The sequence below is a fragment of the Fusibacillus kribbianus genome, from assembly GCF_030053595.1.
GTDB classification, from domain to species: domain Bacteria; phylum Bacillota; class Clostridia; order Lachnospirales; family Lachnospiraceae; genus Lientehia; species Lientehia kribbiana.
In genome coordinates, this window is the sequence record NZ_JASGBQ010000023.1 from 1 (window position 1) to 50,720 (window position 50,720).

71 protein-coding genes and 1 pseudogene are annotated in these 50,720 nt (G+C 48.1%); 63 read left to right on the forward strand and 9 right to left on the reverse strand.

What is annotated here, in order from left to right; all coding sequences use genetic code 11:
* The first annotated feature begins 315 nt into the window (after positions 1–315).
* The 10 genes from QJ036_RS10925 to QJ036_RS14355 all read left to right on the forward strand — a co-directional run bounded on the left by QJ036_RS10925 (position 316) and on the right by QJ036_RS14355 (position 6,462).
* Positions 316–861, forward strand: coding sequence for a hypothetical protein (locus tag QJ036_RS10925; RefSeq protein WP_283231419.1), 546 nt, complete (start codon positions 316–318; stop codon positions 859–861).
* Positions 862–897: 36 nt separating this feature from the next.
* The gene (locus tag QJ036_RS10930; protein WP_283231420.1) at positions 898–1,410 is read left to right on the forward strand and encodes a DUF6518 family protein; all 513 of its coding nucleotides are present in this window, start codon (positions 898–900) and stop codon (positions 1,408–1,410) included.
* A gap of 18 nt (positions 1,411–1,428) precedes the next feature.
* Positions 1,429–2,214 (forward strand): SDR family NAD(P)-dependent oxidoreductase, encoded by a 786-nt coding sequence (locus QJ036_RS10935; RefSeq protein ID WP_283231421.1) that lies wholly within the window; start codon positions 1,429–1,431, stop codon positions 2,212–2,214.
* Positions 2,215–2,390: 176 nt separating this feature from the next.
* Complete coding sequence (locus QJ036_RS10940) at positions 2,391–2,603, forward strand: FeoA family protein (protein ID WP_283231422.1); 213 nt, start codon at positions 2,391–2,393, stop codon at positions 2,601–2,603.
* 47 nt (positions 2,604–2,650) lie between these two features.
* Positions 2,651–2,872, forward strand: coding sequence for a FeoA family protein (locus QJ036_RS10945; RefSeq protein WP_283231423.1), 222 nt, complete (start codon positions 2,651–2,653; stop codon positions 2,870–2,872).
* A gap of 84 nt (positions 2,873–2,956) precedes the next feature.
* A complete protein-coding gene (gene feoB, locus QJ036_RS10950) occupies positions 2,957–5,374 on the forward strand; it encodes a ferrous iron transporter B (protein WP_283231424.1) in 2,418 nt (805 codons plus the stop codon).
* Positions 5,375–5,399: 25 nt separating this feature from the next.
* Positions 5,400–5,573, forward strand: a complete 174-nt coding sequence (locus QJ036_RS10955) for a FeoB-associated Cys-rich membrane protein (RefSeq protein ID WP_283231425.1) — start codon at positions 5,400–5,402, stop codon at positions 5,571–5,573.
* Between the two features lie 88 nt (positions 5,574–5,661).
* A complete protein-coding gene (locus tag QJ036_RS10960) occupies positions 5,662–5,949 on the forward strand; it encodes a DUF2325 domain-containing protein (protein WP_283231426.1) in 288 nt (95 codons plus the stop codon).
* Between the two features lie 120 nt (positions 5,950–6,069).
* Complete coding sequence (locus QJ036_RS14350; RefSeq protein ID WP_416388545.1) at positions 6,070–6,297, forward strand: DUF3793 family protein; 228 nt, start codon at positions 6,070–6,072, stop codon at positions 6,295–6,297.
* Between the two features lie 27 nt (positions 6,298–6,324).
* Complete coding sequence (locus tag QJ036_RS14355) at positions 6,325–6,462, forward strand: CDP-alcohol phosphatidyltransferase family protein (protein WP_416388546.1); 138 nt, start codon at positions 6,325–6,327, stop codon at positions 6,460–6,462.
* Between the two features lie 83 nt (positions 6,463–6,545).
* On the opposite strand, the gene QJ036_RS10965 is transcribed toward QJ036_RS14355, so the two are convergent.
* A complete protein-coding gene (locus tag QJ036_RS10965; RefSeq protein WP_283231427.1) occupies positions 6,546–7,382 on the reverse strand; it encodes a DegV family protein in 837 nt (278 codons plus the stop codon).
* A 222-nt stretch (positions 7,383–7,604) separates the two neighbouring features.
* Between QJ036_RS10965 and QJ036_RS10970 the strand changes: the two genes are divergently transcribed.
* Positions 7,605–8,009, forward strand: a complete 405-nt coding sequence (locus tag QJ036_RS10970; RefSeq protein ID WP_283231428.1) for a DUF6465 family protein — start codon at positions 7,605–7,607, stop codon at positions 8,007–8,009.
* Between the two features lie 183 nt (positions 8,010–8,192).
* On the forward strand, positions 8,193–9,506 hold the full coding sequence (locus QJ036_RS10975; protein WP_283231429.1) for a cell wall hydrolase: 1,314 nt from the start codon (positions 8,193–8,195) through the stop codon (positions 9,504–9,506).
* A 7-nt stretch (positions 9,507–9,513) separates the two neighbouring features.
* On the opposite strand, the gene QJ036_RS10980 is transcribed toward QJ036_RS10975, so the two are convergent.
* Positions 9,514–9,870, reverse strand: coding sequence for a SpoVA/SpoVAEb family sporulation membrane protein (locus QJ036_RS10980; RefSeq protein WP_283231430.1), 357 nt, complete (start codon positions 9,868–9,870; stop codon positions 9,514–9,516).
* Positions 9,871–10,008: 138 nt separating this feature from the next.
* Positions 10,009–12,735: a transglycosylase domain-containing protein gene (locus QJ036_RS10985; RefSeq protein WP_283231431.1), complete on the reverse strand. Its 2,727-nt coding sequence runs from the start codon at positions 12,733–12,735 to the stop codon at positions 10,009–10,011.
* A 264-nt stretch (positions 12,736–12,999) separates the two neighbouring features.
* Here QJ036_RS10985 and QJ036_RS10990 point away from each other — a divergent pair, with 264 nt between their 5' ends.
* A complete protein-coding gene (locus QJ036_RS10990) occupies positions 13,000–13,656 on the forward strand; it encodes a YigZ family protein (RefSeq protein ID WP_283231432.1) in 657 nt (218 codons plus the stop codon).
* 17 nt (positions 13,657–13,673) lie between these two features.
* Here QJ036_RS10990 and ymfI read toward each other — a convergent pair whose 3' ends face one another.
* A complete protein-coding gene (ymfI, locus tag QJ036_RS10995; RefSeq protein ID WP_283231433.1) occupies positions 13,674–14,399 on the reverse strand; it encodes an elongation factor P 5-aminopentanone reductase in 726 nt (241 codons plus the stop codon).
* A gap of 176 nt (positions 14,400–14,575) precedes the next feature.
* Between ymfI and QJ036_RS11000 the strand changes: the two genes are divergently transcribed.
* The 4 genes from QJ036_RS11000 to QJ036_RS11015 are packed head-to-tail and all read left to right on the forward strand — an operon-like array spanning position 14,576 to position 17,522.
* Positions 14,576–15,487, forward strand: coding sequence for an NAD(P)/FAD-dependent oxidoreductase (locus tag QJ036_RS11000; protein ID WP_283231434.1), 912 nt, complete (start codon positions 14,576–14,578; stop codon positions 15,485–15,487).
* A 58-nt stretch (positions 15,488–15,545) separates the two neighbouring features.
* Complete coding sequence (locus QJ036_RS11005) at positions 15,546–16,313, forward strand: glycyl radical enzyme family protein (RefSeq protein ID WP_283231435.1); 768 nt, start codon at positions 15,546–15,548, stop codon at positions 16,311–16,313.
* The gene (locus tag QJ036_RS11010) at positions 16,310–17,086 is read left to right on the forward strand and encodes a zinc ribbon domain-containing protein (protein ID WP_283231436.1); all 777 of its coding nucleotides are present in this window, start codon (positions 16,310–16,312) and stop codon (positions 17,084–17,086) included. Before QJ036_RS11005 ends, QJ036_RS11010 begins: the two co-directional genes overlap by 4 nt.
* On the forward strand, positions 17,064–17,522 hold the full coding sequence (locus QJ036_RS11015) for a hypothetical protein (protein WP_283231437.1): 459 nt from the start codon (positions 17,064–17,066) through the stop codon (positions 17,520–17,522). The genes QJ036_RS11010 and QJ036_RS11015 overlap by 23 nt, the downstream gene beginning before the upstream one ends.
* Before the next feature lie 2 nt (positions 17,523–17,524).
* On the opposite strand, the gene QJ036_RS11020 is transcribed toward QJ036_RS11015, so the two are convergent.
* Positions 17,525–18,391, reverse strand: coding sequence for a class I SAM-dependent methyltransferase (locus QJ036_RS11020; protein ID WP_283231438.1), 867 nt, complete (start codon positions 18,389–18,391; stop codon positions 17,525–17,527).
* A 169-nt stretch (positions 18,392–18,560) separates the two neighbouring features.
* Here QJ036_RS11020 and QJ036_RS11025 point away from each other — a divergent pair, with 169 nt between their 5' ends.
* The 11 genes and pseudogenes from QJ036_RS11025 (at position 18,561) to QJ036_RS11075 (ending at position 26,987) form a co-directional block, all read left to right on the forward strand.
* Positions 18,561–19,529, forward strand: a complete 969-nt coding sequence (locus tag QJ036_RS11025) for an aldo/keto reductase (protein ID WP_283231439.1) — start codon at positions 18,561–18,563, stop codon at positions 19,527–19,529.
* Positions 19,530–19,716: 187 nt separating this feature from the next.
* Positions 19,717–19,806 (forward strand): annotated as a pseudogene (locus tag QJ036_RS11030) (IS200/IS605 family transposase); the annotation flags it as partial.
* A 286-nt stretch (positions 19,807–20,092) separates the two neighbouring features.
* The gene (locus tag QJ036_RS11035; protein WP_283231440.1) at positions 20,093–20,485 is read left to right on the forward strand and encodes a BlaI/MecI/CopY family transcriptional regulator; all 393 of its coding nucleotides are present in this window, start codon (positions 20,093–20,095) and stop codon (positions 20,483–20,485) included.
* Positions 20,466–21,839: a M56 family metallopeptidase gene (locus tag QJ036_RS11040; protein WP_283231441.1), complete on the forward strand. Its 1,374-nt coding sequence runs from the start codon at positions 20,466–20,468 to the stop codon at positions 21,837–21,839. Before QJ036_RS11035 ends, QJ036_RS11040 begins: the two co-directional genes overlap by 20 nt.
* Before the next feature lie 85 nt (positions 21,840–21,924).
* The gene (locus QJ036_RS11045) at positions 21,925–22,269 is read left to right on the forward strand and encodes a hypothetical protein (RefSeq protein WP_283231442.1); all 345 of its coding nucleotides are present in this window, start codon (positions 21,925–21,927) and stop codon (positions 22,267–22,269) included.
* Positions 22,270–22,348: 79 nt separating this feature from the next.
* On the forward strand, positions 22,349–23,479 hold the full coding sequence (locus QJ036_RS11050; RefSeq protein ID WP_283231443.1) for a hypothetical protein: 1,131 nt from the start codon (positions 22,349–22,351) through the stop codon (positions 23,477–23,479).
* Between the two features lie 11 nt (positions 23,480–23,490).
* Positions 23,491–24,294, forward strand: a complete 804-nt coding sequence (locus tag QJ036_RS11055; RefSeq protein WP_283231444.1) for a hypothetical protein — start codon at positions 23,491–23,493, stop codon at positions 24,292–24,294.
* On the forward strand, positions 24,287–25,141 hold the full coding sequence (locus tag QJ036_RS11060) for a hypothetical protein (protein WP_283231445.1): 855 nt from the start codon (positions 24,287–24,289) through the stop codon (positions 25,139–25,141). Before QJ036_RS11055 ends, QJ036_RS11060 begins: the two co-directional genes overlap by 8 nt.
* 21 nt (positions 25,142–25,162) lie before the next feature.
* Complete coding sequence (locus tag QJ036_RS11065) at positions 25,163–25,807, forward strand: ABC transporter ATP-binding protein (RefSeq protein ID WP_283231446.1); 645 nt, start codon at positions 25,163–25,165, stop codon at positions 25,805–25,807.
* 119 nt (positions 25,808–25,926) lie between these two features.
* Complete coding sequence (locus QJ036_RS11070; protein ID WP_283231447.1) at positions 25,927–26,487, forward strand: hypothetical protein; 561 nt, start codon at positions 25,927–25,929, stop codon at positions 26,485–26,487.
* Positions 26,427–26,987: a hypothetical protein gene (locus tag QJ036_RS11075; protein ID WP_283231448.1), complete on the forward strand. Its 561-nt coding sequence runs from the start codon at positions 26,427–26,429 to the stop codon at positions 26,985–26,987. Before QJ036_RS11070 ends, QJ036_RS11075 begins: the two co-directional genes overlap by 61 nt.
* An 86-nt stretch (positions 26,988–27,073) precedes the next feature.
* Here QJ036_RS11075 and QJ036_RS11080 read toward each other — a convergent pair whose 3' ends face one another.
* From QJ036_RS11080 to QJ036_RS11090, 3 genes are all read right to left on the reverse strand, one after another.
* On the reverse strand, positions 27,074–28,180 hold the full coding sequence (locus QJ036_RS11080) for an alginate O-acetyltransferase AlgX-related protein (RefSeq protein WP_283231449.1): 1,107 nt from the start codon (positions 28,178–28,180) through the stop codon (positions 27,074–27,076).
* Positions 28,181–28,191: 11 nt separating this feature from the next.
* A complete protein-coding gene (locus QJ036_RS11085; RefSeq protein WP_283231450.1) occupies positions 28,192–29,595 on the reverse strand; it encodes an MBOAT family O-acyltransferase in 1,404 nt (467 codons plus the stop codon).
* 74 nt (positions 29,596–29,669) lie between these two features.
* Positions 29,670–30,278: a hypothetical protein gene (locus QJ036_RS11090; RefSeq protein WP_283231451.1), complete on the reverse strand. Its 609-nt coding sequence runs from the start codon at positions 30,276–30,278 to the stop codon at positions 29,670–29,672.
* Positions 30,279–30,716: 438 nt separating this feature from the next.
* Here QJ036_RS11090 and rpsJ point away from each other — a divergent pair, with 438 nt between their 5' ends.
* The 35 genes from rpsJ to QJ036_RS11265 all read left to right on the forward strand — a co-directional run bounded on the left by rpsJ (position 30,717) and on the right by QJ036_RS11265 (position 49,937).
* A complete protein-coding gene (gene rpsJ / locus QJ036_RS11095) occupies positions 30,717–31,034 on the forward strand; it encodes a 30S ribosomal protein S10 (RefSeq protein ID WP_283231452.1) in 318 nt (105 codons plus the stop codon).
* A 102-nt stretch (positions 31,035–31,136) separates the two neighbouring features.
* The gene (gene rplC / locus QJ036_RS11100; protein ID WP_283231453.1) at positions 31,137–31,769 is read left to right on the forward strand and encodes a 50S ribosomal protein L3; all 633 of its coding nucleotides are present in this window, start codon (positions 31,137–31,139) and stop codon (positions 31,767–31,769) included.
* A 30-nt stretch (positions 31,770–31,799) separates the two neighbouring features.
* Entirely contained in the window at positions 31,800–32,420 is a 621-nt protein-coding gene (gene rplD, locus QJ036_RS11105) for a 50S ribosomal protein L4 (RefSeq protein WP_283231454.1), read from the forward strand.
* On the forward strand, positions 32,420–32,719 hold the full coding sequence (gene rplW, locus QJ036_RS11110; protein ID WP_283231455.1) for a 50S ribosomal protein L23: 300 nt from the start codon (positions 32,420–32,422) through the stop codon (positions 32,717–32,719). The genes rplD and rplW overlap by 1 nt, the downstream gene beginning before the upstream one ends.
* An 86-nt stretch (positions 32,720–32,805) precedes the next feature.
* Positions 32,806–33,648, forward strand: coding sequence for a 50S ribosomal protein L2 (rplB, locus tag QJ036_RS11115; RefSeq protein ID WP_283231456.1), 843 nt, complete (start codon positions 32,806–32,808; stop codon positions 33,646–33,648).
* Positions 33,649–33,672: 24 nt separating this feature from the next.
* Positions 33,673–33,951 carry a 30S ribosomal protein S19 gene (gene rpsS / locus QJ036_RS11120; RefSeq protein ID WP_283231457.1) on the forward strand — a complete coding sequence of 93 codons (279 nt, stop codon included), beginning with the start codon at positions 33,673–33,675 and terminating at the stop codon, positions 33,949–33,951.
* A 29-nt stretch (positions 33,952–33,980) separates the two neighbouring features.
* Positions 33,981–34,367: a 50S ribosomal protein L22 gene (gene rplV / locus QJ036_RS11125; protein WP_283231458.1), complete on the forward strand. Its 387-nt coding sequence runs from the start codon at positions 33,981–33,983 to the stop codon at positions 34,365–34,367.
* Positions 34,368–34,377: 10 nt separating this feature from the next.
* The gene (rpsC, locus tag QJ036_RS11130; protein WP_283231459.1) at positions 34,378–35,028 is read left to right on the forward strand and encodes a 30S ribosomal protein S3; all 651 of its coding nucleotides are present in this window, start codon (positions 34,378–34,380) and stop codon (positions 35,026–35,028) included.
* On the forward strand, positions 35,028–35,465 hold the full coding sequence (gene rplP, locus QJ036_RS11135) for a 50S ribosomal protein L16 (RefSeq protein WP_283231460.1): 438 nt from the start codon (positions 35,028–35,030) through the stop codon (positions 35,463–35,465). The genes rpsC and rplP overlap by 1 nt, the downstream gene beginning before the upstream one ends.
* Positions 35,455–35,658 (forward strand): 50S ribosomal protein L29, encoded by a 204-nt coding sequence (gene rpmC / locus QJ036_RS11140; RefSeq protein WP_147595167.1) that lies wholly within the window; start codon positions 35,455–35,457, stop codon positions 35,656–35,658. Before rplP ends, rpmC begins: the two co-directional genes overlap by 11 nt.
* A 29-nt stretch (positions 35,659–35,687) precedes the next feature.
* Positions 35,688–35,942: a 30S ribosomal protein S17 gene (gene rpsQ, locus QJ036_RS11145; RefSeq protein WP_416388547.1), complete on the forward strand. Its 255-nt coding sequence runs from the start codon at positions 35,688–35,690 to the stop codon at positions 35,940–35,942.
* Between the two features lie 30 nt (positions 35,943–35,972).
* Positions 35,973–36,341 (forward strand): 50S ribosomal protein L14, encoded by a 369-nt coding sequence (gene rplN / locus QJ036_RS11150; protein WP_191446617.1) that lies wholly within the window; start codon positions 35,973–35,975, stop codon positions 36,339–36,341.
* 14 nt (positions 36,342–36,355) lie between these two features.
* On the forward strand, positions 36,356–36,667 hold the full coding sequence (gene rplX / locus QJ036_RS11155; protein ID WP_283231462.1) for a 50S ribosomal protein L24: 312 nt from the start codon (positions 36,356–36,358) through the stop codon (positions 36,665–36,667).
* Between the two features lie 20 nt (positions 36,668–36,687).
* Entirely contained in the window at positions 36,688–37,227 is a 540-nt protein-coding gene (gene rplE / locus QJ036_RS11160; RefSeq protein WP_283231463.1) for a 50S ribosomal protein L5, read from the forward strand.
* Positions 37,228–37,243: 16 nt separating this feature from the next.
* Positions 37,244–37,429: a type Z 30S ribosomal protein S14 gene (locus QJ036_RS11165; protein ID WP_191446615.1), complete on the forward strand. Its 186-nt coding sequence runs from the start codon at positions 37,244–37,246 to the stop codon at positions 37,427–37,429.
* A gap of 220 nt (positions 37,430–37,649) precedes the next feature.
* Positions 37,650–38,051 (forward strand): 30S ribosomal protein S8, encoded by a 402-nt coding sequence (rpsH, locus tag QJ036_RS11170; protein WP_283231464.1) that lies wholly within the window; start codon positions 37,650–37,652, stop codon positions 38,049–38,051.
* A 358-nt stretch (positions 38,052–38,409) separates the two neighbouring features.
* On the forward strand, positions 38,410–38,952 hold the full coding sequence (gene rplF / locus QJ036_RS11175) for a 50S ribosomal protein L6 (RefSeq protein WP_283231465.1): 543 nt from the start codon (positions 38,410–38,412) through the stop codon (positions 38,950–38,952).
* A 21-nt stretch (positions 38,953–38,973) separates the two neighbouring features.
* Entirely contained in the window at positions 38,974–39,342 is a 369-nt protein-coding gene (rplR, locus tag QJ036_RS11180) for a 50S ribosomal protein L18 (RefSeq protein WP_283231466.1), read from the forward strand.
* Between the two features lie 16 nt (positions 39,343–39,358).
* Positions 39,359–39,868, forward strand: a complete 510-nt coding sequence (rpsE, locus tag QJ036_RS11185; RefSeq protein WP_283231467.1) for a 30S ribosomal protein S5 — start codon at positions 39,359–39,361, stop codon at positions 39,866–39,868.
* 14 nt (positions 39,869–39,882) lie between these two features.
* Entirely contained in the window at positions 39,883–40,065 is a 183-nt protein-coding gene (gene rpmD / locus QJ036_RS11190; RefSeq protein WP_283231468.1) for a 50S ribosomal protein L30, read from the forward strand.
* 20 nt (positions 40,066–40,085) lie between these two features.
* A complete protein-coding gene (rplO, locus tag QJ036_RS11195; RefSeq protein WP_283231469.1) occupies positions 40,086–40,526 on the forward strand; it encodes a 50S ribosomal protein L15 in 441 nt (146 codons plus the stop codon).
* 1 nt (position 40,527) lies between these two features.
* The gene (gene secY, locus QJ036_RS11200; RefSeq protein WP_283231470.1) at positions 40,528–41,844 is read left to right on the forward strand and encodes a preprotein translocase subunit SecY; all 1,317 of its coding nucleotides are present in this window, start codon (positions 40,528–40,530) and stop codon (positions 41,842–41,844) included.
* 124 nt (positions 41,845–41,968) lie between these two features.
* Positions 41,969–42,613 (forward strand): adenylate kinase, encoded by a 645-nt coding sequence (locus tag QJ036_RS11205; protein ID WP_283231471.1) that lies wholly within the window; start codon positions 41,969–41,971, stop codon positions 42,611–42,613.
* 2 nt (positions 42,614–42,615) lie between these two features.
* On the forward strand, positions 42,616–43,365 hold the full coding sequence (map, locus tag QJ036_RS11210) for a type I methionyl aminopeptidase (RefSeq protein ID WP_283231472.1): 750 nt from the start codon (positions 42,616–42,618) through the stop codon (positions 43,363–43,365).
* A gap of 12 nt (positions 43,366–43,377) precedes the next feature.
* On the forward strand, positions 43,378–43,653 hold the full coding sequence (locus tag QJ036_RS11215) for a KOW domain-containing RNA-binding protein (protein ID WP_283231473.1): 276 nt from the start codon (positions 43,378–43,380) through the stop codon (positions 43,651–43,653).
* 11 nt (positions 43,654–43,664) lie between these two features.
* Entirely contained in the window at positions 43,665–43,883 is a 219-nt protein-coding gene (gene infA, locus QJ036_RS11220; RefSeq protein WP_283231474.1) for a translation initiation factor IF-1, read from the forward strand.
* A gap of 102 nt (positions 43,884–43,985) precedes the next feature.
* Positions 43,986–44,099, forward strand: a complete 114-nt coding sequence (gene rpmJ, locus QJ036_RS11225) for a 50S ribosomal protein L36 (RefSeq protein ID WP_003022746.1) — start codon at positions 43,986–43,988, stop codon at positions 44,097–44,099.
* 171 nt (positions 44,100–44,270) lie between these two features.
* Positions 44,271–44,642, forward strand: coding sequence for a 30S ribosomal protein S13 (gene rpsM, locus QJ036_RS11230; protein WP_283231475.1), 372 nt, complete (start codon positions 44,271–44,273; stop codon positions 44,640–44,642).
* A 226-nt stretch (positions 44,643–44,868) separates the two neighbouring features.
* Positions 44,869–45,270: a 30S ribosomal protein S11 gene (gene rpsK / locus QJ036_RS11235; RefSeq protein ID WP_087221165.1), complete on the forward strand. Its 402-nt coding sequence runs from the start codon at positions 44,869–44,871 to the stop codon at positions 45,268–45,270.
* Between the two features lie 17 nt (positions 45,271–45,287).
* Positions 45,288–45,881 carry a 30S ribosomal protein S4 gene (gene rpsD / locus QJ036_RS11240; protein ID WP_283231476.1) on the forward strand — a complete coding sequence of 198 codons (594 nt, stop codon included), beginning with the start codon at positions 45,288–45,290 and terminating at the stop codon, positions 45,879–45,881.
* A gap of 73 nt (positions 45,882–45,954) precedes the next feature.
* The gene (locus QJ036_RS11245) at positions 45,955–46,914 is read left to right on the forward strand and encodes a DNA-directed RNA polymerase subunit alpha (RefSeq protein ID WP_283231477.1); all 960 of its coding nucleotides are present in this window, start codon (positions 45,955–45,957) and stop codon (positions 46,912–46,914) included.
* Positions 46,915–47,001: 87 nt separating this feature from the next.
* The gene (locus QJ036_RS11250) at positions 47,002–47,538 is read left to right on the forward strand and encodes a bL17 family ribosomal protein (RefSeq protein WP_283231478.1); all 537 of its coding nucleotides are present in this window, start codon (positions 47,002–47,004) and stop codon (positions 47,536–47,538) included.
* Positions 47,539–47,667: 129 nt separating this feature from the next.
* The gene (locus QJ036_RS11255) at positions 47,668–48,825 is read left to right on the forward strand and encodes a diaminopropionate ammonia-lyase (RefSeq protein ID WP_283231479.1); all 1,158 of its coding nucleotides are present in this window, start codon (positions 47,668–47,670) and stop codon (positions 48,823–48,825) included.
* Positions 48,809–48,985, forward strand: a complete 177-nt coding sequence (locus QJ036_RS11260) for a hypothetical protein (RefSeq protein ID WP_283231480.1) — start codon at positions 48,809–48,811, stop codon at positions 48,983–48,985. Before QJ036_RS11255 ends, QJ036_RS11260 begins: the two co-directional genes overlap by 17 nt.
* Positions 48,966–49,937 carry a carbohydrate kinase family protein gene (locus tag QJ036_RS11265; protein WP_283231482.1) on the forward strand — a complete coding sequence of 324 codons (972 nt, stop codon included), beginning with the start codon at positions 48,966–48,968 and terminating at the stop codon, positions 49,935–49,937. The genes QJ036_RS11260 and QJ036_RS11265 overlap by 20 nt, the downstream gene beginning before the upstream one ends.
* 43 nt (positions 49,938–49,980) lie before the next feature.
* Here the strand turns inward: QJ036_RS11265 and QJ036_RS11270 are convergent, their stop codons facing one another.
* Entirely contained in the window at positions 49,981–50,376 is a 396-nt protein-coding gene (locus QJ036_RS11270) for a hypothetical protein (RefSeq protein WP_283231481.1), read from the reverse strand.
* Between the last annotated feature and the right edge of the window lie 344 nt (positions 50,377–50,720).

Consider the following 50,720-nt stretch of genomic DNA (forward strand, 5'->3'; position numbering starts at 1 on the left):
TGTACTTGACATACTTAATTATACCACGGATGCGGGTCCTTTTGGGGCCCGTTTTCTGTTTTCGTACAAAAAAGGAGCTGCTGCTCCGTAGATTATTACTCTACTTTTGCAACAGCCCCTTCTTGAAGGACAGAAGAATCTTTTTCACATCTATAATACGAACACATTTATATGTAAAAAGAACCTATATCTGAACATATTTTTCCTGTATAATTAGAATATCTGAAGAGAACAAGTACAGGTATTTCCAGCCGATGGAGCCGGATTGCCGCTATTGGGAAAAACAGAACTGGTACGGAAAAAGGAGGAAATTACATGAAATCTCTGCAAACCATTCAGAAGACCTTCCGGGTCTTTCAGATACTCACAAAAATTGCTTTTATTTTTTGCGTTATCGGTGCATCCGCCTGCGCTGTCGGCACTCTCTGCGCCGCGGCATGGTACTCGGGAGGTCAGGTGTTTTCCCTATTCGGTGAGCCGATAACGATTTTTGCCAGTGGTAAGGGGCTGAACGAGATGCTGGCTGTATTGCTCTCTGATCTTATCCGGCTGGTTACCGAAGCGATCCTGCTGGCATTCGCCAGACAGTATTTCAAAACTGAGCAGACCGAGGGTACGCCCTTTACGGAAAACGGTGCAAATCTGATTAGGAAGCTGGGCATCCGCTGCATTTATATGCCCATCGTGGCAGTGGTGATCGCAGCTGTCGTCACAGTTTGTCTGGGTGCGGAAAGAAGCGGCGATATCAGCAATCTTCCCAGCGTGGCTACCGGCATTGTACTGATTCTGGCTTCTCTGATCTTCCGCTATGGCGCAGAGCTGGAGGGAGGGAATCATTTACAGATTTCTGACAAAGAATAAAAAAGCGGGTATATTAGAAGCAGGAATGAAGAAAGTATGCGGAAAAGAATATGGAATCCGGTCATCATGTTATGCTTTGGCTTGATGATCGGATTTGTTTCAAGGCTATTGGATATTTATACCACGAATTTGGGGGAAATATTCTCTCAAATGGCAATCTGGATTTTAATGGGCACTCTCATTTCCATTTACAGCAGGACAGCCGGGAAAGCGATGCTGAATGTCCTTACCTTCTGCCTGGGAATGCTGTTTACCTACTACCTGACCGCAGTCCTGAGCCACGGGGTATATTCAGGGAGTTACATGATCGGTTGGACAGTGTTCGCACTGTGTTCGCCTGTCATGGCTTATTTTGCATGGTTCACAAAAGAAAAAGGAATGTTCCCGAAAATTGTGAGTGTGGGAATCCTTGCGGTTTCAGTCCTGTCATCTGTCCTGTTTTTTAACAGGCTGCGAATCTATGATCTTGTCATTGACGGAGCTTTGTTTTACGTTCTGTTCTTCAAAAAGATCGACAGACAGGAAGGATTGGATGATTATCGTTTTTGAAAAGGGATGAGAAAGCACATGAAAAGAAAGCAAGCAGCACTGAGAGTGATCGCAATCGTCGGAGCAAATCGCGGAATTGGTTATTATATGGTGAAACGTCTGCTCGAACTTGGCGATTCCATTTCGGTTTTGGATATTGAAACGGATAATCTGAAGGAATTGAGAGAACGCTATCCCGATAAATTAATTACGATTACAGCGGACGCGGCAAAGGATGAAGATATAAAAAACGGCGTGTCCGAGACAATAAAACAATTCGGGAAAATTGATATCGCGGTACATAATGCTTGTCTTTGTACTTTTGAAAGCGAGTCACACAGCGATTACGAGCTTTACAACAAGGTAATGGATATCAACTTTTTTGGGGCCTTACGCCTTTCAAAGGCGGTTTTGCCGGAAATGCGCAAACAGGGTTTTGGAAAAATCATTTTTACCTGCTCAGGTGTTGGTGTTACGGGCTTTGGCAATATTTCTCCTTACGCTTCGTCAAAGGGAGCAATGGAAGCACTAGCGAAATGTCTTGAAATTGAAAATCAGAAATATGGCATTTCCTTTCATTTGTTTCATCCACCGCTTACAGATACGGCTTCATCGGCGAAGCTTCCTGTTCCGAAAGAATTTATGGCAAGCCCTCAGAAAGTCGGGGAAGGGCTTGCCAGACATATTGGATCAAAAAAATTCATTATATGTCATTCTTTTAGCCAGGCAATGCAAATGAAGCTTTGCTATCGGCATCCTTTGTTTATGGGTAAGATGATGTGGAAAATGACAACACGGGCGGATCAGATGGATGAGAATGAATGAAAACGGGAAAGTTCTTGATCGGAGGGATACCATGGTTTTTGCAGATCATAAAAAATTGTAACAAAAACCTATTGACAAAATAGGCCACAGTGAATATAATAATAAACGGTTAGCGGTTGCTAACCTATATTTGAGAAACTGAGTTAGCTGAAACTAATGAATAGAAGGAAAATGTGATGATGCCGCTTACACTTGCAGAAACAGGAGAAGAAAATATCATAAAAAAAATCGGAGGTAAGCAGGAAGTCAAGGTTCACCTGGAGAATCTTGGCTTTGTTGTGGGAGGAGCCGTTACGGTGATCAATACAATTGGCGGCAACGTCATTGTCAATGTGAAAGAATCCCGCATTGCAGTCAGTAAGGAAATGGCGCAGAAAATTATGATCTGATTTTCTGGCAGTTTAACTTAGAATACAGTTCAAGGAGGAGAACAGGCATGAGAACACTGAAAGCAGCAAAAGTCGGTGATACGGTCAGGGTCGTAAAGCTTCATGGCGAAGGCGCGGTCAAACGCCGTATTATGGACATGGGACTGACGAAAGGGGTAGAAGTACACATCCGTAAAGTGGCACCTCTCGGAGATCCGGTTGAGATTACCGTCCGTGGTTACGAGCTTTCCATTCGCAAAGCAGACGCAGAAATGATCGAAATCGAATAAGATAACATGGATTCAGGGGAGGTATCCCCATATTTTTTGAGTTAATGGTTAGCGGACACTAATCAAGAAAGCGAGGAGTGACATATGAATTTGCGAATTGCCCTTGCGGGTAACCCAAACAGCGGAAAGACGACTCTGTTCAATGCACTGACCGGCTCCAACCAGTTCGTCGGAAACTGGCCGGGGGTTACGGTCGAAAAAAAGGAAGGAAAACTGAAAAAGCACAATGACGTTGTGATCACGGACCTTCCTGGTATTTATTCTCTTTCCCCTTACACATTGGAGGAAGTGGTAGCAAGAAACTATCTCATTACCGAGCGGCCTGATGCGATTTTAAACATCATCGACGGTACAAATCTGGAAAGAAACCTGTATCTGACGACGCAGCTTACCGAACTCGGCATTCCTGTTGTTGTTGCGATCAATATGATGGATGTGGTGAAGAAGAACGGTGACAGGATCAATACGGAAGAGCTGTCCCATGAACTTGGATGCAAGGTAGTGGAAATTTCCGCTCTGAAGGGAACCGGAATTATGGAGGCGGCAGAGGCGGCAATTGATGCAGCGAAGAACGGGAAGACTGTCCCGATGCACACCTTCTCGGGCACTGTGGAGCATGCACTTGCGCATATTGAGGAAGCGGCAGTACATAATATGCCTGAAGAACAGCAGCGCTGGTATGCGGTAAAAATTTTTGAACGCGATGACAAGGTACTGGAACAGATTCAGCTTGATCAGGCGGTTCTGGATCACATAGAAGCCGATATTAAGGCTGTGGAGGATGAATTGGACGACGATGCGGAATCCATCATTACCAATGAGCGCTATGTTTATATCGGTCAGATCATCAAGGGCTGTTACAGGAAGAGATCGGCAGGGAGGCTTTCCACCTCCGATAAGATCGATAAGGTCGTTACCAACCGTTTTGCAGCGCTCCCGATATTTGCAGCTGTGATGTTCCTTGTTTATTATATTGCGGTCTCCACCGTCGGCACATTTGCGACTGACTGGGCCAATGACGGCGTGTTTGGCGACGGCTGGCATCTGTTCGGCATCGGAACATCCGCATATGAAGACGCTGTGACGGATTATGCGGCAGAAAACGTCTGGACCGACGAGATGATTTCTGCTGTGGACGCTGCAGCCGGGATGGGTGTCATCGGTGCCGAAGAGATTCAGTCTGCCATTGCCGATGAGGACTTCGGTGCATTTGATGGAGCTTACGGCTCCTATGCGGATGCTCTGGCAGAGGGAGGATATGATATTTCCGAAATCTATGAAGCGGCTCTCGGAGAGGAGGCGGAAGGTGTTCCTGATCCGTCTGAATACGGCGTATGGGTGCCTGGTATTCCCGTACTTGTGGAAAAAGGTCTTGAAGCGGCAAACTGCCCTGAATGGCTGAACGGTTTGATCCTTGACGGTATTATCGGAGGCGTGGGTGCCGTTCTCGGCTTTGTACCGCAGATGCTTGTCCTTTTTATTCTGCTGGCCTTCCTGGAATCCTGCGGATACATGGCTCGAATTGCTTTTGTCCTTGACCGTATTTTCCGCAAATTCGGCCTTTCCGGCAAGTCCTTCATTCCGATGCTGATCGGCACCGGCTGCGGCGTACCCGGAATTATGGCATCCCGTACCATTGAGAATGAACGTGACCGCCGCATGACGATCATGACCACGACCTTTATCCCCTGCGGTGCAAAGCTCCCGATCATCGCACTTATTGCTTCCGCCCTGTTCGGCGGCGCATGGTGGGTGGCCCCCAGTGCTTATTTCATCGGCATCGCTGCTATCATTATTTCCGGCATTATGCTGAAGAAAACGAAAATGTTTGCCGGCGATCCTGCTCCCTTCGTAATGGAATTACCCGCATACCACTGGCCGACTGTCGGCAATGTGCTGCGCTCCATGTGGGAACGGGCATGGTCGTTCATTAAGAAGGCAGGAACGATCATCCTCCTTTCGTCTATCGTCATCTGGGCCGGCTCCTGTTTCGGGACTATGGATGGTGCGTTTACCTTCAGCACGGAAATGGAGCTTGAAAACAGCGTGCTCGGTATGATCGGCAGCGCTCTTTGCTGGATCTTCTCACCACTCGGCTTCGGCAACATCAAGGCTACCGTTGCAACCGTCATGGGCCTTGTGGCAAAGGAAGAAGTTGTCGGCGTGTTCGGTGTCCTTGATTTTGAGGGAATGACCCGCCTTGCCGCGTATTCCTTCCTGGTGTTCAATCTGCTCTGCGCCCCCTGCTTTGCGGCAATCGGTGCCATCAAGCGTGAAATGAACTCTGCAAAGTGGACCTGGTTCGCCATCGGCTATCAGTGTGTGTTTGCTTATGCAATCTCCCTGATGATCTATCAGTTCGGTTCGATCTTTACCGGAGATCTGAATGTGATCGGTCTGATTGCAGCAATTGCCGTTCTCGCAGGGATGATGTATATGCTGTTCATTAAGCGCTATTCCGAAGCGAAAAAACTGACAAAAAGAGTTAAGGTAACAAAATAAAAAATTGTGAAGGGGAGGTAAGAATATGCTTGCCTGGCTTTTAGAAAATATGGCAACCGTTATCATCTGTGCTGTTTTGATCGCTGTTGTTGCGGCAATTATTGTAAGCATGGTGAAAAACAGGAAAAAAGGAAAATCCTCCTGTGGATGCGGGTGTGCAGGCTGTTCAGGAAACAGTTCCTGCCATCCTGAAAAATAACGCTTACGGGAGACGCAGGATACAGTCTGCGTCTCCTGGTTTTTACATGGAGATTAGTGATTGCTAACTGTATAAAAGGAGATACGGAATGAGTGTTGTTATTGTGGGTGGAAATGAATGTATGGTCCGTCAATATAAAACTCTGTGCAGTGAGTATCGATGTAAAGCAAAGGTATATCCGAAAATGTCAGGTGGCTTAAAAAACATTGGAACACCTGATCTTCTGGTACTGTTTACCGATACTGTTTCTCACAAGATGATACAATGTGCGTTGAGTGAAACAAAGGGACGAAATGTACGGATTGCCCGTTCTCACACAAGCTCTATAAGTGCATTAAAAAATATTTTAGAAAAACACACTGCAGGTTGTGAATAGGAAGAGAGGTACATATGTCAGAATAATCGCGCATTAATATATGCTTATCGTCCCGTCCGGCTTTTTCAGGATTTGCAGAACAACACTGCCTGCAGGCTGCTCGCAGAACGAGGATATGAAGTGGGAACACCGGAAGATGTCTGCGGATTTATCGAAAATAAAGCAGAAGGCTGTAAGTGTATCGGATGCTGGAAGATTTACGGAGATACAGATGCGGCGCAGAAAGTTTTTGCAAAATATAAAAAGTGTACGGATATTTATTGCACGGTGTTTGCGAAGGGAAGGTCTGTTGAACGGCTTTGCTGCTGTATTATGCCCAGTGACCGGCATTGTATCGCGGGGCAATGATGAGAATGGTTCTCTGTAAACAATCCGATGGGCTGCTTCCGGATTCCGATAATTCCGGTATTTTTGCTTTTATGCGGCAGGGAGGAGACAAAATGGGAATATTATGCCGCCTTCTTTGTGCCGGCACTCTCCTGTCTGACCGATTTTCTTGACGGGATAATTTGAGGAAAATTTCATTTGGTCACCGATTGGGGAAAGATACGGGATCCGATTCCTGATACAGGCCCTCATTCTGATGATGTAAGTTTTCATTTTGCGGCGTACACGATTCCGAAGGCTTCGGGACCGATATGGGCGCCGATGGTGGGACCGATCTGAAGCGTTTCGGCGGGGGCAAAGCCGGCAGTACGAAGCTTAGCCACCAGTTTTGTACAGTTATTGATGCCGTAGCTGTATATGGGGTACAGGGGAAAAGAGGCGTCCATACCGGATTTTTCAAGGACGCTCACGATCTGGCTGATGGCCTTGTTTTTGCCCACGCATTTGCCGATGACTGCCACACTTCCCTCGGGAGAAATGGTTACGATCGGGCGGATACCGGCCAGATTTCCAATGGCAGCGGCAGTTTTTGAAATGCGGCCGCCCCGCTGCAGAAAATCCAGGGTGTCGGGCGCAGCAACCACACGGACCCGGGAACGCAGAGCTTCCAGCCGGGCTGCGATCTCTCCGGCTCCGAGCCCCTCTTTTACGAGCTGCAGGGCATGATCGGCCATGAGCTTGATGGTGTAGGTGGCGGTAAGAGAATCAAGAATATAGATTTTATCGTAGGCGGCCATGGATTTGGCCAGAAAAGCACTTTGGCAGGTGCCGCTCAAAGCGGAGGAGAGCAGGATGCAGATCAGCTCGTCTCCGTTTTTCTTTGCCTCCAGGAACAGGTCCAGAAAGGCATGGGGGGAGGGCTGGGAGGTTTTGGGAAATTCTCCGGTCCGGGAAAGGATTTCATAAAATTCGTCCCGCCCCAGATTCTTTCCGTCGATATAGCCGGTTTCACCGATGGTTATGGTGATGGGAACAAGCAAAAGCCCCTTCGTTTGGATTTCTTCCATTTGATAGTCTGAAGCAGAATCTACAAGTATGCGTATCATATATCGTATTCTCCAAATAGTTTGAACAACAAAATAAAAAGCTTATTTTGTAGCATATTACATCATAGCTATGCTGTCAATGGGTAAAACTATCCTTTTTGACGGTTTTTTTTTGAAATGCTTGCAAAATAAAGAATATCGCTGTATGATATGGATGGCATCGTGCCTGTAACAGACTGGAAGATGGATAGGCAAAAAGTAAGTATAACGAGGAGAATAATTATGGCAAGAAGAAAAACTCAGACTACAGCAAAGGCAGCAGCCGCAGTTGTGAAGGAAGCGGCTAAGGCAGAGACTGTAAAGACAGCAGCTGCACCGGCAGAGGAGGCGGCAGTAAAGGAAGCCCCCGTGGCAGAGGCACCTGCAAAAGAGGCAGCGCCCGCTGCAGAGAAGAAGGCAGAAGCAAAGAAGCCTGCAAAGAAGCAGGAGATCAAGACGACCGTTTCTGTTCAGTACCTGGGCAAGGATATTTCCGATAAGGATATGGTTGCTCTCGTAAAGAAGCAGTGGACCGCTTCCAAGCACAAGATCAGCGAAATCAAGACCATGGAGCTGTATGTGAAGGTTGAGGAGAATACCGTATATTATGTGATCAACGGTACCGAGAAGGGAAGCGTGGAGATCTAAGGATTTCCGACGTGACGGCAGCCCTGCTTCGGAGCTTTTAAAGGCCCCGGAACGGGGCTGTTTTTTTGCGGCTGTTTTGATGTCTGTGTGTTTGGTTGAAATACGGGGGTTTTTGTAGTATACTCTACCATATATGAAATTTGCACACGAAAAACAGGTTTTTGAAAACGTACAGAGGTATTTATGAAAAAACACAGAACGCTATGGATTGCTCTCGTATTTCTGTTGACTGCAGTCGGCGCTTTGTCGGCAGCCGCATCCAATGCTGAGGTCGAGGATGCCAGAGATCAGGTGGAACAGGCGGAGGCCAAAGCAAAGGATATCCGTGAGGCCAGCGAACGGTTCCGTGCATATCTGGAAGAACTCAATCAGGAGCTCGATCAGCTGACGGAGGAGATGGAGGAACTGGCACTCAGAAGAGCGGAAGTGCAGGCATCTCTGGAGACAACGGCTGCTGAACTGGAAGAGGCCAGAGAGACGGAGGCTGTTCAGTATGAGGCAATGAAAAAACGGATTCAGTATATGTACGAGAACCGGGATGCAGGCTTTATCGGAGTGATTTTTTCGGAAGAGAGTCTTTCCACCATTCTCAACAAGGCGGAATATGCCATGGAGATGGCACAGTATGACAGAGAAATGCTGACTGCCTATCAGGAGACCAAGGAGCTGGTGGCGAGAAAGGAAAACGATCTTCTGACGGAGCAGACCGATCTCGACCAGCTGGTTCGAGAGACGGAGGAGAAGCAGAATGAGGTTCTGATCGCCATTGCCGAAACTTCCCAGAAGATGGAGGATTGTGCAGGAGAACTGGAGGATGCTGAAGGACAGCTGGCCCAATACCGTTCTGAACTTCAGAAGAGGGAACTGGAAGCGGAGGAGCGGATGGCTGAGCTGGCAGAACAGGAAAAACCCGATGATAATCAGGTGGCGGACGGAACAGGAAGTAATGCAAAGCCTCCGGCCATACAGCCGGAGGAACCGGAGAAGCCTTCCCCCGCCGAGTCGACAGCCGCACCTGATATACCGGATGAAAAGCCGGATACACCCACAGAAAAGCCGGATACGCCAACCGAAAAACCGGATATGCCGACCCAGGCGCCGACGGAGCCTGCGGATCCCCAGCCCACGGAACCGGAAGACGAATTTGATTATTCAGTCTACAGTGATCTGGAGCTGATGGCGGCCATGATCTACCGGGAGGCAAATATGGAGCCGTGGGAGGGAAAGGTTGCCGTCGGCAATGTGATCATGAACCGGATAAACAGCAGCCGCTATCCCAATACTATGATCGGTGTGCTTTCCCAGCCGTATCAGTTCACTCCCTGGGGCTACCCAAAATATCAGAATGCCCTGAAGAACGGTGTTAACAGTGAATGTACAAGGGCAGCCCAGGTAGCTATGAGCGGCAGTGAAAATTACATTGGAGATCTGCTCCATTTCCGGACGGTAAAAGAGGGTTATGAAGGAATTATCATCGGAACGCACGTGTTCTATTGATTCCGGGTCAGTCCTTCATTTTCGGATTGAAAAAGAGGGAGCCGATGTAGCCGAAGATCAGCGCTCCGCTGATTCCGGCGGCACTGGCCTTGAGACCGCCAAGGAAAAGGCCGAGGGCGCCCTTTTCATCAATGCATTCCCGGACTCCTTTAAAAAGAGTATTCCCGAAGCCGAGGAGCGGAATGGACGCTCCGGCGCCGGCCCACTCGATAAAGGGATCGTAGATTCCGAGAAAGCCAAGAAACGTGCCGGTGCACACAAGAAGTACCATGATGCGGCCGGGCATCAGCTTTGTCCGATCCATCAGAATCTGGACCAGGGCGCAGATGGCGCCTCCGACTAAAAAAGCTTTTAAAAAATCCATACTTCACGACCTTTCATTGTATTCCTTTGAAAAGTCTGTGCAGTATGGATTTTTTTATGCATTTCCCCGGAAATATTAAATTTTTGTTTCGATTTTTCGAGGAAGCTCAGGAATCCTCAAAAACAGTCCGTTTTGTGCTTAAGGACCTGTTGGACTTCCGGAATTTGTACTGCCGGTTCCGTTATTGCCGGTTCCTGTGGTTCCGGGAATCGTACCGGAACCATCACCGGGAGTGGTTTCTCCAGGAATCGGCTGACCGTTTTCATCGGTCAGGAAGGGGAAGCCGAAGCCGGTATGGATGGGACAGGTACTGTTCTTTAAGGTGGCGGGCAGCAGATACGCGTTGTCGTCGGTGACGCCGGTGGCCTCATCTGTCAGAGTCCGGTAAACCCGGTTCTGCTTGAGGGCCTCAGGACAGAATTCCGAGGCAAGGGCGCCGCTCAGGCTGCATACCGTTACCTTTACATGGTGATCGCATACCTCAGTGGGAGCAGTTCCTCTGGCAAAATATTCGGTATAGATCATATTGCCTTCGGGGTCAGCATCGCAGATACCGGGAACGGCCAGCTTGCCGGATTTGTGGCAGATCTGCACTTCCTCGATGGTTCCCGGCTTTTCAGGAAATTCTTTGGCTGGAAGCTTTTCGCAGGCACGGGACATGATGTTGTACCACATGGTTCTCACATCGTCACCGGTGTCTAACGGGCTGTTTTCATCGTAGCCCTGCCAGATGCCCATGGTGTAATAGGGTGTGTATCCCACAAACCAGATATCGTTGGTGTTGGTGGTGGTACCGGTTTTTCCGGCGGTAGGCATATTCGGAATCTTGGTTTCCGGTTTGCTGGTGTGGATCGAGGTACGGTTATACAGGTGAGAGGAAACACAGACATCCTCCATGGCGTTGGTCAGAAGCCATGAGGTGGATTCCTTCAGAACCGTGCGGGTCTCCGGTTCATTATCAATGATGATCTTGCCGTTGCTGTCCACGATCTTTGTGTAATACACAGGCTTTGTGTAGATCCCTCTGTTGGCAATGGCTGCATACGCGGCGGTCAGCTCCAGATTGCTGACACCGTATGTGATGCCGCCCAGACACAGAGGCGCGCCGATATCGGTATAAACCTGGCCGGTCGTCTGATTGACTTCGCTCTCCACCAGGGAGGTAATGCCGAAATCCAGGGCATACTGATAACCGAGCTGCGGCGTTACCGTGTTCATCAGGGTTTTCAGAGCAATGATATTCATGGAATAGGTGACACCGTCCCGGATATTGGCATAGCCCACATACTGGGAACCCCACCAGTTTTTGAAATCCTTTTCGTCCACGGAGTAAGGTTCGTCGTAATAGACAGAACCGAGAGTGGCTCCGGCACTGTCGAGGGCCGGGGCAAAGGCGGTCAGCACCTTGAAGGTGGAACCGGGCTGACGCAGGGTGTCGGTGGCGCGGTTCAGGCTCATGCTGGTGGGCTTTTCTCCGCGTCCGCCGTTTATGGCCAGAACATATCCCGTTTCCTGATCCATGAGGACGCAGGAGCTTTGCGGCTGCAGCGTAATGTCAAGCCGTTCCCCCTGGATCATGTCGTCGGTCTTCACAACTGTCTCCTTATAGGCCTCGACATGCTGACGGATCTCATCCTCGGTGGCAAAGATCAGCTTTATTGTTTCTTCTCCTGTCTGCTGTCTCAGCCAGGATTTGATATTGGCTTCGGAATAATGATCGGTGGTGCCGTCCTTGTGCGTGACGGAAAGACGATAGGTGAAGCTGTAAAGGATCTCGCTGTGGGCATAATTGTCAGGGTCGGAGATCTCCTCGTCCACAATGGCCTGAAGCCGTGGATCCTGAGTGGTGTAGATCCTGAGACCGCCGCTGTAAAGCAGGTTGCGGGCCTCCGTTTCGGAGTAACCGGCCTTTTCCTGCAGATCCGCCAGCGCCTGTACAATGGTTTCATCTACAAAATAACTGTACACGGAGGGTTCGTTGGACCTGGCGGCTTCAACCTCCTGGATCTGCACATAGACATCGTCGGTCTGGGCGGCCAGCCGTTCTTCCTGGGTGATGTAACCCTGCTCGTACATATTTTCCAGAACGATATCCCGCCGTTTGGCATTATCCTCCGGATGGGTGATGGGATTGTAACGGCCGGGACTGGAGGTGACGGCCGCGATCACGGCGCATTCGGACAGATTCAGTTCACTGACATCCTTCCCGAAATAACGCTGGGAGGCAGCCTGTACACCGAGGGTATTAGCTCCCAGATTGATGGTATTCAGATAATTCTGGAGAATGATCTTCTTATCCATGGTCTTTTCCAGCTGAATGGCCAGGTACTGCTCCTGAACCTTCCGCTTGACGGTGGCACCGAAATTGGTCTCCATGCCGCCGTCAAAGGCCACGTTTTTGATGAGCTGCTGGGTAATGGTGCTGGCTCCCTGCTCCATTTTCCGGGTGAGAAGTCCGGAAAAGACAGCACGGGTCATGCCCTTGATGTCCACACCCTTATGAGTCCAGAAACGGGAATCCTCGATGGCTACAATGGCATTGACCAGATTCTTGGGGATCTGGGAATATTCGACCGGCTGCCTGTTGGAACCAGCCATAACAAGAGTTTCAATTTCATTGCCCTCCGCATCATAGAGAATGGTGGCGGAGGCATTGGGAGACATGTCCAGGGTACTCAAGTCCGGGGCAGAGTTTAACATTCCCCGGAACATACCGAGACCGACAAAAACACATGCCACAAATAAAGTGATAAGACCAAGAAGAAAAAGCTTGAAGGTCAGCACGGCTGCCTTCGTTTTTCGCTTGACAGATTTTGAGGAACAGGCGTGAATCTGCTTCTTCAGGCCGGATTTTCCATAGTTCATAAGGCGTCCTCCTAGAACTTAAGTATACCAAAAAAATGTCTACAAATAAAGGGGTATTTGGAGATACCAGCCTGTGGCTGCCCGGTTTTCTGCCGGATATTACAAGATTGTTACATAAATATTAGGGGCAGGAGCAGTCGAAACAGACTTTCCCGGGCCGGCGGATGGTTTCCAAATGCGGGAAAAGATGGTATAATCAGAGAAACAGGATTCTTCCCGGTTAAACAGCGGGGATTCGCCGGGAAATAAAAATAAGGAGACGATATGAGACAGAGCTATCTGGAGGCTTACAAAGGCGGAGAGGGAGAACTGGTGGAAAAGAAATCCCGGTTTATTGCCACGGTCCGTCCTGTGAAATCAGAGGCGGAGGCAGCTGCCTTCATTGAGGAGATGAGAAAGAAATACTGGAATGCCAGTCATAACTGCACTGCCTTCTGCGTGGGCCGGAACAATGAGCTGACAAGATGCAGCGACGACGGAGAGCCCGGCGGAACGGCGGGACGCCCCATGCTGGATGTGCTTCTTGGGGAAGGGATCCACAATGTATGTGTGGTCGTGACCAGATATTTTGGGGGAACGCTTCTGGGTACGGGCGGTCTGGTACGTGCCTATTCGGGAGCTGTGAAGGAGGGCCTGAAAAACAGCATTGTTTTAGACAAGCGTCCGGGCCGGGAAGCGGCGGTCACCTGTGATTACAACGGTCTTGGAAAGCTGCAGTACATTGCCGGACAGATGAAGCTCCCGGTGCTCGATATCCAGTATACCGATATCGTGGCAGCCAGGCTGATGCTCCCGGAGGCAGATGTGGATGCCTTTGTGAAAAAGGTGACTGAGGCAACCAACGGAAAGGCGGTCATTGAGCTTCTCGGCACACCTTATTATGCAGACAACGACGGAGAGCTTTTGATCTTCGAAGAGTAGAACAAGGAACGGCGGCATTATTGCCAGCCGCCGTCCAGGGTAATGATCTGTCCGGTCAGATAGGCAGGAGAGGAAAGAATCCGGAAGGCGGTCTCTGCGGCCTCCTCCGGTCTGCCCAGACGGCCGGCAGGGATCTCATCAATGAGAGCGGCTTCCTCCTCCTCGGACAGGAAGCTGTTCATTGCGGTATCAATGGCTCCGCAGGCCAGGGCGTTGACCTGGATGTTTGACGGGGCCAGTTCCTTTGCAAGAGCTTTCGTAAGGGCGTTGATGCCGCCCTTGGTGGCAGAGTAGGCAGCCTCGCAGGAAGCGCCGACGGCCCCCCAGACTGAGGAAATATTGAGGATCCTTCCCTGCTGGGCAGCTACCATGGACGGAATGGCCTGACGGCAGCAGTAAAAGACGGAAGACAGGTTGGTGTGAAGCAGACTGTCCCATTCCGTGTCGGTCATATCCTGCAGAAGTCCGATATGGGAGATCCCGGCATTGTTGATAAGAATATCCACGGTGCCGAAGGCTTTTTGAGCTTCCTCAAACAGCCGCCGGCAGTCCTCTGCCTTTCCCACATCGGCAGTCACGGCCAGACAGGAAGCACCCAGGGCGAGAAGCTGATCCCTTGTCCGGAAAAGCTCGCCCTCTCCTCTTGCACAGAGAACAGTCCGGAATCCTTCTCTGGCGAACCGGAAGGCGATGGCTTTTCCGATTCCGCGGGAAGCTCCGGTTATCAAAACAGTTTTATTCATAAAAAACTCCTTTATCATCCATACGATTCTTTGACGGCAAAGCGGCAGAACAGGCTGCCTGCTTACTCAGTATAACACATTTTTTCGGATTATACGAGATGCCCTGTGAAAGATACGGGAAAAGCAGAAGCAGCCAGGTCTGAGAAACGGATTCTTTGACGGGAAAGAAGGGTATTATGGAATATGATCTGATTATTGTGGGCTGCGGTCCGGCAGGGATGGCAGCAGCTGTTTATGGAGTGAGGGCAGGGCTTCGCACTCTGGCGCTTGATAAGACAGCAATCGGCGGCCAGCTTCTGAATACCTGGGCCGTGGATAATTATCCGGGGCTTCCCGGACTTTCCGGTTTTGACCTGGCAGAGCGGATGAGAGATCACGCGAAGGAGCTGGGAGTGTCCTTCGCAGCAGAACGGGTCCTCCGTATCGAGAACGGAGGTGTCCGGAAAACCGTCATCGGCGAAGGGAAAGACTGGCAGACCAGGGCAGTCATTGCGGCAGGCGGCGCCAGACGCCGGCTTCTTCATGTGCCGGGGGAGGAGCGTCTGACAGGCCGGGGAGTCAGCTACTGCGCTGCCTGTGACGGGGCGTTTTTTAAAGGCAGAACGGCAGCTGTGGTCGGCGGAGGTGATGTAGCGCTGGAGGATGCCATTTTCCTGGCCAGAGTCTGCAGACAGGTGTATCTGATCCACCGCCGGGGAGAATTTAGAGGAGCGAAAAGTCTTCAGGAGAAGGTTTTTTCTCTGTCCAATGTGAAGCTTCTGAAAAATACGGTGGTGACCTCCATTGAGGGGAAGGATGCGGTAACCGGAGTGAAGCTTCAAGCTGTGGGAAGCGGCAGAGAAGAAAGCCTTTCGCTGGATGGAGTGTTTATTGCCGTCGGTGCAGCACCGGAGACAGAAGCGTATGAGGGGCTTCTGGAGCTTTCGGAGGACGGTTATATCTGTGCCGGTGAGGATGGAATCACCTCCGTGCCGGGGATTTTTGCGGCGGGAGACATCCGTACCAAGAGTCTCCGTCAGATCGTGACAGCAGTCTCTGACGGGGCCAATGCGGCGGTTTCGGCAGAACGTTATCTTGGCCGCCACTGACAGAAGCGGTGTACAGGGAAGCTTTCCTGTGCACCGGATAAAGAGGAGGAAGCTACATATGCCCGAGGTGGGAAAATGGATACAGTGTAAAAACTGCGGTGCCGAATATGAGATTCAGGAGGCTGCCTGTCCTTATTGCGGAGCGGAAAATGAGAGAGAGAAGGAAAGGATCCGGAAAGAGGATTTAAGAGAGTTTGCCAGAGAGCGGGAGGAGATCACAGCCCTTCCCAAACGGCATTTGAAAAAGAGGACAAAGATCGCGCTGATCGCATTGGCGGCTCTGCTTCTTTTGACACTCGTTCTTTCTGTAGCTGGAGGAATCAGCCGGAGCCTTTCGGAAAAAAAGGAGAGAAATCAGGCAGAGCAGGAGAAAGAGACCATGGAGGAATACTATCAGGCGAAGGATTACGAAAGCCTGTATGAGTATTATGTGGAATGTGAATCCTACAGTCCGTCCTACCGGAAATACTGGGAGGTGGCTTCCGCATGGAACTGGATGGAATTTATCCGTGAGACAAAGGAGGCTCTTTCCGGTCCTCAGGACGAATACGTGTATTATGGAATCTCCTATGCCCTTTCGGGCGCGTCATCGGCCCTTTCGGTCATAGACGAAGGCCTGGATGACGGAGTAGAGCGGGGAAACGAGGAGGTGCTTGAGGGCTTTCGGGAGGAGATCCTTCAGTTCTTCCGGGAAGATCTGAAGCTTACGGAGGAAGAAATCGAACAGGTCATCCGGGCCGGCGGACGCAACGATGCTGTGGACTGGGATGCCCTTGACCGGTCGGTGATGAATCGTCTGGGACTTACAGAAGGGGACGAATCATGAAATGTTCAGGCTGTGGCGCAAACTTTTCCAGTAGATTAAAGGCGTGCCCATACTGCGGTACGGTCAATAACGAGGCGCTGCTCCGGGAGAGGGAGCGGGAGGAAAGACGCCGGCTTTTGAAGCGTCTGAGGGTGAAAACACTCAGAGAAGCGGAGCCGAAGATCGTCCTTCAGGTATTAAACCGGGTGATCCTTTGTCTGGTGGCCCTTTGGGTCTTGATGATCGGAGCCGTTTATGTGGTCAGTGCTGTGGGAGAACGGAGGGAGGAGGCAAAAAAGGCTTCCGTTTCTCTGGAGGACCACAGAAGGCAGCTGGAAGAACTGAAAGCGGAAGAAAAGTATGATGAACTGGCTGAATATCTGGGAGAATATCATCTGTCCATGTATGAGGAGGGAATGGAGCCTTACTGGCAGCTCTATGAGCTTCATCGGGATATGAGAGATTTCTGGGAAAGGGCAGAAGCCATCGAGGCACTTTCCCAGGAAGCGGCGGCGGAGGATGAGTGGCGGTACCGGTCCTTTGCCGACAGCGTTTGCGAGATCTGGAAATACGGAAGCTCCCAGTATGAATGGGATCTGATCCTGCCGGAGAATGAGGAGCTTTACGGACAATGGAGGGAACAGGTTTTCCTTTATCTTCGGGCCTGCTGCGGTCTTTCTGAAGAGGAGATCGGGACGTGGCTGGAGGAAAAGGAGCTTTCCTATGAAAATGCAGAGCAGTTCGGTGATTTTCTGAAAAGGAGGGCGGCAGATGGAAGCGAAACGGAGTTTTAAAGGCTATACAGCAAAAATTGTGTTCCGAGCGGTTCTCATTGGCTTTCTCCTTCTGGGAATGATTCCTGCTCTGATGGCCTTCGGATATTTTCTGGGCGGAAGCGCCGGAGAGGAGGAACGGGAGCTGGAGGATGCTTATGCTGCCTGCGAACACGACTATTACAGCGGCGAGTATGCGGCGCTTTTCAATACGCTGGAGCTTTATGATGTCAGAAATGAACGGCTTTCCCGTTTTCAGGAGGCGGCAGAGTTCTATGAGGCCTGGCAGAAATGGCAGCTCTACCGGAAGGGAGCGGGGCTTTCGGATATTGACGAGGCGAAACGGCAGGAGTATGAGACGAAGGCGGCAGAGTATGAAAAAACTGTCCGCCAGTCCTATGAGAACTGTACGGACAGTGAAAACCGCAGTATGATGAAAAAGCTTCTGGAAGAGTAAGCTTATTTTGCCTCCCATCGGCCTGAGGCGCCGCAGGGGAGAACTAGGCCGCTTTCCGTGACGGGAAGGCCGACCTCGTCGGCGGCAGTCTGTCCGCCAAGCTCCTTCAGAGTGACACCCAGCATATAGGAGAGAACGGAAGGGGCCAGACCGGTGGTGTAGGAGTTGATGAGGAAAAACAGGGGATCTTTTGATAAAAGCTGCGCACACAGTTTCACAAGGGGGAAGATGGCGTCCTCGATCTTCCAGATTTCACCCTTTGGACCGCGTCCGTAAGAGGGAGGATCCATGATGATGCCGTCATAATGATTGCCGCGGCGGAGCTCCCGCTCCACGAACTTGACGCAATCATCCACGATCCAGCGGATCGGCGCTTCTCCGAGGCCGGAGGACCGGGCGTTTTCTCTGGCCCAGGTCACCATTCCTTTGGAGGCGTCCACATGGGTCACCTGCGCTCCGGCACGGGCTGCAGCCAGTGTGGCGCCGCCGGTATAGGCAAAAAGGTTCAGGACCCGGATAGGGCGTCCAGCTTTTTTGATTTTAGAGGAAAACCAGTCCCAGTTGACGGCCTGCTCCGGGAAAAGCCCTGTGTGCTTGAAGCTGAATGGTTTCAGATTGAAGGTCAGCTTCAGCGGCTCATAGCCGATGGTCCACTGCTCCGGCAGATGGAAAAATTCCCACTCGCCGCCGCCCTTGGAGCTTCGGTGGTAATGACCGTTTTTGGTACGCCAGCCCTTTGCCTTCCGCTCTGTATTCCAGATGACCTGCGGGTCAGGACGAACCAGGATGTATTCTCCCCAGCGCTCCAGCTTTTCTCCGCGGGAGGTGTCGAGAACTTCGTAATCGTTCCAGTTATCTGCAATCCACATGTTGGATATTCCTTTCCGGTTTATTCTTTACCACATTATATATGCTTTTGGAAATCCAGTCAATGGAAAGCAGGGAATGGGATTTTTTCTGCAACATTTTGTATGGGAAAAAGAAAAATGTTATGATATACTAAATTCAGCTAAAATGTATTGTGAGGAGGAGATCGCAATGAAAACCATTAAAATCGGTGGAGTTTTGGAAGCTTCTGAAATGGCGCTCGGCTGCATGAGAGACTGCAGAATCCCGTTCGAGGACGCAGAAAAGCTGGTTCTTACTGCTGTTGACGAGGGTATTAACTTCTTTGACCATGCGGATGTATACGGAGCAGGTGCTTCCGAGGAGTATTTCGGCAGAATCCTGGAGAGAAATCCCGGTCTCAGAAATAAGATCCTGGTTCAGTCCAAGTGTGCTCTGATCCGTGATACAGAGAAGACTCTGTACATCGATACGACCAAGGAGCACATCATTGAATCGGTTGAGAACAGTATGAAGCGCTTGAAGGTTGATCATCTGGATACATTCCTTCTTCATCGTGCAGATACCCTGATGGAGCCCGATGATGTGGCAGAAGCCTTTGACATCCTTCATTCCAGCGGCAAGGTTCGTTATTTCGGTGTAAGCAATTTCAAGACCATGGATCTGATGTATTTACAGTCCTGCATCAATCAGCGGCTGATCATCAACCAGATGCAGCTCTCTGTCGCCCATACGACCCTGATCGACCCTACTGATTCTGTTCAGCTCAATGAGGCAGACAATGTCGACAGAAACGGCGGAGTTCTTACCTATATGAGAATGAACAAGATGACCGCACAGGCATGGTCTCCGTTCCAGGTTCGTTTCTACGGCGGCGTATTCATGAAGGACGATGGATATCCGATCCTCAACTCCGTAGTGAACAGAATGGCAGAGGAGAAGGGAGTATCTCCTTCCGCTATCGCCATTGCATGGATCCTGCGTCATCCCGCAAAGATCCAGCCGCTCATCGGCACTACCAACAAGGATCGTCTGAAAGACATCTGCACCGCTTCCAACGTAACCATTTCCAGAGAAGAATGGTACGAGCTGTACCGTGCAACTCTTTCTGATGAGAAGCGCGCTCAGGTTGGCAACTCCAATCCCAAGCCTGCAAAATAAAACAGAATATCCGGTGATACGGATTCCGCCGCTGTGCCTGAAGGCATGGCGGCGGATTTGTTATGTTACAGTAAAAATCCCCCCTGCACTGCAGGGGGGGAGGGAAACTCTTCAGATTGAAGAACTCTTGTGCTAGAATAAATGTGGGTCTGCAAAACCACAAATAAAAGAGCACAGGAGATCCAATATGGACAATAACAGTTTAGCTCATACCAAATGGGAATGTAAGTACCATATTGTAGTTGCCTCTAAATATCGTCGGCAAGTGATATCGGGCAGTTGTGGATGTGGTGCAGCTGGCAGGCCCTCAGTGCGCCTTCCGGGCGCAAGCAGGCAACAGCCCCTTATAGGAGCAGAACAAGCCACCGGTTAAGCTGGTGGTCTTGACTATGATGGATAAAAGAAAACGATTTGTTTGTTATAAGAATTAATGGTGGGAGAAAAACCAAAAAAAGTAATTATTATAAAGAATAATCGGAGACATGAAAAACTTCTTGTAAATATTATGCAGATATGATATATTTTAATTATAATTCAAATTATAAATGGAGATGAGAAATATAATGAAGATGCAGGAACTGCCGCCGACAGAATTAACGGTCATGAAAGCGATCTGGGATGCGGGAAAGCCGGTACATTTATCTGAAATCCACGTAATGCTGGAACGCTATGGGAAGGACTGGCAGTATCAAACGGTTTCTACCTATATACGGAGCTTGGTAAGACGGGGATTTTTGATTATGGAACAGGTAAAGGGAACCCGCGGTAAAGTATACCTGTATACACCGGCGATTAGCCAGGAAGAATACCTGGAATATACAATGGGGAAAATGGCACGCTTTTGGGGAAAGCACTCCCTGAAACCCATATTGTGTGCTTTACGGGAAAATGAAGAACTGACTGAGGAAGATATACAGGAACTACAGGGGTATCTACATGATTGCAATAATCGTTGAATGGTTTTTCTGGCTTGTACTGACTTCTTTAACAGGAAGTTTGGCTTATGGTTTGTGGAAAATAGCAGAGTCTATTTTGAAAAGAAAAAAGAAATATAGCTGGCTTTTTATATCAACACAGCTCGTTATTATTTTTTTTGCTTTTCCGATTATTTTTTTGAGCATTTATTTAAAAACGATAGATTGGAAAGGAGGAGCAATACTTGATGTCTTTTCTATTTCTCCTTTACTGTATGAAATACTATGCGTTTTATTCTGGATTTGGCTGGTTGGCTTTTTGATTGAAATGTGTCTTTATATAATTGAAAGACATGGAATGCGTAAAATCAAAAAGTATAATTTGTGTGTCCCTTATGATATTCGGACGTTATGCGATGAAATCCGGGTGGAAAATAAAATTCGGATTCAAGTTGAGGTTTTTTATAATCTGCACTGTAAAATACCGTCGGTGAGTGGAGTTTTCAGGCCAGTCATTATGTTGCCCGCAGAAGCGTTGGAAGGAGAAGCACTTAAGGTGATCCTGACCCATGAGCTGACTCATATTAAACATCACGATTTGTGGTGGAAATACGTCACTGCCTGGATCAGAAGGATCCATTGGTTCAATCCGGTGATTTCTGTGCTGATTAGAGATGTGTTTGAATGGAAAGAAACGCAATGTGATCTTGATGTATGCAGTTCTAGAAAAATAAGTTTTGAGCAATATTTCACGATTGTTATTGCAAATGCAGGAAACAAAAAGCAGCGTTCCTATTTATTTGCAATGACTCTAAGCGAAAGCAAAAACAGTATAAAAAGGAGGATGGAAAAGATGAACGGATATCGACGAGATAAGGAATGGAAACAATGGAGTGTTGTAGCACTATCTATATTGTTTGTGTGTATGATTTCTTTGACTTCCTATGCGGCTGGTGAAGGAATTTTGTATGGGTATCATGCACTGGTTGATGCTACAGAAGTTCTGGAGACAGAAGAATTGATTCCGATAGAAGAACTGGAGGAAGAGATTATTCCTGCAGGAACAAATTCCGGTGTGATTGAGATTGAACTGGAAGACGTCATGACATATTCGTCTGGTACAATTGATATGAGTATTCCGGTGAATGCGCTGATAAAAACATCATCCTTTTCTTGTGGTGTTGATGATGTGATTAATGTTACCGTTGGTGTGACACCTAATAATGTACCGACGAGAGTTGGTATTATAGAGCCGGACGGGATACGACGGGCAGTTACTTCTACCGGGATGATCATACATAATTTTTCTGTGAGAAAAGGTGGATTTCATCAGGTCTACGTTGAGAATTTATCGGGAGCTACAATTGCAGTGAGCGGTACATATCTTGTATATTGATTTAAATGGGGGTAATCCCCATTTAAATCAGGAATTAATTATTAATAATGCAGTTATAAATTAATAAAATGTGATTATTATTCAGATGAATAATAAAATATGCCTGAATGCGAGCTTAGGGGATTCTGTAAGTGTTCAAAAAGTGAACGATGGGGACCCGTATGGATATGTAACATCGGTAAAAAATGCAGATGGGTATGTGAGTAATACTATTGAAAACCATGGGGTTTCTTATGCGAGGATCTATAATAGAGACAATGCAAACAACAAGACTGATCCGTATTTTACATTTACAGATTATGAGCAGCGTAGAAGTGATACATACAATGGCGGAGCGTCATATGGGGGATACTATTATGTAAAGGCTGAGATTGCAGAATGTGATTTCACTGGAGCTGCGATGTATATGTGTTTCCGCTGGATTCCGTAATTATTATTTGCATAAAACATAGTAAATGATAAACCGAAGAAGACAAGCTCGCAGCTTCATTGGTTTGAGGAGGAAAACAATGATCACAGGTCTAAAGAAAAAAATGTTAACAGCTCTGGCGATAGTCATTGTCCTGGCTTTCTGTGGCTGCGGAAAGAAGGAGACAGACGCAGGGGAGAATGGACAGATCGGAGAAAAGTTTGAGACTGGGAAAGAAGAGGTAACAGACATAAAAAATGGCGATCTCATTTCTCGTGAAATCACAGGGAGGGTAAAACTGGAGGCTGTGGTGAAATTGCCGGAAGAAGGAATTGCAAATGTTGAAGAATGCCAGGTGCAGCAGGTGAAATTTGACGGAGAATCCATGCGTACCACCGTATTTCCGGAGCTTGCTTTGGAAGGCTGGATATATGACGAGCAATACGACAGTCATTATTGGAGAAGCAAAGAAAACAAAGATAATGCTGTGATCGGCAGTATAATCTCTTATAATAAAGAGCGTTGGTATGAAAATCGATTTTGCCTTCCCATGAGGGAAATAAACGGAACTTATGTGGTCAAAGACGATGAATATACGGAGGAACTTTTCTTTTCATCCAGAGAAGAAATCGCAGAAACTGCAAAGACCTGGCTGAAGGAGCGGGTGGGTATTACAGAAGTGGGCATAGAACGGATCTATTCAATTACCCATCAGGAAATGAAAAAAACAGAGGAACAGCAATATGTGGAAAACGGCACTGCGGGCGTCGGAAAGCCAGGAGAGAGCTTTGAATTAAAGACAACCTGGAGTGAAGCAGATGACTTTTATATGATTTTTCTAACGCGGGTGATCAATGGCCTTCCGCTTCTCACAGGAGATTATGTGAGACAGGATGAAGTTTATTTGCCAAATGGAAGGATTACCCTGTGCTATGCAGAAGAGGGACCGATCAATATAGATATTCCCTGGGATTATAAAATATTGGGGAGAAAGACAGCAAAGTTATGTCCGATGGAAATGGTTTATGAGTCTCTTCAGAGGAAGTTTGAAAGGACAATCACCGCAGATGTTTTGATTGATGAGATGCAGTTGATCTACTTTCCCTATCCGGTCGACATCGAGGAACGGGTCTATGATTTGATTCCTGCCTGGAAGTTTTCGTTTTCTGATTATGGTATGGAAAAATTCGTTTATATCAATGCCATAGATGGGATAGAGATCATAGAGTGAGGGGATGAGTTATGGGATTTTTTCGTATGCTGAGTTCCGATATAAAACGTTTGTTTCTCTCTAAACGTTTTTATATGACGATTGTGCTGGTGATCGTCCTGTATTTGTTGACGGTCTGTACAGAATTGGGAATGGCACGGGAATTATTTTACATGATAGATGTTCGGCATGGGCTGGGGGCCTTTTTGCTTGCAATGACCATATTGTCTCCGATACCGTATGGATTAAGTTATCAGGAAGATATTTCACACAATTACGCTTATGGGATAGAAATTAGGGTGAGTCATAGGAAATATTGCTGGGCAAAGGTGATCGCGACAGCAGTGGGAACCTTTCTGAGCGTGTTCTGCGGCTATATGATTATCTGTGGGATATTGAGTTTCTTTCATCCGCTTATATCGGATATTGCCATAGGAAATATGCAGGTGAATTATCAGGCGGGGGTGTTGGATCCGTATCAGAAATATTTCATATGGGGACATCCTGTTTTTTATTTTGTAAGCACGTTTGCAACAGAAGCGGCAGCATATTCTTTCATGGCCGTGTTTACATTGATGGTTTCCACTAAAGTACGAAATGTCTTTATTCTACTATCAGTACCAGCCGTGCTTTATTATGGAAATATTGTGCTTTGTGATATCCTGAAACTTCCTGCCATTTTTCGATGGAATAATACCATGAAATTAGGATTACGGGTATTTTCGTCCGATCCCGTCATAGTGCTTTTGGAAACTATTGTATACTTTGCAATCCTTATTTTTCTGGCGGGACTGGTTTTTAACTGGCTGACAGAAAGGCGGCGTTTTCATGGATAAAATATATAAAAGTCTTCGTATCTGTGGAATCCACTTGAGGAAAATGCTTGGAAATCCACGGTTTTATATTGCATTTCTGTGGTTTGTGTTTCTTATATACTTCTATGTGTCAAAAGTAAAATCGTTTTCCATAGAGACAGGGATTAAAGTATCCCCATGGCTTTTCCCGCTTTTGCTGAATCAGGCCGGAAACCAACTTTTTGTGATCATAGGTGCCCTTTTGCTGTTCTGTGATGCTCCTTTCATCAATGAGACCACCGCCTGGCAGATGATGAGGGCAGGCAAGAGAAGCTGGTTTTGGGGGAGTATGCTGTATATCTCCGTGCTGTCATTGATTTATTCAGTAGGGCTTTCGGTGATTCCAAATCTTATGCTATTTCCACGTGTTACATGGATGGAGGACTGGGGGCAGATTTTAGGTGCCCTGGCGCAGTCCAGCGCCGCTTCGCAGCTTGGAATCATAAATCTGGATTATGGTCTTATGGTGCGCTTTATGCCCTGGCAGGCTATGTGTTTGAAGATACTGGCAGTATGGTTGAATACCGTGTTGATCGGAGAATTGTGCTATGTGTTTAATGTATGGCTGAGGTGGGGGAGTGGTCCTCTTGCAGGAATGATGATGGGGCTGACTCCGTACCTGATTTTGCGGCTTCCGAATTTCAGAGTTGGTTATTATCTGGCACCTCCGGCATGGATGAACCTCAGCATGTACAGTTGGAATGGGTATGGAACATTTCCTTCTCCTGCCTATATTTATACGACATTTGCAGTTTTGATTCTGGGATGTGTGATATTTTCTTATATTGGTATTAAGAAAAAGGACGTAATACCAACGGAAGATCTGTAAAAGAATGAAATGGAGGAAACGATGTCATATAAAATAGAAGTGTGTCATGTGACAAAAAAATTCAAAGAATACAAGGCGCTGGATGATGTATCCCTGCAGTTTGAGGAAGGAAAAATCCATGGGATCATCGGGCGAAATGGCAGCGGGAAAACGGTTTTGTTCAAATGTATCTGCGGTTTGATAAAGGTGGATAAAGGTGACATTCTTGTGGATGGAAAAAGGATCGGAAAAGAACTAGAATTCCCGACGGATACGAGAGTCATCATTGAAAATCCGGGATTTTTGCCTGGATACAGCGGATATCAGAACCTGAAATTTTTAGCAGACATTCAAAATAAAATTAAAAAAAAAGATATCGAGGCAGTGATGGAGCGGGTAGGTCTGGATCCGAAGAGCAAAAAGCATGTGGGAAAATATTCTCTTGGAATGAGACAGCGCCTTGGGATTGCCCAAGTGATCATGGAAGAACCGTCTTTGCTCATTATGGATGAACCGATGAATGGCCTGGATAATCAGGGGGTCAGAGAAATGCGTGACTTGTTTTTACAATTGAAAGAGCAGGGAAAGACAATCCTGTTGGCAAGTCACAACCGAGAAGATATTTCTGTGCTTTGCGACACTGTTGTGGAAATCGATCATGGAAGAATTGTAAAAGGGAATATATGAGTTTCTCGGACTTCGTATGAAAAAAGTAAAATAAAATTTTCTGCCGGGATAGCAAAAACTATCGCTTCCATGTTATAATGAACGCAGATAAAAATCCGGCGGAAGAGGAGTGGATAGGTATGGAAGAGAATTATGGCGGTCAGAATCAGTATGATCAGCAGTATGGCCAGCAGCAGTACGGTGAGCAGAATCAGTATAGCCAGCAGGGGCAGTACGGTCAGCAGCATCAGTATGGTCAGCAGGGGCAATATGGTTGGCAGCAGTACGGCGAGCAGAATCAATATGGCCAGCAGGGGCAGTATGGTTGGCAGCAGTACGGTGAGCAGAATCAATATGGCCAGCAGGGGCAGTATGGTCAGCAGTATGGGTGGCAGAATTCCTATAGAAATGAGCAGTGTGACATGACTCCGGCCAGACAGGCAGTGAAGGATTGCGTGAATTCTCCGCTTTATGTAGTGATGGCAGCACTTTATACGGCATCGCTGGTCTTTTCTGTGATTCAGGTTTTTAGAGGTAACAGTGCAGTTACAGGTACTATAAATGGGGTGGGTTCCACTCATTTTACTATTGTGCTCAGTCTCCTGGCAATGATTCCGGCAATCCTGATCGGCATCGGTCTGTGGATGTTCTACAGTGGCTGCAGGGAAAGGGAGCGCCAAAGGCATCGGGACTTTCTCTGATCAACGGAGGAGTCATTACTCTGATCGTCCTTGTTTCTATCCTTGGCGTGCTGATGATGTTTGGACTTGGATTATATCTTTCAGAGTTGAGTCGATGGGGATTTTTCAGCGGCTACGGCACATCGAGCAGTGTCCGTGCGGCCCGGGTTGTGCTTCCCCTGGTGGTAATCATTGTGATTGCATTATTTGTCCTCATGATCGTTTATCTGGCCAAGGGGCTGAAAACCAACAAAGTCGTGATCCGGATCTGTGAGACCGGATGGCCTCATAAAAAGCTTTCCATGTATGTGGTGGTGATGAACTTTGTCTGTCTGGCTCTGGAAGTGCTTCTTATTGTGGCAGGTGTTTCTGTTTTGTCTGCATCCGGTATCTATTTGGGAGGCGTTGACGTGAAGTGGGATGTTATGATGATTCTTCAGACCCTGGTGGGAATGGCAGAGCTTGTTCTGATCAGTGTAAATATTCTGAAGCTCAGAGGAAGACTTATAAGCGGCAGATAGAATCGGTTAACAGGATTAAAACTTATGGGGCTGTTGTGAAAGCAGATCGATGTGATCTGCCGGGCAGCAGCCCCCTTTTTATTCCACTATTTTAATGCCAGACTGTTGTTTAAGAGCAGTGTGCTGTAAAGAAACAGTATATCCTGATTATCGAAGGAGAGAAATTGGTCAAGCAGGTCGCTTCGGATATAGCGGATATCCACAAGGGTGATTTTGGAGTAACCGCTCACCAGGAGGGGAACCAGACTGCTTCCGAAGGAATCGCGGAAGACGATCAGTTCCCGGTCGACAGGACCGGAGGGATTTTCAATTGTCAGGAGAGCACTGGACCCGGAAAGAAAGAGTTCATAGGGATCCCTTCCGAGGGCGGCTTTCGGATCGTACATGAAACTGTTTTTCGGTGAACCGGTGTCCCAGTCGGTCACGATAGAGTTATTCAGAAGGTCATTGGTCAGAAATCGGAGGGTGTCCGGCTTCAGAGGAAGTGCTGACTGTCCGCAATATACACCGTAAAACGGCTCCTCCACAGTGACCGTTTCATAGTCGTGGGAAAGCGTGGTGCCCATGGCTTCTGCCAGTCTGTCAGCTGCGGGAATCAGAGTTTCCTGCCTCCAGTGGGTATCTGTCCGATAATAGTTTTCCAGGGAAAGCAGAGGGAAAAGATCAACATATTCCATATAGGAGGTTTTTTCCTGCATATAGGAGACAAGAGCGGAATAATCCATGGACAGATAACCGTTCGTTCCGGCAAGGAAACAGTTTTTGTCAGGCACGATGGAGAAATACAGCTTCACATCTTTATCTTCCAGATACGTGTTGTAAAGATACTGAAACCGCTCGGCTGCATGGTCGAGCATTTTTGTGTTCACAGGGTATTCCAGCCGGGAGGCATATCCGTGTTTCGCATAATAGCCGTTGTTGTCCTTCTGATGGAACAGATGGAGGGCGGAGAATGCCTTGGCAGATCGGAAGCTGTCCCGGAAGGGAAACTGATCTCCGGCATAATCCTCAAATTGGGTCATAAAACTGCCGGAGAGGAGGGAATCGGCGGTCAGCTCCGGTCTGGAAGCCAGAACACGGCGCTCATCCTCGGAATAAGCTGTCTCTTTTTTTAAGAGGCAGAGAGCGGAAAGCCCGAAGAGCAGGATAGCCATGGGAATGACCATCAGAAGATTCTGAGCCTTTTTATTCATGAGAGTACCTCCTAAAAACGGAAATAAAGAAACGGGTTGAAGGAGCCGTCCACCAGGTAACCGGTCATGACAAGGAGCAGGATGCCGAGAAAAAGCGGCTCAAGAAACGGAAAGCTCCATTGACCCCGTTTCGTGGAACGGAGCTTCGCTGCCAATCGGGCCGGCAGAGGCGTTGCCCCTATGGCTGCAATCAGAAAAAGAAACAGATAACTCTTCATATAATAAAGGGCCTCTGCCGACCATATGGGCAGGGAACCGGAACCGAACATGGCTCCTATGAGGCGGAAGGCTTCCGGGAGACTTGCAGCATCAAAAATGACAAAGCCGATCATGACAAAAAACAGGACAAGGATATGGCAGACAGCTTTTGGAAACTTCGGATACCGGTGCGTATTCCAGAGCTTTTCGATCATCAGAAGCGCTGCAAAATAAAGTCCCCACACGATAAAATTCCAGGAGGCTCCGTGCCAGAAACCGGTGAGGAACCAGACCACCAGAAGATTGCGGAGCCATTTGGCGAAGGAGACACGGTTTCCTCCGAGGGGAATATAAATGTAATCACGAAACCAGGTGCCGAGGGAGATATGCCATCGGCGCCAGAATTCGGAAATACTTGCCGAAAGATAGGGATAATTGAAATTCTCCGGGAATTCAAAACCAAAGATCCTGCCGAGACCGATAGCCATATCGCTGTAGCCGGAGAAATCGAAATAGATCTGCAGGGTGAAGGAAACGGCATAGATCCAGACAAAAAGTACTGAGCTGTCGCCGGATTCCCGGAAAAGGCTGCACAGCTCTCCAAGGGTGTTTGCCAGAAGTATCTTCTTTCCCAGACCGAGAACGAAACGGCGGATGCCTGAGGCGAGTTTTTCCAGTGTATGGCGGCGGCTTTTTAACTGTTCGGCGATGGTACTGTAGCGGACGATGGGGCCGGCGATCAGCTGGGGAAACATGGACACATAAGCGGCCAGGGCAACGGGATTTTTCTGGGCACAGGTGTCACCGCGGTAAACATCGATGGTATAGCTTAAGACCTGAAAGGTGTAAAAGCTGATTCCCACAGGAAGAGAAAGACGCAGGAGAGGCATGGAGAGACCTGTAACGGCGTTGAAATTCTCAATGAAAAAGTCGGCGTATTTAAAATAAAGAAGAATTCCCGCATGAACGATCACGGAAAAGAGAAGGAAGAGGCGGGAGGCCTGCCTTCCCCGATATTTTTCAATGATCAGACCGAAGAAGTATCCGGACAGGATAGTGAAGACCATAAGCAGGACATACTTTGGCTCGCCCCAGCCGTAAAAAGCAAGACTGATGAGAAGCAGGGCTCCGTTTTTCAGAAATCCGGGAACGGCGAAATAAAGGATCAGGGCAGCAGGAAGAAAATAATAAAGAAAAGGAAGACTGGAAAATACCAAAACGTCACCTCCGTTTTGACAGATGAAAAACGGGCGCGGAAACTGCCGCGCCCGCAGGCTGTGCCTGTGAATGGTTATGATTCAAAGGATTTTGGACACATCACGAAAAATACAGTGTTACCTACAGAATGGACAACAAGCTCCTCTGCTTCCGTGCAGATATTCCATCTGAGGTCGGCGTTATCCTTTAAAAGCCCGGTGAAACCGTCAATGTCAGCATCGTCTTCCAGGACAAAGATATAACCCACGAAGGGAATGGTGCCGATCATGGGGGAGAACATGACACCCTCTTGAAAACCGGTGATCTCTGCGTTCCCGAAGCCTGTCAGAAGTCCCGGCTCAACAGCCATAGATGCTCCTGCGAAGGGAATGATCGGATTGGTAATCAGCGCATCTGCAATGGCCTGAGCACCTTTGCCGGCGTCCTCTGTCATCTGTTTTTCAAAATCGGCCAATAAAGTCTGTCCAACTGTGACAGAATCTGTCGCAGAGGCGGAAGAGGATTCCTGGGAAGCAGAGCTTTCTGTTTCCGCTGCTGTTGTCTCATCCGTCGTTGTCTCAGGCACTTCTGTATGCTCGGTGGACGCAGCGGTGGTTTCTGCAGTCTCGCCGGTATCTTTTTTGCAGGCGGAAAGGGAAATAATCAGTGCCGCTGTGAGTAAGATGCAAATCAGTTTCTTCATTATTATATACACTCCTTAAAATAATATACTGCCGACGGTCGGGGCATTCCGCCGGGCCTTCATTTTACCATAGAGCATAAGAAAATACAATAGTGAAAGAGGGAGGAAAAAACTGGAGCATCAGGCACTTATTCCGCAGATTTTGTATGAAAAAAAGAACAAGAAAAATCCCTTGCATTTTTTGATGGTTTCATGTATAATGTATCGTGCTGTGGCATGATAGCGATGAAGCGTGAGGTTGCTGCCCACCGTGGCAGGTTTTCCGTGGAGCGAATGTCAAGTTAGGAAACTGGCGACAAGTCACTGTACAGATTGAATCATCTACAAATCACAAGAAGTAGAAATGACGTGTGAGCCTTTAGGACACACACGGGAAAGTGTACAGTCACCGCTTGTCGTACTTACATTGAAAAGTGCGAAAAGGAGGCGACTTTTTTTATGGCAAGTCAGGTAATGAGAATCACATTGAAGGCTTATGACCACCAGCTGGTAGATCAGTCCGCTGGCAAAATCATCGAAACTGTAAAGAAAACCGGATCTCAGGTGAGCGGACCTGTGCCACTGCCCACCAAGAAGGAGGTTGTAACTATCCTTCGTGCAGTACACAAGTACAAAGATTCCAGAGAGCAGTTCGAGCAGAGAACTCATAAGAGACTCATCGACATCACGGCACCCACTCAGAAGACCGTAGATGCCCTTTCCAGACTGGAAATGCCTGCCGGTGTTTACATCGACATCAAGATGAAAACAAAGTAATTAAATCAAAAATCCAGAATTGGTTTCGGCCTGTTCTAGGATGATTGCCCTTGACGAACAGTCATGTTGGTAATCCGCTGTAGAATAACAGGAGGTAAAAGAATGAAGAAAGCGATTTTAGCAACAAAAGTCGGAATGACTCAGGTCTTCACCGAAGACGGAGCTCTCATTCCTGTAACTGTACTTCAGGCTGGTCCCTGCGTGGTTACACAGGTTAAGACAGTTGAGAACGACGGTTACGCAGCAGTACAGGTTGGTTTTGCAGACATCAGAGAGAAACTGGTGAATAAGCCTGTAAAGGGACAGTTTGACAAAGCAGGCGTGTCCTACAAGAGATATATCAGAGAGTTCAGGTTCGAGAATGCGGAAGACTATAAGGTGGCAGACGAGATCAAGGCTGATATCTTTGCAGCAGGCGACAAGGTTGACGCAACCGCAATCTCCAAAGGTAAAGGCTTCCAGGGCGCCATCAAGCGTCACGGACAGCACAGAGGACCCATGGCTCACGGTTCCAAGTTCCATCGTCATGCAGGTTCCAACGGCGCAGCATCCGATCCCAGCAAGGTATTCAAGGGAAAGAAGATGCCCGGTCAGATGGGTAACAAGAAGATCACCATCCAGAATCTGGAAGTTGTCCGCGTAGATGCAGAGAACAACATCCTTCTGGTAAAGGGTGCAGTACCCGGACCGAAGAAGTGCTTAGTAACAATCAAGGAAACTGTAAAAGCAGTTTAATGTTTTTACGAGGAAAGGAGGAACACACAAATGGCAAACGTATCTGTTTACAATATGGAAGGCAATGAAGTTGGCACTTTAGAGCTTAACGATGCCGTGTTCGGTGTAGAAGTAAACGAACACCTGGTACACATGGCCGTAGTCAGCCAGCTTGCAAATAATCGTCAGGGAACACAGAGCGCCAAAACACGTTCCGAAGTGAGCGGCGGCGGAAGAAAGCCCTGGAGACAGAAGGGAACCGGTCATGCAAGACAGGGTTCAACAAGAGCTCCTCAGTGGACCGGCGGCGGAGTGGTATTCGCTGTAAAACCCAGAGAGTACACCATCAAGCTGAACAAGAAGGAGAGAAGACTGGCTCTCAAGTCCGCTCTGACCTCCAGAGTGGCTGAGAACAAATTCATCGTTCTTGACGAGCTGAAGCTTGATGAGATCAAGACAAAAGCAATGAAGAAGGTTCTTGACAACCTGAAAGTAGAGAAGGCTCTGGTTGTGATGAATGAGAAGGATGAGAATGTGATCAAGTCCGCAAACAACCTGAAGGGCGTTAAGACAACACTTACCTCTACCATCAATGTATACGATATTCTGAAATACAACACAGTCGTTACTACAAAGGCTGCTGTTGCCGCAATCGAGGAGGTGTACGCATAATGGCTGATATTAAGTACTATGACGTAATCCTGAAACCGGTAGTTACCGAGAAGTCCATGAATCAGATGTCTGAGAAGAAGTACACATTCCTGGTACATGTGGACGCAAACAAGAGCATGATCAAAGAGGCCGTTGAGAAGATGTTTGCAGGCACCAAGGTTGCTTCCGTAAACACCATGAACTGCGACGGCAAAGAGCGCAGAAGAGGCCGCGATGTCGGCAAGACGGCTGCCACCAAGAAGGCAATCGTAAAACTGACCGCTGACAGCGCAGATATTGAGATTTTTGAAGGCCTGTAAGCCGAACGCGCAAATAACTATACGGCACATACGCCGTGATAACAAAACACACTCGACAGAGTTGTACAGCAGAAAGGAGTAAGGAAATGGGAATTAAGACATACAATCCCTATACACCTTCCAGAAGAAATATGACCGGCTCTGATTTCTCCGAGATCACCAAGACGACTCCCGAGAAATCCTTAGTAGTTTCTCTTAATAAGAACTCCGGCCGTAACAATCAGGGTAAGATCACAGTAAGACACCGCGGAGGCGGTTCCAGAAGAAAATACAGAGTCATCGACTTCAAGAGAAGAAAGGATGGCATCCCCGCAACAGTAATTGGTATCGAGTACGATCCCAACAGAAGCGCAAACATCGCCCTCATCTGCTACGCAGACGGCGAGAAAGCATATATCCTGGCTCCCGAGGGACTGAAGGATGGCATGAAGGTTATGAGTGGTGAGCATGCCGAGGCAAAGATCGGCAACTGCCTGGAGCTCAAGGACATCCCCATCGGTACTCAGGTTCACAACATTGAGCTGTATCCCGGTGCAGGCGGACAGATGGTTCGTTCCGCAGGCGTAAGCGCACAGCTCATGGCAAAGGAAGGCAAATATGCCACTTTAAGACTTCCTTCCGGCGAAATGAGAATGGTTCCCATCATCTGCCGCGCAACCATCGGCGTTGTAGGCAACGGCGAGCATTCCCTGATCAACATCGGTAAGGCAGGACGTAAGCGTCACATGGGCATCCGTCCCACAGTTCGCGGTTCCGTTATGAACCCCAACGACCATCCTCACGGCGGTGGTGAAGGCAAGGCTGGTATCGGTCGTCCCGGTCCCTGCACTCCTTGGGGCAAGCCTGCTCTGGGCCTTAAGACCAGAAAGAAGAATAAGCAGTCCAACAAGTTGATCGTAAGACGTCGCGATGGCAAGACCATTAAGTAATTCGGATAAGAAGGAGGTAAACCAATGGCACGTTCATTGAAAAAAGGACCGTTTGCAGATGCTCATTTATTAAAGAAGGTAGATGAGATGAACGCAGCAGGACAGAAGCAGGTTATCAAGACCTGGTCCCGCCGTTCCACCATTTTCCCGCAGATGGTTGGACATACAATCGCAGTTCATGACGGCAGAAAACATGTTCCGGTATATGTTACCGAGGATATGGTAGGCCATAAGCTTGGTGAGTTCGTTGCAACCAGAACCTACAGAGGTCACGGCAAGGACGAGAAGAAATCCAAGCGCTGATCGTGAAATAGAGAAAGGAGGTTTTATCCATGGCTAAGGGACATAGAAGCCAGATTAAGAGACAGAGAAACGAGAACAAAGATACCAGACCTTCAGCAAAGCTGTCTTTCGCCAGAGTATCTGTTCAGAAAGCATGCTTCGTATTAGACGCCATCAGAGGCAAGGATGTGCAGACTGCACTTGGTATTGTCACCTACAATCCCAGATATGCTTCTACTTTAATAAAGAAATTGCTTGAGTCAGCAATCGCAAATGCTGAGAACAACAACGGTATGAACCCTGAGAAGCTTTACGTAGAAGAGTGCTACGCAAACAAGGGACCGACCATGAAGAGAATCAAACCGAGAGCACAGGGCAGAGCTTACAGAATCGAGAAGAGAATGAGCCACATTACCGTTGTGCTTAATGAAAGATAAGGAGGGCAATATGGGACAGAAAGTTAATCCTCATGGCTTAAGAGTCGGTATTATCAAAGACTGGGACTCTAAATGGTATGCGGAAGCTGATTTTGCCGACAACCTGGTAGAGGACCATAAGATCAGAGTGTTTCTGAAGAAAAAATTATACAGCGCCGGCGTTTCCAAGATCGAGATCGAGAGAGCGTCTGACCGCGTAAAGGTAATTATCTATACAGCAAAGCCCGGTATCGTGATCGGTAAGGGCGGTGCAGAGATCGAAAAGTTAAAGGCTCAGGTTCAGAAGATGACTGACAAGAAGCTTTTCATCGACATCAAGGAAGTTAAGAGACCCGACAAGGATGCACAGCTGGTAGCAGAGAGTATTGCTCTTCAGCTTGAGAACCGTATTTCCTTCCGCCGTGCCATGAAGTCCACCATGGCAAGAACCATGAAGGCCGGCGCACTGGGAATCAAGACCTGCGCTTCCGGACGTCTGGGCGGTGCTGATATGGCCCGTACCGAGTTCTACAGCGACGGTACCATCCCGCTGCAGACCCTGAGAGCAGACATCGATTATGGTTTCGCCGAAGCAGATACCACCTACGGCAAGGTTGGCGTAAAGGTTTGGATTTACAAAGGCGAAGTTCTTCCAGCTAAGAAGGAAGGGGGAGCTAAATAATGTTAATGCCTAAGAGAGTTAAACGTCGTAAGCAGTTCCGCGGAACCATGGCAGGAAAAGCCATGAGAGGCAACAAGATCACCAATGGTGAGTTTGGTCTTGTAGCTGTTGAGCCCGCATGGATCAAATCCAATCAGATCGAGGCTGCCCGTGTTGCCATGACCAGATACATCAAGCGTGGCGGTAAAGTTTGGATCAAGATTTTCCCCGATAAGCCCGTAACTACGAAACCGGCTGAAACCCGTATGGGTTCTGGTAAAGGCTCACTGGAGTACTGGGTTGCAGTTGTAAAACCCGGCCGTGTGATGTTTGAAATTGCAGGTGTAGCCGAGGAGACAGCCAGAGAAGCATTACGTCTTGCTATGCACAAGCTGCCAGTAAAATGTAAGATCGTTTCTCGCGCAGATTTAGAAGGCGGTGATAACAGTGAAAATTAATAAGTATGTAGAAGATTTAAGGACAAAGTCCGCTGCAGAATTAAATGAAGAATTAGTAGCTGCTAAGAAGGAACTTTTCAACCTGAGATTTCAGAACGCAACCAACCAGCTGGATAACACAAGCAGAATCAAAGAGGTTCGCAAGAACATCGCCAGGATTCAGACCGTGATTACCGCAAAGGCTGCTGAGTAGTCATACGCGCTATGAAAGGAGAAAAATCCGTGGAAAGAAATTTGAGAAAGACCCGTACCGGTAAGGTTGTAAGCGACAAGATGGAAAAGACTATCGTAGTTGCAATTGAGGACCATGTAAAACATCCTTTATACGGTAAAATCGTAAAGAGAACCTACAAGCTGAAGGCACATGATGAGAACAATGAGTGCGCAATCGGCGATACTGTTAAAGTAATGGAAACGAGACCTTTGTCCAAGGATAAGAGATGGAGACTTGTCGAGATCATCGAAAAGGCGAAATAAGCTTTTCATCCGACTGAAAGGAGAATTAACATGATTCAGCAGGAAACAAGACTGAAGGTGGCTGACAATACCGGCGCCAAAGAGCTCCTTTGCATCCGTGTAATGGGCGGTTCCACCAGAAGATATGCAAGTATTGGCGATGTAATCGTTGCTTCGGTTAAAGATGCAACACCTGGCGGTGTTGTAAAGAAGGGTGATGTCGTGAAGGCCGTAGTTGTACGTACCGTAAACAGCACCCGCCGTAAGGACGGTTCCTATATCCGTTTCGACGAAAATGCTGCTGTCATCATCAGAGATGACAAGACCCCCAGAGGAACCCGTATTTTTGGGCCTGTGGCAAGAGAGCTCCGTGAGAAGCAGTTTATGAAGATTGTTTCCCTGGCTCCCGAAGTATTATAAGGAGGGGCGAAAAAATGGCAACTATGAAGATTAAGAAAGGCGATATGGTCAAAGTTATCGCCGGCAAGGATAAGGATAAGGAAGGCAAGGTTATCAAGGTTGACCATGTGAATGGCCGCGTGATCGTTGAGGGCGTGAATATGCTGACAAAGCATACAAAGCCCAGCGCTCAGAATCAGCAGGGCGGTATCGTTAACATGGAAGGTGCCATTGACGCTTCCAACGTTATGTATCTTCACAATGGCAAGGTAACCAGAATCGGTTTTACCGAGAAGGACGGAAAGAAGGTCCGTGTTGCCAAGTCTACCGGTGAAGTAATCGACTAATCAGAAAGGAGGTCAGGAAAGTGAGTAGATTAAAGGAGTTATACAATAGCGAGATCAAAGACGCTATGGTGAAGAAATTCGGCTACAAGAACGTAATGGAAATTCCGAAGCTCGAGAAGGTTGTCATCAACATGGGCGTTGGCGAAGCCAAGGAAAATGCCAAGATTCTTGATACAGCTGTTAAGGATATGGAGACCATCACCGGACAGAAGGCTGTTCTTACAAAGGCCAAGAAGTCTGTTGCAAACTTCAAGATCAGAGAGGGGATGGCCATCGGCTGCAAGGTTACTCTTCGCGGCGAGAAGATGTATGAGTTCGTTGACCGTCTTGTAAACCTGGCACTGCCCCGTGTACGTGACTTCCGCGGTGTGAACCCCAATGCGTTCGACGGCAGAGGAAACTATGCGCTCGGTATCAAGGAGCAGCTGATTTTCCCTGAGATTGAATACGATAAGGTTGATAAGGTAAGAGGTATGGACATCATCTTTGTTACAACTGCAAAGACCGATGAGGAAGCCCGTGAACTTTTGAGATTATTCAATATGCCTTTTGCGAAATAATTAGGAGGAAAATCAAATGGCAAAGACTTCAATGAAGATTAAACAGCAGAGACCGGCCAAGTTCTCCACCAGAGAATACAGCCGCTGCAGAATCTGCGGACGTCCCCATGCGTACCTGAGAAAATACGGAATTTGCAGAATTTGCTTCCGTGAATTAGCATATAAAGGACAGATTCCCGGAGTTAAGAAAGCCAGCTGGTAGGCCGAAAGCAACTTAGCGAAAACGAGCCGGAGGCGAAGTTTGAGCTTAGTGCGAGGCCGTTCGCGACCCTTAGCGAGCACAAGTCGTCAGGCGCAGTGCGAGGTTAGTGGAGCGAACATACCCGAAAGCAACTTAGCGAAAACGAGCCGGAGGCGAAGTTTGAGCTTAGTGGCGACAACTCCAAATCACTGATGCAAATAACAATAAGGAGGCAAAAAAAATGACTATGAGCGATCCCATTGCAGATATGCTTACAAGAATCCGTAATGCAAATACTGCAAAACATGATACAGTAGATATTCCTGCATCAAAGATGAAACTGGCGATTGCCGATATTCTGGTTGACGAAGGTTACATTGCAAAGTATGACCTGTTAGAGGACGGTGCTTTCAAGACCATCCGTGTTACCCTGAAATACGGCAAGGACAAGAATGAAAAGATCATTACCGGATTAAAGAGAATCTCCAAGCCCGGTCTGCGTGTATACGCCGGCAAAGAGGATCTTCCCAAGGTTCTCGGCGGACTCGGAATTGCGATCATCTCCACAAACCAGGGTGTTATGACCGACAAGAAGGCCAGAGAGATGAACGTAGGCGGCGAAGTTTTAGCATTCGTTTGGTAGGCCGAAAGCAACTTAGCGAAAACGAGCCGGAGGCGAAGTTTGAGCTTAGTGCGAGGCCGTTCGCGACCCTTAGCGAGCACAAGCCGTCAGGCGAAGTGCGAGGTTAGTGGAGCGAACATACCCGAAAGCAACTTAGCGAAAACGAGCCGGAATTACGCTTATTCATGTTAATAGTGAAGAGTGAACAGTCACCTTAGACTGTCCGCTCGCGCGATTAACAGTATGTAACCGTTCAGAGTGCTCATCCGAAAATGAAAAATCATCCGCCTGCAGATGGATCTGCGCGTCTGTTTTTCATTTTCCGGCTGCTCAGGACTGTTAAACAAAACTATTAACTATTATTTAAGGAGGTACGGGCATGTCACGTATAGGTAGAATGCCAATCGCGGTACCGGCTGGTGTAACAGTCGATATTGCAGAAAATAACAAGGTATCAGTTAAAGGCCCCAAGGGAACTCTGGAGAGAGTGCTTCCCGCTGAAATGGATATTAAGCTGGAAGATGGCCATATCGTTGTAACAAGACCCAACGATTTAAAGAAAATGAAATCCTTACATGGTTTGACCAGAAGCCTGCTTGCCAACATTGTACACGGTGTTACGGAAGGATACCAGAAGGTACTGGAAGTAAACGGTGTTGGTTACAGAGCTCAGAAGCAGGGCAAGAAGCTGATTCTTTCCCTGGGTTACTCCCATCCGGTTGAAATGGAAGATCCCGATGGTCTGGAGTCCGTAGTGGAAGGCCAGAACAAAATCATCGTAAAGGGTATCGACAAAGAGAAAGTCGGCCAGTTTGCTGCCGAGATCAGAGACAAGAGACGTCCTGAGCCTTATAAGGGCAAGGGCATCAAGTATGCTGATGAGGTAATCAGACGTAAGGTTGGAAAGACCGGTAAGAAATAATAAATAGGAGGAGTGACAAGAATGATTAGCAAGGAATCAAGAACGGAAATCCGTCGTAATAAACATAGAAAAATCCGCAATCGTTTCAGCGGCACCGCTGAGAGACCGCGTCTTTGTGTGTTTAGAAGCAATAATCATATGTACGCTCAGATCATCGACGATACGGTTGGCAACACGCTGGTATCCGCATCCACTCTGCAGAAGGATGTAAAGGCTGAGCTTAGCAAGACGAACAATGTGGAAGCTGCTGCTCATCTGGGAACAGTAATCGCAAAGAAGGCTCTGGAAAAGGGAATTACCACTGTTGTTTTCGACAGAGGCGGTTTCATCTATCAGGGCAAGATCAAAGCGTTAGCAGATGCGGCTCGTGAAGCTGGTCTGGAATTCTAATTGAGGAGGAGAACACATGAAACGTACAATTATTGACGCCAGCCAGTTAGAGCTCAGCGATAAGGTAGTTGCGATTAAGCGTGTATCCAAAACCGTTAAAGGCGGACGTACAATGCGCTTTTCCGCACTGGTAGTTGTCGGAGACGGCAACGGACATGTGGGAGCCGGCATGGGCAAGGCTGCAGAAATTCCTGAGGCAATCCGCAAGGGTAAAGAAGATGCCATCAAGAACATGATCGAGATTCCCGTTGACGAAAATAAGAGCATTCCCCATGACTTCATCGGCAAGTTCGGCAGCGCATGTGTGCTTCTGAAGAGAGCTCCTGAAGGTACCGGTGTTATCGCCGGCGGTCCTGCACGTAACGTGCTGGAGATGGCAGGAATCAAGAATATCAGGACCAAGTCCCTGGGCTCCAACAACAAGCAGAACGTTGTTCTTGCTACCCTTGAGGGCCTCAAGAGCCTTAAGACTCCTGAAGAAGTTGCCAAGAACCGCGGCAAGGCTGTGGAAGAGCTGATTGGCTAAAGGAGGAAACGAAAATGGCAGAGAAATTAAAAGTTACGCTGGTAAAATCTCCCATCGGTGCTGTTCCGAAGCACAGAAAAACTGTGGAAGCCCTTGGCCTTACCAAGCTTCAGAAAACAGTTGAGCTTCCTGACAATGAAGCTGTCAGAGGTATGATCTGGCAGGTTAAGCACTTGGTGAAAGTAGAAGAAGTCTAACGAGAAGGAGGTGCAACAAGATGGAATTATCAAACTTAAGACCCGCTGAGGGCTCCAAGCACAGCGATGCGTTCCGCAGAGGCCGTGGACACGGTTCAGGAAACGGAAAGACTGCAGGTAAGGGACACAAGGGCCAGAAGGCTCGTTCCGGCGCTCCCAGACCCGGTTTTGAAGGCGGTCAGATGCCTTTATACAGAAGACTTCCTAAGAGAGGCTTCACAAACAGAAATTCCAAGGTGATCGTAGGCATTAACGTAGATGCTCTTGAGAGATTCGATAATGATACCGTAGTTACCGTTGAGACTCTCATCGAAAGCGGTATCGTAAAGAACCCCAGAGATGGCGTTAAGATCCTCGGAAATGGTGAGTTAACCAAAAAGCTTACGGTTAAGGTGAACGCATTCAGTGAGGGTGCAAAAGCAAAAATTGAAGCTGCTGGTGGAAGTGCAGAGGTGATCTAATATGTGGAAAACACTCCAGAATGCGTTTAAAATTAAAGAAGTGAGAAAGAAAATCCTGTTCACATTCTTCATTTTAATTGTAGTGAGAATTGGTGCTCATATACCGATTCCGGGTGTTAACACGGCGTATTTTGCCGACTGGTTTGCAAGTCAGTCCGGCACAGCGTTCAATTTCTTCAACGCTATGACCGGCGGCTCCTTTACGAAGCTCTCTGTATTTGCATTGAGCATTACCCCTTACATCACATCCTCCATTATCATGCAGCTTCTGACCATTGCAATTCCGAAGCTGGAAGAGATGCATAAGGAAGGTGAAGAGGGGAGAAAGTTCATTGCCAAGCTCACCAGATACGTGACGGTCGGCCTGGCTCTGATCGAATCCACAGCTATGACCATTGGCTTCGGCAACTCCGGTATGCTGATCAACTTCACATGGTACAATGCCATCGTGGTGATCATGACCATGACTGCCGGCAGTGCAGTGCTTATGTGGCTGGGGGAGAGAATTACCGAAAAGGGTGTTGGAAACGGTATTTCCATTATCCTGCTTATCAATATCCTGTCCGGACTGCCCGATGACTTTATGTCTCTTTACGAGCGGTTCATGGCAGGGACCTCTGTAGCAAAGGCTGCTCTTTCTGCAGTCATCATCCTGGCAGTGATTCTGGCAATGATCGCATTTGTCGTATTGCTTCAGGGCGGTGAGAGAAGGATCCCCGTACAGTATGCAAAGAAGATGCAGGGAAGAAGATATGTTGGCGGACAGTCCAGCAACATTCCCCTGAAGGTGAACACCGCCGGTGTGATCCCGGTCATCTTCGCATCCTCACTGATGTCCTTCCCGGTAGTGATCGCACAGTTCTTCAGCGTGGATTATTCCACAGTGGGAGGCCGGATCCTTCTGGCTCTTTCCTCCTCCAACTGGTGCAAACCGTCCGATCCTATTTTGAGCATTGGTCTTCTGATCTATATCGGTCTGATCGTAGCCTTTGCATATTTCTACACCTCAATCACCTTTAACCCGATTGAGATTGCGGACAACATGAAGAAGCAGGGCGGCTTTATCCCCGGTATCCGTCCGGGACGTCCTACCTCGGATTACCTGAACAGAATTCTCAATTATATTGTGTTTATCGGCGCTGTCGGTCTCACGATTGTGGCTGTTATCCCGATTCTGTTCTCCGGTATCTTCAACATCGGCCAGCTCTCCTTCGGAGGCACCTCCATCATCATTATCGTAGGTGTTATCCTTGAGACGCTGAAGCAGATCGAATCCCAGATGCTGGTACGGTATTACAAGGGCTTCTTAAACGACTAAATTCGATTCAAATAAACGGTTCCGGCAGGGGAAACGAAGGTTTCCTGTGCCGGTCAACCTGACTTTACTCGTTGTTTTCGTATCCGGGGGTCAGGCCTCCCGGAAATCAACCGGAGGATGGATTATGAGACTGATTATGTTAGGGGCACCTGGGGCAGGAAAAGGAACCCAGGCAAAGAAAATCGCCGACAGGTATCAGATTCCCCACATTTCCACAGGTGATATCTTCCGCGCCAACATTAAGAACGGCACGGAGCTTGGAAAAAAGGCGAAGGCTTATATGGATCAGGGTGCTCTGGTTCCCGACGAGCTGGTAGTCGACCTGGTGGCTGACAGGGTAAAGCAGCCGGATTGTGAGAAGGGCTATGTTCTGGATGGCTTCCCCAGAACCATTCCTCAGGCCGAAAGCCTGGATGCAGTGCTTCTCTCCATGGGACAGAAGATTGATTATGCGATCAATGTAGAAGTACCCGATGAGAATATTGTAAACCGGATGTCCGGCAGAAGAGCATGTGTCGGCTGCGGAGCTACCTATCACATTGTTCACGCTCCCACCAGGAAGGAGGGCGTATGCGATGTCTGCGGTGAGGCTCTTATTCTGAGAGATGACGACAAGCCGGAGACCGTGACAAAGCGTCTTTCTGTATACCACGAGCAGACACAGCCCCTCATTGATTATTATGAGAAGCAGGGTTGCCTCAAAGAGGTAGACGGAACAATGGACATGGACGATGTCTTTGCTGACATCTGCAAGATATTAGGAGAATAAAAGTGGCAGTTACGATCAAATCAGAAAGAGAAATCGAACTGATGAGAGAGGCCGGACGACTCCTTGCCAAAACCCATCTGGAACTTGAAAAAGCGCTCCGTGCAGGTATGACGACCAAGGAGATCGACAGGATCTGTGAGGAAATTATCCGAAGCTACGGATGTACTCCTTCGTTCCTGAACTACAACGGTTTTCCCGCATCGGTGTGCGTATCCATCAACGATGAGGTCGTTCACGGGATCCCCAGTAAAAAGCGGGTGATCCATGAGGGCGACATTGTCAGTCTGGACACCGGTCTGATCTACAAGGGCTATCAGTCAGACGCGGCCAGAACATACGGGATCGGAGAAATCAGCAGGGAAGCAGCACAGCTCATCGAGGTGACAAGGCAAAGCTTTTTTGAAGGTATTAAATTCGCAAAAGCGGGCAATCATCTCAATGACATTGGAACTGCGATCCAGAAATACTGTGAACAGTTTGGGTATGGCGTGGTCAGAGATCTGGTGGGACACGGAATCGGAACGGAAATGCATGAGTCCCCGGAAATTCCCAATTTCGATATGGGACGAAGAGGCATCAAGCTCCGCCCCGGTATGACCCTTGCAATTGAACCCATGGTCAATATGGGACGCTATGATGTGGCCTGGAGCGATGATGAATGGACAGTAGTGACCGACGATGGTTCCCTGTCGGCCCATTATGAAAACACGATCCTCATCACAGAAGGTGAGCCGGAAATCCTGTCTTTGTAGGCGGTGCCGGATATGAGGAAGGAAATCGGCGGATTCGCCATCGCAACGGCCGGCCATGACAAAGAAAAGCTGTATATAATCGTCGGATATGAGGAAGGAAAATACCTTCTTGCCGACGGAAAGACGCGGACCCTTGACAAGCCCAGAAGAAAGCAGAAAAAACATCTGAAATTTGTTCCTGCACAGACAGATCTCAGAATGCTGTTTTCCGAAGGTACAAAGCCGGTCAGAAATGAAGACGTAAAACGGGCCATTAAGCTGCAAACGGCCAAGGTCCCCACCAAGTAGGAGGTAACGGGATGTCCAAGAGTGACGTTATTGAAATCGAAGGAACCGTAATTGAAAAGCTGCCCAATGCCATGTTCCAGGTAGAATTGGAAAACGGACATCAGGTGTTAGCACATATCAGCGGAAAGCTCCGCATGAACTACATCAGAATTTTACCGGGCGACAAGGTAACCCTGGAGCTTTCTCCCTATGATCTGTCAAAGGGAAGGATCATCTGGAGAGACAAATGACATTGAGGAACCAATGAAAAAAATCCCATAGAAACACTTGCTTTTATGAAGGGTAAGTGCTATAATGATATGCGGACTTTTTTGGGAAAGGAGAGTAAACCTGTGAAAGTTAGGTCATCTGTAAAACCGATTTGCGAAAAATGCAAGGTTATCAAGAGAAAAGGCAGCATCCGGATCATCTGCGAGAATCCGAAGCATAAGCAGCGTCAGGGTTGATTCCTGCGGGCTGTTTTATTTACAGCGCCAGTGCGCGCTTGATTCATGCGGCTGCATTGTGAACACACCCGGCAGAGTTGTTCATGATGATTAAAAATAAAAAATGCAAAATGCTGTGCAGACAGCGAAAGAAACACCGGCAGTAAAAATAATAATGGAGGTACAATACTCATGGCTCGTATTTCAGGTGTCGATTTACCGAGAGAAAAGCGCATTGAAATCGGATTGACTTATATCTATGGAATCGGTAGGGCTAGTTCCAACCGTCTCCTCGCCGAGGCCAATGTAAATCCTGATACCCGCGTGCGTGACTTAACTGACGATGAAGTTAAGAGAATCGCAGCTGCCATTGAAGCAGACCATCAGCTTGTAGAAGGCGATCTGCGTCGTGAAGTGGCAATGAATATCAAGAGATTACAGGAAATTGGCTGCTACAGAGGAATTCGTCATAGAAAAGGTCTGCCTGTTCGTGGTCAGAAAACAAAGACCAATGCCAGAACAAGAAAAGGCCCGAAGAAGACAGTAGCTAATAAGAAGAAATAATCATTAAGCTACGAGCAATGCGAGGCAGACGGGACAGAGCGAACGGGACGCTTGCGTACCGGACGATCGGGACCGGATGACACATATGGCGACAGCCATGTGTTCAAAAAACGTCAGTTTTTTGAACTGGCATTGCGGACGAATAATGCATTGGCATTATTATCATCAATGTGCAGCATTGATTAAGTAACAGGTAAACAAGTAGAAGAAAGTAGGTTAGTTTAAAATGGCTAAAAAAGTGTCCACTGCAAAGAAAGTGACAAAAAAGCGTGTTAAGAAAAACGTTGAACGCGGACAAGCGCACATCCAGTCATCTTTTAACAATACCATCGTTACGTTAACAGATACACAGGGCAATGCTCTGTCATGGGCTAGTGCAGGCGGTCTGGGATTTAGAGGTTCAAGGAAATCTACTCCATATGCAGCTCAGATGGCTGCAGAAACTGCTACAAAGGCAGCTCTGGTACATGGACTTAAATCCGTTGATGTTATGGTAAAGGGCCCCGGCTCAGGACGTGAAGCTGCGATCCGTGCACTGCAGGCATGCGGTCTGGAAGTAACCAGCATTAAAGACGTAACTCCGGTTCCCCATAATGGATGTCGTCCGCCCAAGCGTAGAAGAGTTTAATTAGGAGGTGCAGAAAAGTGGCAGTAGATAGAGTTCCTGTTCTTAAAAGATGCAGGTCCCTTGGACTTGACCCGATTTATTTAGGAATAGATAAGAAATCCAACAGAGAATTAAAGAGAGCCAACAGAAAGATGAGTGAGTATGCTCTTCAGCTTCGTGAGAAGCAGAAAGCAAAATTCATCTACGGTGTATTGGAGAAGCCCTTCAGAAATTATTATGCAAAGGCTTCCAAGATGAGAGGCATGGTTGGTGAGAACCTGATGATCATGCTGGAATCCAGACTGGACAATGTACTGTTCCGTGCTGGTTTCGGAAGAACCAGAAAAGAGACAAGACAGATCGTTGACCACAAGCACGTTCTTGTAAACGGCAAGTGCGTAAACATTCCTTCTTATCTGGTAAAAGCCGGCGATGTGATCACGATTAAAGAGAAAGTGAAAGATTCCCAGAGATACAAGGATGTTCTGGAAGTGACCGGCGGCAGACTGGTTCCCGAATGGCTGGATGTTGATCAGGAGAACCTGTCCGCAACTGTAAAGCAGCTGCCCACAAGAGAGATGATCGACGTTCCCGTAAACGAGATGCTTATCGTCGAGTTGTACTCCAAATAATCCTTAAGGCATAAGGAGTGTCCGAAGCTTTTTTCGGCCCTCAGATTAATTACCCAAAAGGAGGGCTTAATCAATGTTCGATTTTGAAAAACCCAATATCGAAATAGCAGAGATTTCAGAAGATAAAAAGTATGGAAGATTCGTCGTTGAGCCTCTGGAGCGTGGTTATGGCACCACTCTGGGAAATTCACTGAGGAGAATCATGCTCTCCTCATTGCCCGGAGCAGCCATCAGCCAGGTGAAGATTGACGGCGTGCTTCATGAGTTCAGTTCCATTCCCGGTGTCAAGGAGGATGTGACTGAGATCATTATGAATCTGAAGAATCTGGCCATCAAAAATACCAGCGAGACAAACGAGCCCAAGGTTGCTTACATTGAGTTCGAAGGCGAGGGTGTTGTGACCGGCGCAGATATTCAGGCTGATCAGGACATTGAGATCATCAATCCTGACCAGGTGATTGCCACCTTAAGCGGCGGCAGCGACTGTAAGCTTTACATGGAGCTGACCATTACAAAGGGACGCGGCTATGTGAGCGCAGATAAAAATAAGAGCGAGGATTTGCCCATCGGTGTGATCGCAATCGACTCCATTTACACTCCCATTGAGCGTGTGAATCTGTCTGTTGAGAATACCCGTGTAGGTCAGATTACCGATTTCGATAAGCTGACTCTGGATGTTTATACAAACGGCACCCTGGCTCCCGATGAGGCTGTAAGCCTCGCGGCAAAGGTACTGAGTGAGCATCTGAACCTGTTCATTGATCTGTCTGAGAACGCCAAGACTGCAGAAGTTATGGTGGAGAAGGAAGACAATGAGAAGGAAAAGGTACTGGAAATGAACATTGACGAGCTGGAGCTGTCTGTTCGTTCCTACAACTGTCTGAAGCGTGCCGGCATCAATACCGTAGAGGAATTGACCAACCGCACATCTGAGGATATGATGAAGGTCAGAAACCTGGGCCGCAAGTCCCTGGAAGAAGTTCTGAGCAAGCTCAAGGAGCTTGGTTTGGAGCTGAATCCCAGCGACGAATAAAAACAACACATTATGGAATTGAAAGCAGACGGTCAGTAAGCCCGAAGATGCGTGGCCGCCTGTTCCACAAATGGAGGAAAGAATATCATGGCAGGTTATAGAAAGCTTGGAAGAACTTCCAGCCAGAGAAAGGCTCTCCTGAGAAATCAGGTGACCAATCTTCTCTACAATGGCAAGATCGTTACCACAGAGGCTAAGGCTAAAGAGATCCGCAAGATCGCTGAAGGCCTGATCGCTCTGGCAGTAAAGGAAAAGGATAACTTCGAAGAGGTTACCGTTACTGCAAAGGTGGCAAGAAAAGACAAAGACGGCAAGAGAGTAAAGGAAGTTGTAGACGGCAAGAAGGTTACCGTATACGATGAGATCCAGAAGACCATCAAGAAGGATATGCCCAGCAGACTGCACGCACGTCGCAAGATGCTTGAGGTTCTTTATCCTGTGACTGAGGTTCCCAAGGAAGTTGCCGGACGCAAGAAGAACACCAAGGCTGTAGATATGCCCAAGAAACTGTTTGAGGAGATCGCTCCCAAATATGTTGACCGCAAGGGCGGCTACACCAGAATCGTAAAGATTGGCCAGAGAAAAGGCGATGCAGCCATGGAAGTGCTCATCGAGCTGGTATAAGCTTTATCATTCCAACAGAATTTATGAAGAAGAGCGCAGAAGCGCTCTTCTTTTGCATTTACAGGATGCTCTTTTTTTGCTATGCTTATCTTCAATATAAGAAGCAGTTTTTCGGAAAAAGGAGGTAACATGGACGATCGTTTTGAGATGATACGTAATACGCATCAGGCGTCAAAGAAGACCGATCTGAGCCTATGGAATGAAGCCGCAGCCAGAGAGGTGAGAAGCTTTCATGAGACTCTTTCAGGCTACAGACCAACGCCTCTTGTGCCGCTTGCGGGTCAGGCGGAGAAGCTGGGGATCAGCGGGCTCTATGTGAAGGATGAGTCCTCCCGCTTCGGACTGAATGCCTTTAAGGCACTGGGGGCCTCCTTTGCCATGGGTACTGCAGCAAAGGACTGGATGCCCGGCGAGAAGCATACCTTTGTTACAGCGACTGACGGCAATCACGGGAGAGGAGTCGCCTGGATGGCGCGTCAGATGGGCCAGAAAGCGGTCGTTTATCTGCCGGAAGGAACAGCGAAAAGCCGTTTACACAATATCCTTGCAGAGGGAGCGGACGCGTATATCACAGATTTAAACTATGATGACGCAGTTCGTCTGGCTGCCTCTAAGGAGAAAGAGGAGGGATGGATTCTCGTGCAGGATACGGCCTGGGATGGCTACGAGCGCATTCCGAAGCTGATCATGAAAGGGTATCTCACCATGGCGCTGGAAGCGTATGAAGAACTGGAGGCATTCGGAACGAGGCGGAAAACCAGACCGACTCATATATTCCTTCAGGCGGGAGTTGGATCCATGGCGGCTGCTGTGGCAGCCTTTTTTCTGAACGTATACCGGGAACAGCCACCGGTTATCGTGATCGTGGAGCCGAAGAAGGCGGACTGCTTCTTCCGGTCAATCAGGAAAGGGGAAGGGAAACCGGTAGCGGTCACCGGAAAAATGGATACCATGATGGCCGGTCTTGCCTGCGGGGAACCGTCTGCCCTGGCATGGCCCATTCTGCGGGATCACGCATATGCGTTTATTTCCTGTCATGACTGTTATGCGGCCGATGGAATGAGACTTCTGGGGAAGCCGCTCCCTGGGGACAAAAGGATCATTTCCGGTGAATCCGGCGCCGTAGGACCCGGTGTGCTGTCAGCTCTTATGAAAGATCCGGAGCTGGCAGAAGATAAAGAGGCTTTGAAGCTTAACGAGGAATCTGTCGTTCTCTGTTTCAGCACGGAGGGAGCGACCGATCCGGAACATTACCGGGCCGTCGTTGAGAATGGGAAAAGCAATTGATTTTCAAGTTGCGGGAAAGCCGTCTGAGCGTTACAATGAAAGCAGTGCCAGTCCACAGAGGGCAAACGGCGTGATCCGTATTGAGCCTATTAAGTGGCGCTGGCAAAAAGAGGATAGAAAGTGGGGATTTGATCGTGAATATGCAGAACAAAGAATATGATGTCATTTGTATCGGACAGATCGTACAGGATATTTTAGTTACGAATATCCCTTCGGATGCACTGACCTCCGAGAAGGATACTTTTATGGCCGACGAGATTCTGTTTGCCTCCGGCGGCGACGCAGTCAATGAGGCGTCCATGCTGGCAAAGTACGGAAACCGCTGTGCGCTTCTTACGAGGCTGGATAAGAAGGATGTGGGCGATATGATCTATGGGGACCTGGTAAGGCAGGGAGTAGATACTTCTCTTCTGGTGCGCCCCGATGACTGCCGTACCTTTACGGCCATCGTCATTATCGGACCGGACGGAAACCATACCTTCTTTGATGGGCCAGGGCACAATTTCACTTTGAAAATGTCAGATATTGATCTGTCTGTATTTGAGAAGACAAAAGTGGTTACAGCAGGCAGTCTGTTTGCATTGGGAGAACTGGACACCGACGGTATCGAGGTGATTTTTAAGAAAGCCCAGGAGAGCGGAGCCATCACCGTGGCAGATATGAACAACGACAGCGACAGAAAGGGGCCGAAAGCGGTGGAGAAGGTCTATCCCTACACCGATTATCTGATGCCCAGCTATGATGAGGCGGTATATGTGACAGGGGAAACGGATCCGGACAAAATTGCCGACTATTTCCTGTCGGCAGGAGTGAAAAATGTGGTCTTAAAAATGGGCGGCGACGGCTGCTTTTTCAAGAATGCAGAAAAGAGATTCTTTACGGATCCCTACCGGGTGGAGCCCGTCGACACAACGGGCTGTGGCGATAATTTTGTGGCGGCTTTCATCCACTCTCTGCTGAAGGGCATGGAGCCCGAGGCCTGTGCGGAATTTGCCTGCGGCGCAGGTGCACTCAATTCCCAGGGGCTGGGAGCTCACCTGCACATTCAGTCGGAAGCGCAGGTGCTGGATTTTATGGCCGGTGCAGAAAGGAAAACTCTGGGAAGAGAGTAAACCGGGCCATAAGCTCTCACTACAGAATCCGGTCACGGCAGTTTTACGCCTTCTGATCGCGGGGGCCTTTGCGGTAGAGCCAGATAAAGATCCCCATCAATAAAAGGATCAGGCAAACGTTCAGAACTGTGCTGATGATACCCAAAAGATCGTAGGTCAGAAAAGAAAAGCCTGAGATGGAAAAATTTTGGGTAATAGATGAACCTGCTTCTGTTGAGACGATGGTAAACATAGAAGACTTAAGAGAGGCGATCCCAAATTCTGCCAGTGCAATAACGCCTCCGATGGCATACAGAATTCGCAGTGGTTTATGGACGGCGGCCTGGTCTGCTTCGCTCAGGTTGCCGAAGCGGTACATCTGGCCATTGCCTTTAATTGCGATATAGAGAAGATAGCCAGCAACGATCAGCTGGAAGGAATCAAGTAAAGCTGTGGACATGTGAGACCTCCTGTGTTTTGATAGATGGTTTTGGGGCGGTTTACAAACTGGCGGCCGCCGAATTAAATCAATTATATTACAGGTTTAGAACAATTACAACAGGCTTTTCACGAACGAAAAAACAGGAAAACCGTCCCGGTATCTCGCCGACAGATGTGTAAGGAATCAAACATATCTGAGAGAAATAACCGGGGCGGTTTTATGCTTGGAACATTTTTCAACGTAAGCGCCAAATATTCCTGCGGATTTTCTTATCTCCTGGATTCCTCTATAATTGTAAATGAAAGATAGTTAGACTATTTCACTACAATTACGGAGGATAGGTTATGACAGCTACACGCAAA

Excerpts from the sequence above, each read along its gene's own strand:
- infA (WP_283231474.1), top strand. The coding sequence starts at position 43,665 with ATGTCCAAGAGTGACGTTATTGAAATCGAAGGAACCGTAATTGAAAAG.
- QJ036_RS11070 (WP_283231447.1), top strand. The coding sequence starts at position 25,927 with ATGGAAGAGAATTATGGCGGTCAGAATCAGTATGATCAGCAGTATGGC.
- QJ036_RS10940 (WP_283231422.1), top strand. The coding sequence starts at position 2,391 with ATGATGCCGCTTACACTTGCAGAAACAGGAGAAGAAAATATCATAAAA.
- QJ036_RS11050 (WP_283231443.1), top strand. The coding sequence starts at position 22,349 with ATGATCACAGGTCTAAAGAAAAAAATGTTAACAGCTCTGGCGATAGTC.
- rplB (WP_283231456.1), top strand. The coding sequence starts at position 32,806 with ATGGGAATTAAGACATACAATCCCTATACACCTTCCAGAAGAAATATG.
- rplO (WP_283231469.1), top strand. The coding sequence starts at position 40,086 with ATGGAATTATCAAACTTAAGACCCGCTGAGGGCTCCAAGCACAGCGAT.
- QJ036_RS11090 (WP_283231451.1), bottom strand. The coding sequence starts at position 30,278 with ATGAAGAAACTGATTTGCATCTTACTCACAGCGGCACTGATTATTTCC.
- QJ036_RS11165 (WP_191446615.1), top strand. The coding sequence starts at position 37,244 with ATGGCAAAGACTTCAATGAAGATTAAACAGCAGAGACCGGCCAAGTTC.
- rpsK (WP_087221165.1), top strand. The coding sequence starts at position 44,869 with ATGGCTAAAAAAGTGTCCACTGCAAAGAAAGTGACAAAAAAGCGTGTT.
- ymfI (WP_283231433.1), bottom strand. The coding sequence starts at position 14,399 with ATGAATAAAACTGTTTTGATAACCGGAGCTTCCCGCGGAATCGGAAAA.
- QJ036_RS10990 (WP_283231432.1), top strand. The coding sequence starts at position 13,000 with ATGAGACAGAGCTATCTGGAGGCTTACAAAGGCGGAGAGGGAGAACTG.
- rplF (WP_283231465.1), top strand. The coding sequence starts at position 38,410 with ATGTCACGTATAGGTAGAATGCCAATCGCGGTACCGGCTGGTGTAACA.
- secY (WP_283231470.1), top strand. The coding sequence starts at position 40,528 with ATGTGGAAAACACTCCAGAATGCGTTTAAAATTAAAGAAGTGAGAAAG.
- rpsM (WP_283231475.1), top strand. The coding sequence starts at position 44,271 with ATGGCTCGTATTTCAGGTGTCGATTTACCGAGAGAAAAGCGCATTGAA.
- rplN (WP_191446617.1), top strand. The coding sequence starts at position 35,973 with ATGATTCAGCAGGAAACAAGACTGAAGGTGGCTGACAATACCGGCGCC.
- QJ036_RS10945 (WP_283231423.1), top strand. The coding sequence starts at position 2,651 with ATGAGAACACTGAAAGCAGCAAAAGTCGGTGATACGGTCAGGGTCGTA.
- QJ036_RS10955 (WP_283231425.1), top strand. The coding sequence starts at position 5,400 with ATGCTTGCCTGGCTTTTAGAAAATATGGCAACCGTTATCATCTGTGCT.
- QJ036_RS11065 (WP_283231446.1), top strand. The coding sequence starts at position 25,163 with ATGTCATATAAAATAGAAGTGTGTCATGTGACAAAAAAATTCAAAGAA.
- QJ036_RS10975 (WP_283231429.1), top strand. The coding sequence starts at position 8,193 with ATGAAAAAACACAGAACGCTATGGATTGCTCTCGTATTTCTGTTGACT.
- QJ036_RS11260 (WP_283231480.1), top strand. The coding sequence starts at position 48,809 with ATGGGAAAAGCAATTGATTTTCAAGTTGCGGGAAAGCCGTCTGAGCGT.
- QJ036_RS10970 (WP_283231428.1), top strand. The coding sequence starts at position 7,605 with ATGGCAAGAAGAAAAACTCAGACTACAGCAAAGGCAGCAGCCGCAGTT.
- rpsS (WP_283231457.1), top strand. The coding sequence starts at position 33,673 with ATGGCACGTTCATTGAAAAAAGGACCGTTTGCAGATGCTCATTTATTA.
- QJ036_RS11270 (WP_283231481.1), bottom strand. The coding sequence starts at position 50,376 with ATGTCCACAGCTTTACTTGATTCCTTCCAGCTGATCGTTGCTGGCTAT.
- QJ036_RS11040 (WP_283231441.1), top strand. The coding sequence starts at position 20,466 with ATGATTGCAATAATCGTTGAATGGTTTTTCTGGCTTGTACTGACTTCT.
- feoB (WP_283231424.1), top strand. The coding sequence starts at position 2,957 with ATGAATTTGCGAATTGCCCTTGCGGGTAACCCAAACAGCGGAAAGACG.
- rplC (WP_283231453.1), top strand. The coding sequence starts at position 31,137 with ATGAAGAAAGCGATTTTAGCAACAAAAGTCGGAATGACTCAGGTCTTC.
- QJ036_RS11205 (WP_283231471.1), top strand. The coding sequence starts at position 41,969 with ATGAGACTGATTATGTTAGGGGCACCTGGGGCAGGAAAAGGAACCCAG.
- QJ036_RS11255 (WP_283231479.1), top strand. The coding sequence starts at position 47,668 with ATGGACGATCGTTTTGAGATGATACGTAATACGCATCAGGCGTCAAAG.
- QJ036_RS11005 (WP_283231435.1), top strand. The coding sequence starts at position 15,546 with ATGCCCGAGGTGGGAAAATGGATACAGTGTAAAAACTGCGGTGCCGAA.
- QJ036_RS11035 (WP_283231440.1), top strand. The coding sequence starts at position 20,093 with ATGAAGATGCAGGAACTGCCGCCGACAGAATTAACGGTCATGAAAGCG.
- QJ036_RS11245 (WP_283231477.1), top strand. The coding sequence starts at position 45,955 with ATGTTCGATTTTGAAAAACCCAATATCGAAATAGCAGAGATTTCAGAA.
- rplV (WP_283231458.1), top strand. The coding sequence starts at position 33,981 with ATGGCTAAGGGACATAGAAGCCAGATTAAGAGACAGAGAAACGAGAAC.
- QJ036_RS11080 (WP_283231449.1), bottom strand. The coding sequence starts at position 28,180 with ATGAATAAAAAGGCTCAGAATCTTCTGATGGTCATTCCCATGGCTATC.
- rplX (WP_283231462.1), top strand. The coding sequence starts at position 36,356 with ATGGCAACTATGAAGATTAAGAAAGGCGATATGGTCAAAGTTATCGCC.
- rpsC (WP_283231459.1), top strand. The coding sequence starts at position 34,378 with ATGGGACAGAAAGTTAATCCTCATGGCTTAAGAGTCGGTATTATCAAA.
- QJ036_RS11055 (WP_283231444.1), top strand. The coding sequence starts at position 23,491 with ATGGGATTTTTTCGTATGCTGAGTTCCGATATAAAACGTTTGTTTCTC.
- rpmD (WP_283231468.1), top strand. The coding sequence starts at position 39,883 with ATGGCAGAGAAATTAAAAGTTACGCTGGTAAAATCTCCCATCGGTGCT.
- rpsH (WP_283231464.1), top strand. The coding sequence starts at position 37,650 with ATGACTATGAGCGATCCCATTGCAGATATGCTTACAAGAATCCGTAAT.
- QJ036_RS10935 (WP_283231421.1), top strand. The coding sequence starts at position 1,429 with ATGAAAAGAAAGCAAGCAGCACTGAGAGTGATCGCAATCGTCGGAGCA.
- QJ036_RS11215 (WP_283231473.1), top strand. The coding sequence starts at position 43,378 with ATGAGGAAGGAAATCGGCGGATTCGCCATCGCAACGGCCGGCCATGAC.
- QJ036_RS11020 (WP_283231438.1), bottom strand. The coding sequence starts at position 18,391 with ATGTGGATTGCAGATAACTGGAACGATTACGAAGTTCTCGACACCTCC.
- QJ036_RS11265 (WP_283231482.1), top strand. The coding sequence starts at position 48,966 with ATGCAGAACAAAGAATATGATGTCATTTGTATCGGACAGATCGTACAG.
- rplW (WP_283231455.1), top strand. The coding sequence starts at position 32,420 with ATGGCTGATATTAAGTACTATGACGTAATCCTGAAACCGGTAGTTACC.
- rplR (WP_283231466.1), top strand. The coding sequence starts at position 38,974 with ATGATTAGCAAGGAATCAAGAACGGAAATCCGTCGTAATAAACATAGA.
- rpsJ (WP_283231452.1), top strand. The coding sequence starts at position 30,717 with ATGGCAAGTCAGGTAATGAGAATCACATTGAAGGCTTATGACCACCAG.
- QJ036_RS11025 (WP_283231439.1), top strand. The coding sequence starts at position 18,561 with ATGAAAACCATTAAAATCGGTGGAGTTTTGGAAGCTTCTGAAATGGCG.
- rplP (WP_283231460.1), top strand. The coding sequence starts at position 35,028 with ATGTTAATGCCTAAGAGAGTTAAACGTCGTAAGCAGTTCCGCGGAACC.
- QJ036_RS10930 (WP_283231420.1), top strand. The coding sequence starts at position 898 with ATGCGGAAAAGAATATGGAATCCGGTCATCATGTTATGCTTTGGCTTG.
- QJ036_RS11010 (WP_283231436.1), top strand. The coding sequence starts at position 16,310 with ATGAAATGTTCAGGCTGTGGCGCAAACTTTTCCAGTAGATTAAAGGCG.
- QJ036_RS10985 (WP_283231431.1), bottom strand. The coding sequence starts at position 12,735 with ATGAACTATGGAAAATCCGGCCTGAAGAAGCAGATTCACGCCTGTTCC.
- QJ036_RS10965 (WP_283231427.1), bottom strand. The coding sequence starts at position 7,382 with ATGATACGCATACTTGTAGATTCTGCTTCAGACTATCAAATGGAAGAA.
- QJ036_RS11015 (WP_283231437.1), top strand. The coding sequence starts at position 17,064 with ATGGAAGCGAAACGGAGTTTTAAAGGCTATACAGCAAAAATTGTGTTC.
- QJ036_RS10960 (WP_283231426.1), top strand. The coding sequence starts at position 5,662 with ATGAGTGTTGTTATTGTGGGTGGAAATGAATGTATGGTCCGTCAATAT.
- QJ036_RS11045 (WP_283231442.1), top strand. The coding sequence starts at position 21,925 with ATGAATAATAAAATATGCCTGAATGCGAGCTTAGGGGATTCTGTAAGT.
- QJ036_RS14355 (WP_416388546.1), top strand. The coding sequence starts at position 6,325 with ATGGGCTGCTTCCGGATTCCGATAATTCCGGTATTTTTGCTTTTATGC.
- QJ036_RS10925 (WP_283231419.1), top strand. The coding sequence starts at position 316 with ATGAAATCTCTGCAAACCATTCAGAAGACCTTCCGGGTCTTTCAGATA.
- QJ036_RS11060 (WP_283231445.1), top strand. The coding sequence starts at position 24,287 with ATGGATAAAATATATAAAAGTCTTCGTATCTGTGGAATCCACTTGAGG.
- QJ036_RS11250 (WP_283231478.1), top strand. The coding sequence starts at position 47,002 with ATGGCAGGTTATAGAAAGCTTGGAAGAACTTCCAGCCAGAGAAAGGCT.
- QJ036_RS10980 (WP_283231430.1), bottom strand. The coding sequence starts at position 9,870 with ATGGATTTTTTAAAAGCTTTTTTAGTCGGAGGCGCCATCTGCGCCCTG.
- QJ036_RS11000 (WP_283231434.1), top strand. The coding sequence starts at position 14,576 with ATGGAATATGATCTGATTATTGTGGGCTGCGGTCCGGCAGGGATGGCA.
- rpsE (WP_283231467.1), top strand. The coding sequence starts at position 39,359 with ATGAAACGTACAATTATTGACGCCAGCCAGTTAGAGCTCAGCGATAAG.
- rplD (WP_283231454.1), top strand. The coding sequence starts at position 31,800 with ATGGCAAACGTATCTGTTTACAATATGGAAGGCAATGAAGTTGGCACT.